Annotated in this window: 55 protein-coding genes (1 of these 55 running past the window's edge); 33 read left to right on the top strand and 22 right to left on the bottom strand. The window is 68.8% G+C overall.

What is annotated here, in order from left to right; translation table 11 throughout:
* On the top strand, positions 1–739 hold the 3' portion of the coding sequence (locus HYV14_12385; GenBank protein MBI2386798.1) for a DUF808 domain-containing protein. The gene continues 134 nt to the left of window position 1, outside the view; 739 of the gene's 873 nt are visible here — the last part of the coding sequence; the start codon falls outside the window, past its left edge; it ends in the stop codon at positions 737–739.
* Here HYV14_12385 and HYV14_12380 read toward each other — a convergent pair.
* From HYV14_12380 to HYV14_12360, 5 genes are all read right to left on the bottom strand, one after another.
* The gene (locus HYV14_12380) at positions 702–1562 is read right to left on the bottom strand and encodes a bifunctional 5,10-methylenetetrahydrofolate dehydrogenase/5,10-methenyltetrahydrofolate cyclohydrolase (GenBank protein ID MBI2386797.1); all 861 of its coding nucleotides are present in this window, start codon (positions 1560–1562) and stop codon (positions 702–704) included. The genes HYV14_12385 and HYV14_12380 overlap by 38 nt on opposite strands.
* Positions 1559–2485: a 2-dehydropantoate 2-reductase gene (locus HYV14_12375; protein ID MBI2386796.1), complete on the bottom strand. Its 927-nt coding sequence runs from the start codon at positions 2483–2485 to the stop codon at positions 1559–1561. Before HYV14_12375 ends, HYV14_12380 begins: the two co-directional genes overlap by 4 nt.
* Before the next feature lie 99 nt (positions 2486–2584).
* Positions 2585–2806: a hypothetical protein gene (locus HYV14_12370; protein MBI2386795.1), complete on the bottom strand. Its 222-nt coding sequence runs from the start codon at positions 2804–2806 to the stop codon at positions 2585–2587.
* Between the two features lie 175 nt (positions 2807–2981).
* Positions 2982–3239 carry a helix-turn-helix domain-containing protein gene (locus HYV14_12365; protein MBI2386794.1) on the bottom strand — a complete coding sequence of 86 codons (258 nt, stop codon included), beginning with the start codon at positions 3237–3239 and terminating at the stop codon, positions 2982–2984.
* A gap of 96 nt (positions 3240–3335) precedes the next feature.
* Positions 3336–4289 carry a hypothetical protein gene (locus tag HYV14_12360; GenBank protein ID MBI2386793.1) on the bottom strand — a complete coding sequence of 318 codons (954 nt, stop codon included), beginning with the start codon at positions 4287–4289 and terminating at the stop codon, positions 3336–3338.
* 104 nt (positions 4290–4393) lie between these two features.
* On the opposite strand from HYV14_12360, the gene rpsF reads away from it, so the two are divergent.
* From rpsF to HYV14_12290, 14 genes are all read left to right on the top strand, one after another.
* Positions 4394–4747 (top strand): 30S ribosomal protein S6, encoded by a 354-nt coding sequence (gene rpsF / locus HYV14_12355; GenBank protein MBI2386792.1) that lies wholly within the window; start codon positions 4394–4396, stop codon positions 4745–4747.
* Between the two features lie 3 nt (positions 4748–4750).
* Positions 4751–5176, top strand: a complete 426-nt coding sequence (gene ssb, locus HYV14_12350) for a single-stranded DNA-binding protein (GenBank protein MBI2386791.1) — start codon at positions 4751–4753, stop codon at positions 5174–5176.
* Complete coding sequence (locus HYV14_12345) at positions 5176–5511, top strand: 30S ribosomal protein S18 (protein ID MBI2386790.1); 336 nt, start codon at positions 5176–5178, stop codon at positions 5509–5511. Before ssb ends, HYV14_12345 begins: the two co-directional genes overlap by 1 nt.
* A gap of 24 nt (positions 5512–5535) precedes the next feature.
* Positions 5536–5982, top strand: coding sequence for a 50S ribosomal protein L9 (locus tag HYV14_12340; GenBank protein ID MBI2386789.1), 447 nt, complete (start codon positions 5536–5538; stop codon positions 5980–5982).
* 15 nt (positions 5983–5997) lie between these two features.
* A complete protein-coding gene (dnaB, locus tag HYV14_12335) occupies positions 5998–7404 on the top strand; it encodes a replicative DNA helicase (protein MBI2386788.1) in 1407 nt (468 codons plus the stop codon).
* Positions 7404–8510 carry an alanine racemase gene (gene alr / locus HYV14_12330; protein ID MBI2386787.1) on the top strand — a complete coding sequence of 369 codons (1107 nt, stop codon included), beginning with the start codon at positions 7404–7406 and terminating at the stop codon, positions 8508–8510. Before dnaB ends, alr begins: the two co-directional genes overlap by 1 nt.
* Positions 8507–9298 (top strand): ABC transporter permease, encoded by a 792-nt coding sequence (locus HYV14_12325; GenBank protein ID MBI2386786.1) that lies wholly within the window; start codon positions 8507–8509, stop codon positions 9296–9298. Before alr ends, HYV14_12325 begins: the two co-directional genes overlap by 4 nt.
* Before the next feature lie 49 nt (positions 9299–9347).
* Positions 9348–10151: an ATP-binding cassette domain-containing protein gene (locus HYV14_12320; GenBank protein ID MBI2386785.1), complete on the top strand. Its 804-nt coding sequence runs from the start codon at positions 9348–9350 to the stop codon at positions 10149–10151.
* A complete protein-coding gene (locus HYV14_12315; GenBank protein ID MBI2386784.1) occupies positions 10151–11728 on the top strand; it encodes an MCE family protein in 1578 nt (525 codons plus the stop codon). The genes HYV14_12320 and HYV14_12315 overlap by 1 nt, the downstream gene beginning before the upstream one ends.
* A gap of 815 nt (positions 11729–12543) precedes the next feature.
* Complete coding sequence (locus tag HYV14_12310) at positions 12544–12945, top strand: hypothetical protein (protein MBI2386783.1); 402 nt, start codon at positions 12544–12546, stop codon at positions 12943–12945.
* A 100-nt stretch (positions 12946–13045) separates the two neighbouring features.
* Complete coding sequence (gene radA, locus HYV14_12305) at positions 13046–14458, top strand: DNA repair protein RadA (GenBank protein ID MBI2386782.1); 1413 nt, start codon at positions 13046–13048, stop codon at positions 14456–14458.
* Positions 14459–14529: 71 nt separating this feature from the next.
* Positions 14530–15528: a PIN domain nuclease gene (locus HYV14_12300; GenBank protein ID MBI2386781.1), complete on the top strand. Its 999-nt coding sequence runs from the start codon at positions 14530–14532 to the stop codon at positions 15526–15528.
* The gene (ispD, locus tag HYV14_12295; GenBank protein ID MBI2386780.1) at positions 15525–16682 is read left to right on the top strand and encodes a 2-C-methyl-D-erythritol 4-phosphate cytidylyltransferase; all 1158 of its coding nucleotides are present in this window, start codon (positions 15525–15527) and stop codon (positions 16680–16682) included. The genes HYV14_12300 and ispD overlap by 4 nt, the downstream gene beginning before the upstream one ends.
* A 7-nt stretch (positions 16683–16689) precedes the next feature.
* Positions 16690–17559 (top strand): DMT family transporter, encoded by an 870-nt coding sequence (locus tag HYV14_12290; protein ID MBI2386779.1) that lies wholly within the window; start codon positions 16690–16692, stop codon positions 17557–17559.
* Here HYV14_12290 and treS read toward each other — a convergent pair.
* The 5 genes from treS to HYV14_12265 form a co-directional block, all read right to left on the bottom strand.
* Complete coding sequence (gene treS / locus HYV14_12285; GenBank protein MBI2386778.1) at positions 17556–20906, bottom strand: maltose alpha-D-glucosyltransferase; 3351 nt, start codon at positions 20904–20906, stop codon at positions 17556–17558. The two genes, HYV14_12290 and treS, sit on opposite strands and share 4 nt — an antisense overlap.
* A gap of 47 nt (positions 20907–20953) precedes the next feature.
* On the bottom strand, positions 20954–21727 hold the full coding sequence (locus HYV14_12280) for a slipin family protein (protein ID MBI2386777.1): 774 nt from the start codon (positions 21725–21727) through the stop codon (positions 20954–20956).
* Positions 21724–23046: a nodulation protein NfeD gene (locus HYV14_12275; GenBank protein ID MBI2386776.1), complete on the bottom strand. Its 1323-nt coding sequence runs from the start codon at positions 23044–23046 to the stop codon at positions 21724–21726. Before HYV14_12275 ends, HYV14_12280 begins: the two co-directional genes overlap by 4 nt.
* Positions 23047–23122: 76 nt before the next feature.
* Positions 23123–24304, bottom strand: a complete 1182-nt coding sequence (locus tag HYV14_12270) for a M23 family metallopeptidase (GenBank protein MBI2386775.1) — start codon at positions 24302–24304, stop codon at positions 23123–23125.
* Positions 24297–24839: an OmpA family protein gene (locus tag HYV14_12265; GenBank protein MBI2386774.1), complete on the bottom strand. Its 543-nt coding sequence runs from the start codon at positions 24837–24839 to the stop codon at positions 24297–24299. Before HYV14_12265 ends, HYV14_12270 begins: the two co-directional genes overlap by 8 nt.
* Before the next feature lie 84 nt (positions 24840–24923).
* Here HYV14_12265 and HYV14_12260 point away from each other — a divergent pair, with 84 nt between their 5' ends.
* From HYV14_12260 to otsB, 6 genes are read left to right on the top strand one after another with little or no spacing between them, the layout of a single operon-like run.
* Positions 24924–25829: a LysR family transcriptional regulator gene (locus HYV14_12260; protein MBI2386773.1), complete on the top strand. Its 906-nt coding sequence runs from the start codon at positions 24924–24926 to the stop codon at positions 25827–25829.
* 13 nt (positions 25830–25842) lie between these two features.
* Positions 25843–27087, top strand: coding sequence for an ABC transporter substrate-binding protein (locus HYV14_12255; protein ID MBI2386772.1), 1245 nt, complete (start codon positions 25843–25845; stop codon positions 27085–27087).
* On the top strand, positions 27087–27923 hold the full coding sequence (locus HYV14_12250) for a sugar ABC transporter permease (GenBank protein MBI2386771.1): 837 nt from the start codon (positions 27087–27089) through the stop codon (positions 27921–27923). The genes HYV14_12255 and HYV14_12250 overlap by 1 nt, the downstream gene beginning before the upstream one ends.
* On the top strand, positions 27920–28756 hold the full coding sequence (locus tag HYV14_12245; protein ID MBI2386770.1) for a carbohydrate ABC transporter permease: 837 nt from the start codon (positions 27920–27922) through the stop codon (positions 28754–28756). The genes HYV14_12250 and HYV14_12245 overlap by 4 nt, the downstream gene beginning before the upstream one ends.
* A gap of 4 nt (positions 28757–28760) precedes the next feature.
* Positions 28761–29777 carry an ABC transporter ATP-binding protein gene (locus HYV14_12240; protein ID MBI2386769.1) on the top strand — a complete coding sequence of 339 codons (1017 nt, stop codon included), beginning with the start codon at positions 28761–28763 and terminating at the stop codon, positions 29775–29777.
* Positions 29774–30484, top strand: coding sequence for a trehalose-phosphatase (gene otsB, locus HYV14_12235; GenBank protein ID MBI2386768.1), 711 nt, complete (start codon positions 29774–29776; stop codon positions 30482–30484). The genes HYV14_12240 and otsB overlap by 4 nt, the downstream gene beginning before the upstream one ends.
* On the opposite strand, the gene HYV14_12230 is transcribed toward otsB, so the two are convergent.
* Entirely contained in the window at positions 30481–32679 is a 2199-nt protein-coding gene (locus tag HYV14_12230) for a trehalose-6-phosphate synthase (protein MBI2386767.1), read from the bottom strand. The genes otsB and HYV14_12230 overlap by 4 nt on opposite strands.
* A gap of 103 nt (positions 32680–32782) precedes the next feature.
* Positions 32783–33778 (bottom strand): hypothetical protein, encoded by a 996-nt coding sequence (locus tag HYV14_12225; protein MBI2386766.1) that lies wholly within the window; start codon positions 33776–33778, stop codon positions 32783–32785.
* Between the two features lie 99 nt (positions 33779–33877).
* Here HYV14_12225 and HYV14_12220 point away from each other — a divergent pair, with 99 nt between their 5' ends.
* The 9 genes from HYV14_12220 to HYV14_12180 all read left to right on the top strand — a co-directional run bounded on the left by HYV14_12220 (position 33878) and on the right by HYV14_12180 (position 43997).
* Complete coding sequence (locus tag HYV14_12220; protein MBI2386765.1) at positions 33878–34288, top strand: universal stress protein; 411 nt, start codon at positions 33878–33880, stop codon at positions 34286–34288.
* 199 nt (positions 34289–34487) lie between these two features.
* The gene (locus HYV14_12215; protein MBI2386764.1) at positions 34488–35870 is read left to right on the top strand and encodes a cysteine--tRNA ligase; all 1383 of its coding nucleotides are present in this window, start codon (positions 34488–34490) and stop codon (positions 35868–35870) included.
* Positions 35867–36802 (top strand): 23S rRNA (guanosine(2251)-2'-O)-methyltransferase RlmB, encoded by a 936-nt coding sequence (gene rlmB / locus HYV14_12210; GenBank protein ID MBI2386763.1) that lies wholly within the window; start codon positions 35867–35869, stop codon positions 36800–36802. The genes HYV14_12215 and rlmB overlap by 4 nt, the downstream gene beginning before the upstream one ends.
* Positions 36799–37686 carry a cation transporter gene (locus HYV14_12205; protein MBI2386762.1) on the top strand — a complete coding sequence of 296 codons (888 nt, stop codon included), beginning with the start codon at positions 36799–36801 and terminating at the stop codon, positions 37684–37686. The genes rlmB and HYV14_12205 overlap by 4 nt, the downstream gene beginning before the upstream one ends.
* Complete coding sequence (locus HYV14_12200; protein ID MBI2386761.1) at positions 37676–39142, top strand: alkaline phosphatase family protein; 1467 nt, start codon at positions 37676–37678, stop codon at positions 39140–39142. The genes HYV14_12205 and HYV14_12200 overlap by 11 nt, the downstream gene beginning before the upstream one ends.
* Positions 39139–39765: a thiamine diphosphokinase gene (locus HYV14_12195; GenBank protein ID MBI2386760.1), complete on the top strand. Its 627-nt coding sequence runs from the start codon at positions 39139–39141 to the stop codon at positions 39763–39765. Before HYV14_12200 ends, HYV14_12195 begins: the two co-directional genes overlap by 4 nt.
* Positions 39766–39775: 10 nt before the next feature.
* Positions 39776–41635 (top strand): Tim44 domain-containing protein, encoded by a 1860-nt coding sequence (locus tag HYV14_12190; protein ID MBI2386759.1) that lies wholly within the window; start codon positions 39776–39778, stop codon positions 41633–41635.
* A 72-nt stretch (positions 41636–41707) separates the two neighbouring features.
* A complete protein-coding gene (locus HYV14_12185) occupies positions 41708–42697 on the top strand; it encodes an SPFH domain-containing protein (GenBank protein ID MBI2386758.1) in 990 nt (329 codons plus the stop codon).
* 1 nt (position 42698) lies between these two features.
* Positions 42699–43997, top strand: a complete 1299-nt coding sequence (locus tag HYV14_12180) for a caspase family protein (protein ID MBI2386757.1) — start codon at positions 42699–42701, stop codon at positions 43995–43997.
* Here the strand turns inward: HYV14_12180 and HYV14_12175 are convergent, their stop codons facing one another.
* From HYV14_12175 to HYV14_12160, 4 genes are read right to left on the bottom strand one after another with little or no spacing between them, the layout of a single operon-like run.
* Positions 43998–45077, bottom strand: a complete 1080-nt coding sequence (locus HYV14_12175) for a metallophosphoesterase (protein ID MBI2386756.1) — start codon at positions 45075–45077, stop codon at positions 43998–44000.
* The gene (locus tag HYV14_12170; GenBank protein MBI2386755.1) at positions 45074–46831 is read right to left on the bottom strand and encodes a TIGR03545 family protein; all 1758 of its coding nucleotides are present in this window, start codon (positions 46829–46831) and stop codon (positions 45074–45076) included. Before HYV14_12170 ends, HYV14_12175 begins: the two co-directional genes overlap by 4 nt.
* Positions 46828–47340, bottom strand: a complete 513-nt coding sequence (locus HYV14_12165; protein ID MBI2386754.1) for a TIGR03546 family protein — start codon at positions 47338–47340, stop codon at positions 46828–46830. Before HYV14_12165 ends, HYV14_12170 begins: the two co-directional genes overlap by 4 nt.
* Positions 47341–47378: 38 nt before the next feature.
* A complete protein-coding gene (locus tag HYV14_12160) occupies positions 47379–48620 on the bottom strand; it encodes a hypothetical protein (GenBank protein ID MBI2386753.1) in 1242 nt (413 codons plus the stop codon).
* A gap of 88 nt (positions 48621–48708) precedes the next feature.
* On the opposite strand from HYV14_12160, the gene lexA reads away from it, so the two are divergent.
* Both lexA and HYV14_12150 read left to right on the top strand, forming a co-directional pair.
* Positions 48709–49305, top strand: coding sequence for a repressor LexA (gene lexA, locus HYV14_12155; protein ID MBI2386752.1), 597 nt, complete (start codon positions 48709–48711; stop codon positions 49303–49305).
* Between the two features lie 5 nt (positions 49306–49310).
* Positions 49311–49616, top strand: coding sequence for a cysteine-rich CWC family protein (locus HYV14_12150; protein MBI2386751.1), 306 nt, complete (start codon positions 49311–49313; stop codon positions 49614–49616).
* On the opposite strand, the gene HYV14_12145 is transcribed toward HYV14_12150, so the two are convergent.
* From HYV14_12145 to HYV14_12135, 3 genes are read right to left on the bottom strand one after another with little or no spacing between them, the layout of a single operon-like run.
* A complete protein-coding gene (locus tag HYV14_12145; protein ID MBI2386750.1) occupies positions 49613–50053 on the bottom strand; it encodes a hypothetical protein in 441 nt (146 codons plus the stop codon). The genes HYV14_12150 and HYV14_12145 overlap by 4 nt on opposite strands.
* Positions 50054–50085: 32 nt before the next feature.
* Complete coding sequence (locus HYV14_12140; protein MBI2386749.1) at positions 50086–50433, bottom strand: DUF309 domain-containing protein; 348 nt, start codon at positions 50431–50433, stop codon at positions 50086–50088.
* Positions 50430–51653: an MltA domain-containing protein gene (locus tag HYV14_12135; protein MBI2386748.1), complete on the bottom strand. Its 1224-nt coding sequence runs from the start codon at positions 51651–51653 to the stop codon at positions 50430–50432. Before HYV14_12135 ends, HYV14_12140 begins: the two co-directional genes overlap by 4 nt.
* Before the next feature lie 101 nt (positions 51654–51754).
* Between HYV14_12135 and HYV14_12130 the strand changes: the two genes are divergently transcribed.
* A complete protein-coding gene (locus HYV14_12130; protein MBI2386747.1) occupies positions 51755–52591 on the top strand; it encodes a hypothetical protein in 837 nt (278 codons plus the stop codon).
* On the opposite strand, the gene HYV14_12125 is transcribed toward HYV14_12130, so the two are convergent.
* From HYV14_12125 to HYV14_12115, 3 genes are all read right to left on the bottom strand, one after another.
* Positions 52588–53451, bottom strand: coding sequence for a hypothetical protein (locus tag HYV14_12125; GenBank protein ID MBI2386746.1), 864 nt, complete (start codon positions 53449–53451; stop codon positions 52588–52590). The two genes, HYV14_12130 and HYV14_12125, sit on opposite strands and share 4 nt — an antisense overlap.
* A gap of 80 nt (positions 53452–53531) precedes the next feature.
* Positions 53532–54116, bottom strand: coding sequence for a hypothetical protein (locus HYV14_12120; GenBank protein ID MBI2386745.1), 585 nt, complete (start codon positions 54114–54116; stop codon positions 53532–53534).
* A partial coding sequence (locus HYV14_12115) for a hypothetical protein (protein ID MBI2386744.1) occupies positions 54113–55535 on the bottom strand: 1423 nt, incomplete at its 5' end. The genes HYV14_12115 and HYV14_12120, both read right to left, overlap by 4 nt.

Below are 55535 nucleotides of genomic sequence, written 5' to 3'. Positions count from 1 at the left end.
GGCGGGCGTCCACGCCGACCGCGAGCTGCCCGTGGTGTGGGCCGTGGCCAAGGGTTCGTTCAAGAACAAGGCCATCCTCGTGCCCGCCGCGCTCGCCGTCAGCGCGCTGGCGCCGTGGGCCATCACCCCGCTGCTGATGATCGGCGGCCTGTACCTGTGCTACGAGGGCTTCGAGAAGATCGCGCATCGGTTCCTCCATACGGCCGAGGAGGAGAAGAAGGAGCGCGAGGCGCTGGTGAAGGCCCTGACCGACCCCAAGGTGGACCTCGTCGCCTTCGAGAAGGACAAGATCGCGGGCGCCATCCGCACGGACTTCATCCTGTCGGGCGAGATCATCGTCATCACCTTGGGCGCGGCCGCCGGCTCATCCCTTCTCGTGCGCGCCGGCGTGCTGACGGCCGTCGCGGTGCTGATGACCGTGTTCGTCTACGGCTTCGTCGCGGCCATCGTCAAGCTCGACGACGCCGGCCTGCACCTGAGCAAGAAGAAGGGCTCCGCCGCGCTGGGACGCTTCCTCCTGCTGTCCGCGCCCGTGCTGATGAAGACCTTGTCCGTGCTCGGCACCGCGGCGATGTTCCTGGTCGGCGGCGGGATACTGGCGCACGGGCTTGCCTTCCACGCGCCGCATCCCGCGCTGCAGCCCGTGCTCGAAGGCCTCGTCGGCGTGCTGGCCGGGGCGCTGGTCCTGGGCGGCGTGACGCTCAGCGCGTCCGTCGTTCGGCGAGCAGGACGGCGTTAAGCACCGCGCAGGCGGTGGTCACGGGGCCGACGCCGCCGGGCACCGGCGTGATCATCCGCGCGCGCGCGGCGGCGCCCGCGGAGGCGTCCCCCTTGAGCCGGCCGCGCACGACCGTGACGCCCGCGTCGAGCACCACGGCCCCGCGCTTGACCCAGGAGGTCTTCACCAGGCCCGGGACTCCCGCGGCCAGCACGAGCAGGTCGGCCTCGCGGCACAGCGCGGGGAGCCCCTTGGTGCGCGTGTGGGCCAAGGTCACGGTCATGTCGAGCGTCGCGAGCAGGTGCGCGGCGGGGCGGCCCACGGTGGCGGAGCGGCCGATCACCACGGCGCGTCGCCCCGCGAGGGGGACGCCCGCGGCGAGCGCCAGGCGCGCGAGGGCGAGCGCGGTGCAGGGGACGACGAGCGGCGCGGTCTCCTTCCAGGTCTTGGCGAGGAACAAGCTGCCGTAGGCGCCGGGCGTGATGCCCTCGGCGTCCTTGTCGGCGGGGACGGCGGCGGCCGCGTCGGCGGCGGATATCCCGCGCGGGTACGGCGTCTCGATCATGAGCGCGTCGGCCGAGGCGTCGCCGGCGAGGTCGGCCAATAAGCCCAAAGTCTTGGCGCGGGGGCCGGGGGAGAGCCGGTGGACGACGGCCTCGACGCCGGCGGTCTCGCAGGCGCGCAGCTTCGCCTTGAGGTAGCTGCCGGCGGCGCCGTCGGCCGAGGCGACGATGGCCAGGCGCGGGGCGCGTCCGCGCTTGCGGGCCACGGCGGACGCGCGGCGGCGCGCTTCGGCCAGCAGGCGCAGGGACAGCGTCTTGCCGTCGAGGAGCTTCGTGCTCATCGCTTGGCGAGCCTCCGCTCGAGGCGCGAGATCACGGCCGAGAGCATCTCCAAGGTCGGCGCGGGCACCTTGCGGCGCTTGGCGGCGAGCAGCAGGGGGCCGAGGATGGCGCCGGCCTCGGTGCGGCGGCCGGCGGCGAGGTCCTGGAGCATCGAGTTGCGCTGGCGCGGGGCGTTGCGGCAGGAGAGCATGAGCTTGCCCGCCATGTCGGGATAGTCGAGCGCGTGGCCGGAGGCGGCCGCGGCGGCCGCCGCCTCGCTCAGGGCGGCGAGCGCGAGCTCGCGCAGCGCGGGGTCGGACTCGAGGCGGCCGCTCTCCACCGCGCAGGCGGCGCCGAGCGGGTTGACCGCGGCGTTGAAGGCGGCCTTGGTCCACAGCATGCCTTCCTCGGAATCCTTGAGGTGGACGCGGAAGCCCGCGCTCGTCAGCAGGGCCCGGGCGGCCTCGAGGGCCTTCTCGTTGCCGGGGCGGCGGGCGAGGAGGATGTCCTCGCCTCCGTTGAGCTTGAGCGACCCGGGCTCGGAGCGGTCGGCGGCGAAATAGCAGACGCCGATGACGGTGCGCCGCGGCCCGAAGGCGCGCCGGAACACCTTCTCGTGGCCGATGCCGTTTTGAAGGGCGATGACGGGGGTCTCCGGGCCGATCATGCGGCGCGCGGCGGCCGCGGCCTTCCGGGCGTCACCGGATTTGACGCAGAAGAAGGCGGCGGAGGCGGGGGCCTTGAGGCCCCGGGCGACGGCGAGGCCCGTGATGCGCTCGCTGGAGCCGTCCGGGGCGGTCACGGTGAAGCCGGAGCGGGCCAGGCGGCGCTCGGCGGCGGCGTCGCGTCCGAGCACGGCGACCGGGACGCCCGCCCGGCGCAGGCCGGCGGTCAGGGAAAGCCCGATCGCGCCGGGGCCGACCACGAGGACGGGTTCGCTCACGCCCGGATTATGGCAAAAAAAACGACCCCGTATAAAAGAATGACCCCCGGCGCCGTTAGGCGCCGAGGGCCTGCTTCGGCGATCGTTGCGGACGCGTTTTTACGCGTTCACCATCTTCGCGCGGGAGACATCGCCCTTCTTGTCGAGGAAGTACAGGAAACCGGCCTGCTTCTTCACGCCGACCTTGGCGACCTTCTCGGTCTTGCCGCCCTTCTTGCCGCCGCGGGCCATCTTGGCGCGGGACACGTCGCCCTGCTTGTCGATGTAGTAAAGGAAACCCTGAACCCGCTCAACGCCGACCTTCTGAACCTTTTCAGCCATTATAGTGACCTCCGTACAGACGCCGGGATCGATACCCCTGGATCCCTGGGGTGCAACGACGAGAATCTAGCATAGTCTCCGACGGAGATGCAAGGATTTCTCGACGGGGGCTCGACGGGAAAATGACAGGCCCGCCGGAGAGATCCTCCGACGGGCCTGCCGACGGGAAAAAAGCTTATTTCCCGGATTTATCGAACAAAGCGATCTGCGTCTCCTGGGGCATGATCAGGCGTTCCTTCAGCCAGGCGTCCACGAGATCCTTCGAAAAGCGGTACTGGCGGCCGATGCGGGAGGCGGGGATGCGCTTCTGCCGGATGAGCCCGTAGATCTTGGAGCGGCCCATGCTCAAGTACAGCGCGAGGGTCTTGATGTCCATCACGTCGGGCACGGGACCGCTCATGCCGCGCTTCGCCGTTTTTCTCTTCTTTTTCATGAATTGAGCGTTGAACTCTACCGTTTAGAATCGCCTAACACCCTAAGTGTATGTCCTCTATCATCTTCTGTCAAGTATTGCGGAGCCGCTCCCCGCTCAATCGTCCTCCTCTTCCTTGGGCGGCACTCCGCAGGCCGCGTCGGGAACGAAGTGCTCGCGGTACGCCTCGGCCTCGCTGCGGTCCCGGTTGAGCGACTTCTGATACGCCTTCAGGCAGGCCGCGGGACAGCAGCCCTTGACCGTCCGGGCGTCGCAGTTGGGCGCGCGGCGCACGCACACCCCGAACGAGTCGCCGTCGTCGACGCAGGCCTCGAGCGCCGCGAGGCAATCCTTGAATCGGGGACGGTACGGGGCGGAGCTCGACGACGATTTCTTCTTCGCGGCGGGGGCCGGCGCTTCCGGCGCCGCTTCCGGGGACGGTTCGGCGGCGGGAGCCGCGTCCGGAGCGGGCTCTCCGTCCGCCGCGGAGGCGTCCCCGGCGGGAGCGGCGGGCTTCGGCTTCGCTTTTCCTTTCGCGGAGGGCTTGGGCGCGAGCGCCTTGGCCTTGGCGCAGGCGGGCTTCACGCCGAGGCCGCAGGCCTGGCGGTAGTCCTCGTGCGCGAAGCCCTGCTCGCCCTGGCTTTCGTACGCGGCGGCGCGGTCGGCGTACGCCTGCGCGAAGCGGATGTCGATCGCGATCGCGCGGTAGAAATCCCCGATCGCCCTTTGAGTCTCGCGCGCCTTGAGGCGCAGCGCGCCGCGACGGTGGAACGCCTTCGCGTTCTTCTTGTCGATCGCCAGGCAGTCCGAGAGGTCGGTCAGCGCGCCCGCGTCGTCGCCCTGCTTCTCGCGCAGGCCCGCGCGCGCGCACAGGACCTTCGCCTTGGCCGCGCTGCCGTCGTCCTCCTCCCACATCGACAGCGCGTTGGAGTAGGAGGAGAAGGCCGCCTTCGGGTCCTTCTCGCGTTCCTCTCGCGCTCCGCGGGCCGCCCAGGACTTGAACGACTCGGCGCCCGCCGGGAGGGCGGCGAAAAAGGCTATGATGAAAAGGAGAAGCAGGCGCGCGGTCATGGCTTATTAATAGGAAGCGTAACACCGCCTCGCTTTCCCGTCAAGCGCCTCCTCGAAAAATAGCTTGTCATCGACGGGAGCCTTTTGCTATATTGTGGGACATCATGCAGATTTACGAAACCGTTCTCATCCTGAAGCCGGTCCTCGCCGATCCGGAAGTCGCGGAGTTCGTCGAGAAGACCAAGCTGACCATCACCGGCGAAGCCGGGGAGCTGGTCAACCACGAGATCTGGGGCCGGCGGAAGCTGACCCACATCATCGGCAAGGCGCGCGAAGGCATCTATGTGTACCTGAAGTACAAGGGCACCCCCGCGCTCCTCAAGAAGATGGCTCACAATTTCGGCGTCTCCGACACCGTCCTTCGTGAAATGACCGTCTTGGTCCGCGATCGCAAGATGCGCGAGAAGAAGCCCAAGAAGATCAAGCCCGCCGTCGCTCCGGCCGCGGTCCAGGCGTAACAAATGGCCGCGGAGTCGACCCAGCCCGAACAGCAGAACACCGTTCTCCTGACGGGCCGGCTCACTCGCGATCCCGAGCTCAAATACACCGCCAACGGAACGGCGATGTGCCGTTTTTCGTTGGCCATCAACCGCCGGTACAAGGACAAGACCGGCGAGTTCAAGGACGACACGACTTTTGTGAACTGCGTGATCTGGCGCGAGGCGGGAGAGCGCGTCGGAAAGACCGTCAAGAAGGGAGCCCCGGTGCACGTCGAGGGCCGCCTTCGCAGCTACGACTATCAGGACAAGGAAGGCAAAAAGCGCTCCGGCATCGAAGTCGAGGCGCGACGCGTTCAGATTCTTGAGAAAGCCTCGGCGGCCGGTTCTTCCGGCGCCGCGGAGCCGGAGACGTCGGCCGGCGCAGAGATTGAGGAGGTACCGTTCTGATGTCCGCCGAGCCCAACGCCGCCCCGGCCCCCGAGGCCGCTCCCGCTTCCACCCCGTCCGCCCCCGCCGCCGCGGGCGCGCGCCGTCCCAGCAGCAGCGCCCCTGGAGGGCGCCGCGCTCCGTATCCCGTCCGCCGCAAGGTCTGCCGCTTCTGCGCCGAGAAGGTCCGCGACATCGACTTCAAGCAGATCCAGATCCTGCGCACGTTCACGACCGACACGGGCAAGATCCTGTCGGCCCGGATCACGGGCAACTGCGCGTCGCACCAGCGCCAGCTCACCCGCTGCATCAAGCGCGCCCGCAACCTCGCGCTTCTGCCGTACGTTTCGCGCTAAAGATCACGAAGTAGGAGCACCGTCATGAAAGTCATCCTTCGCAGCACCGTCGACAACCTCGGCCGCCCCGGCGACGTCAAGGACGTCAAGACAGGCTACGCCCGCAACTACCTGCTCCCGCGCAAGCTCGCGGAGCTGGCCACCGAGTCCTCCCTCAAGTATTGGGAGAAGGGCAAGGAGAAGCGCGCGGCCCTCGTCGCCGCCGAGGTCAAGGTCGCCAAGGAGCTGGCGGAGAAGCTCGCCGGCGTCAACCTCTCCTTCTCGGTCCCGGCCTCCGAGGAAGGCAAGCTGTTCGGCTCGATCGGCAAGGCCGACCTGCTGAAGAGCCTCAAGGCCGCGGGCTACGAGGTTCCGAAGAACTCGATCAACCTCGAGACCGCGATCAAGACCGTCGGCGAGCACGAGGTGTCCCTCAAGCTCGCGCCCGAGGTCATCGCGAAGGTCAAGGTCAGCGTCACCGCGCGCGAATAGTCAGGGAGACGTCTCATGGCCTTTAAGGCCCCAGATCCGCTAAGAGAAGAACCCAAGGCTATTGAAGCTGAGATGGCTGTGCTCGGCTCGATGCTCATCGAGCGTGACGCAGCCGAACGGGCTCTGGATCTCCTTCACGAAACGGATTTCTACCTTCAGCATCATAAGCACATTTTTCGCGCGATTTTTTCCCTCATCCATGCGAATCATGTTGCTGATGCCGTTACTGTTTCCGAAGAACTAAAGAGAAACCTCAAGTTAGATTCAATCGGCGGCGGTATGTACCTTGCTGAGTTGATTAACAAGGTTACGACAACTGGCCATCTGGAGCATTACGCCAAGTTGGTGAAGGAGAAGGCGATCCTGCGGGATCTCATTGGCGCTGCCACGATCATCATTACTGACTGTCAGACTCAGTTCAAGGAAACTGAGAAAATTCTCGATTCGGCGCAAGCCTCAATCCTTAAAGTTAGTGAGCGGCAGACCCTCAGCGGTGTCATCCATGCCAAGGAAATTGTTCATGAAGTGGTCGAAATCATTGAGAAGGCCGTTCATAGTAAGCAAGCTGTTACTGGCGTCCCGACGGGGCTAAGAGCGTTCGATAGGATGACGACCGGATTTCAAAAGTCCGATCTCATCTTGTTGGCGGCGCGTCCTTCGATGGGTAAGACTGCTTTTGCGCAAAATATCGTGGCACATGCCGTGCTAGAGAAAAATTTGCCAGTCTTGTTTTTCTCGCTCGAGATGAACCGTCATGCGATTATGCAACGATTCATTGCCGCTGAAGCTGGCATCAACCTTAAAGATATTCGTACAGGCTACTTTAAACGAGATCGTTGGCAGGATTTGACCAGTGCTGCTGCCCGTTTTGCGGATGCGCCTCTCTACATCAACGACAATCCTGGCATGACGGTTTTCACTGTCCGAGCGTTGGCGCGACAATTAACTTCTCGTCTGCGACAAGAAAAGAAGGAGCTTGGTATGATCGTTCTCGATTACCTTCAACTCTTGCGCGGAGGGGGCGGACGCCAAGAAAATCGTCAGCAAGAGGTATCAGACATCTCGCGGGGGTTGAAGCAGCTTGCGCGCGAGTTGAACGTTCCTGTTATCGCGTTGTCCCAGCTCTCGCGTGCATCTGAAGATAAAACCCGCCTCGACAACAAGCCGAAGCTTTCTGACCTTCGTGAGTCAGGCTCTCTGGAGCAAGATGCCGACCTTGTTACACTCATCCATCGTGAAGGCTATTACAAGCCTAACGATCCTACACTTGAGAACAAGGCTCAACTGATCATCGCCAAGCAACGGCAGGGTCCGACCGGAACGGTTGATGTGATGTTCATGCGCGATATCACGCGCTTCGTGGACGAAGCTCACGGGGCGGAAGAACCCACTGAGTTCCAGGATACACAGACACAGTTTTGATGCGGCGCTTCTTCCGGCCCACCTGGGCTGAAATCGACCTCGGCGCCCTCGTCGGAAACCTCCGTCTCCTCCGCAAGCGCGTGGGCCCGCGCGTGAAGATCATGTTCGTCGTGAAGGCCAACGCCTACGGGCACGACGCGACTTTGTGCGCGCTCGCCGCGCAGAAGGCCCGCGCGGCGGACTGGCTCGGCGTGTCCTCGGTCGAGGAGGGGCTGGCGCTGCGCTCCGCCGGGGTCAAGCTCCCCATCCTGATCCTCGGCTCCCTATATCCCTTCGAGAGCGTGCTCGCCGCCGCGGCGCACGACCTGACCCCGAGCGTCGCCTCGCTGGAATCGGCCAAGCGCGTGGCCGAGGCGGCCTTGCGCCTGCGCCGCAATATTAATATTCATGTGAAGGTGGATACCGGCATGGGCCGCATCGGCTTGCGTCCGGACGCGGCCCTGGCGCTCGTGCGGGACCTCGCCAAGGTGAAAGGAATACGCGTGCAGGGGCTGTATACTCATATGGCCAAGGCCGAGGACGACCGCCCGTTCACGACGCGCCAGCTGCGCAGCTTCAAGCGCGTGGTCGCGGCCCTTTCCCGCGAAGGCCTGCGCCCGCCCCTCGTCCACGCCGCGAACTCCTCGGCGGCCCTGCGCCATCCCGAGGCCCGCTTCGACCTCGTGCGCCCGGGCCTGGCCGCCTACGGCCTGCTCGACGGCTTCGCTCCCGTCCTGACGCTCAAGAGCAAGCTCGTGTACATCAAGACCGCGCCGAAGGGCGCGACCGTGAGCTACGGCGCGACCTGGCGGGCCAAGCGCGTCTCGCGCATCGCGACCATGCCCATCGGCTACGGCGACGGCTATCCGCGGGCCCTGTCGAACCGGGCCGCGGTCCTCGTCGGAGGCAAGCGCTGCCCCGTCGTCGGCCGCGTCACGATGGACCAGACCATGATCGACGTCACCGGCGTCCCGGGCGCGCGCGTCGGAGGGGACGCCGTCCTCATCGGGCGCCAGAACGGCGGCTTGGTCTCCGCGTCGGAGCTCGCCCGCCTGTGCGGCACGATCCCGTACGAGACGGTCACCTCGCTGTCGAGCCGAGTCCCGCGCGTGGCGGCGCCCTCGTGATCGCGAACGCGGTCGGCGGCTTCGGCAAGTTCATCCTCGAGAGCGCGGAGGAGACCGGCCAGTTCTCCTTCCTGGTCCGCTCGACGATCGGCTGGATGACGACCTATCGGATCGAGTGGCGCCAGACTTTGATCCAGATGGTGCGCGTCGGCGTCGACTCCCTTCCCGTCACCGCGATGACCGCCTTCTTCACCGGCATGGTGCTGGCGCTTCAGACCGGCGCCTCGTCGAAGCACTTCTTCAACGAGCCTTTGTTCGTCGGCACGGTCGTCTCCTTCTCGCTGGTCATGGAGCTGGCTCCCGTGATGACCGCCATCGTCGTCGCCGGCCGGGCGGGCGCGGCGATCGCCGCCGAGCTCGGCACGATGAAGGTCACCGAGCAGATCGACGCGCTGTACACCCTCGGCACCGACCCCATCCGCTATCTCGTCATCCCGCGCTTCATCGCCTTCATGTGCGTCCTCCCGCTGCTCACCGTCGCCTCCGACTTCACCGGCATCTTCGGCGGCTACCTCGTGGCGCACGCGAAGTACCAGATCCCCGCGACGGTGTACTGGCACGACATCGTCGACCAGATGGAGATCCGCCATTTCGTGCACGGGTTCCTCAAGACCTTCGTGTTCGCGGCGGTCGTCTCCCTGGTCTCCTGCTTCAAGGGCGTCACCACCCGGGGCGGCGCCGAGGGCGTGGGCAATGCCACGACCGCGGCCGTCGTCATCAGCATGGTCCTCATCCTCGTCCTCGACTACTTCGCCACCGCGGTCCTCAACGCTTTTGGAATCACATGACCGAGCATAAGCGAGGAAATGGTCGCATCGATCGCCGTGGGACGCGACCATGATCGACGCCTTCGGAGTCGTCAAGCGCTTCGGACCCCGCACCATCCTGCGGGGGATCGACATGAAGGTCGAGACCGGCGAGACGCTCGTCATCATCGGCGGCTCCGGCTGCGGCAAGTCCACCTTCCTCAAGTGCGTCATCGGCCTGCACCACCCCGACGAGGGGAAGATCGTCGTCGACGGCGTCAACGTGGCCGACCTCAAGACCGAGCGCGAGATCGCCGACTACCGCCGCAAGTTCGGCTACCTGTTCCAGGAAGGCGCCCTGTTCGACTCGCTGACGGTCTGGGAGAACATCACCTTCGGCCTGCGCTACCTGACCGACATCGAGCCCGGCAAGTACCGGAAGATCGCCTCGGACTGCCTCGCGCTCGTGGGCCTCAAGGACGTCGAGGACTTCAAGCCGTCGGAGCTCTCCGGCGGCATGAAGAAGCGCGTGGCGCTCGCCCGTGCCATCGCCGCCCAGCCGTCGTACATTTTGTATGATGAGCCCACGACGGGCCTGGATCCGATCATGACGGACGTCATCGCCGACCTGATCCTGGACCTTCAGAAGCAGCTGAAGGTGACCGCCATCGCCGTCACGCACGACATGAAGGCGGCATACAAGGTCGCCAGCCGCATCGCGATGTTCCACGAGGGGAAGGTGCTTCAGGTCGCGCACCCGGAGATCATCCGGATCAGCGATAACCCCTACGTTCGTCAGTTCGTGGACGGCAAGAGTGAAGGCCCGATCAAGATGAAGCTCAAGGAGTTCGAGGCGGAAGGCGCGTCCAACGCGCACACCGTCAAGGCAGCCTGATGACGCTCGAAACGAAAGTCGGCGCGTTCGTGCTGGGAGGTCTGTCGCTCCTCGCCACCGCCATTTTCCTGCTCGGCGACGTCACCTTCGAGAAGCGCTACACGCTCTACGGCCAGTTCTCCGACGTCGCCAACCTCTCCAAGGACGCCCCGGTCAAGCTCTCCGGCGTCGAGGTCGGCCAGGTCCGCTCGATCGAGCTCGTCGACGGCGGCGCGCGCGTCGTCATGTCCGTCCGTAAGGGCGTCGACATCTACAACGACGCCGTGTTCCAGATCGGCTCCACCGGCATCATCGGCTCCAAGTACCTGCAGGTGGATCAGGGCTCCCGCGCCAAGGGCGTCATCCCGGCCAACTCGACCGTCCGCGGCGAGGACCCCGTCTCCATCGAGAAGTCCCTGACCAAGGCGCTCGCCAAGGTCGAGAAGCTCCTCGACAGCATGACCAAGGAAGGCCCCCGCGGCACCCTGGCCGACAACCTGACCGAGACCGTGGCCAACGTCCGCGAGATGACGGCCAACCTCAATGACCTCATCGAGACGACGAAGCCCAAGCTCGAGCGGGCGATGGGCCGCACCGACGACATCACCGAGAAGCTCGACGCCCTGCTCGCGAAGTCGAACACGATGATGGCCAGCCTCAACACCAGCTCCGGCACCATCGGCGCCCTGCTCAACGACCAGAAGATCAAGGACGACGTGAAGGAGACGGTGGCCAGCGTGAAGGAAGCCGCCGGCACCGCGAAGGACGTGTTCGGGCGCATCACGCAGTTCCGGGTGTTCTGGAACTACGACTGGCGCTACGAGCACGCGGTGCGCACCTCGCGCGTGGACCTCGGCCTCAAGATCTCGCCGCGCGACGGCCGCTACTACTACGTCGGCGGCTCGAACCTGGCCAACATCAACGACGAGAAGCGCGGCTCGAAGACGGATTACGCCCGTCCGAACCAGATCGACGGCCTGATCGGCTTCGAGAACGGCTGGTGGGACGTGGGCTTCGGCGTGATCCGCTCCGGCGGCGGCGCGCGCGTGACCCTTACGCCCTTCCACAAGGACCCGATCCTCGGCCGCCTCTCCGTCGCGGCCCAGGGCCACGACTTCGGCCGCAACCGCATCATCGAGGGGCGGCGCTTCTCCAAGCCCGCCTACGACCTGGGCGCGCAGATCAGGGTCCAGAAGCACGTCAGCCTCGGCGGCCGCGTCGAGGACATCGCCGAGGTCCCGCGCTACCAGAGCTGGATCAACATCATGTTCGAGGACACCGACATCGCCTACCTGTTCGGCATGGTCTCCTTCGGCGCCGCCGGCAGCAAGGGCCGGTCGAAGAAGCAGCCGGACCCTCGCCGCGCCCGTCACTTTGCCGCGCGCCGCGGGAAGGCCCAGGGCCTTTTCTTCCGCAGCAAAGCCTCCAACGCGTCGCGGAACACCCCGTCGAGCCTCCCGTTCGGATACTTGTGCCGCATCGCGGCTTGGGCTTCCGTCATGAGCCGGAAGAAGCTTTCGTCGGCGGTGAAGGCGATGCGGACGGCGTGGGGCGGCGCCGGCGCGGGCGTCGGAGGTGGAAGGGCCGGAGACGGATAGGCCGGAGGCGGTGAGGTCGGAGGCGGAGGGGCCGGAGACGGAGGGGCCGGCGCCGGCGATCCCGCGGTCGGCGCGGCGATCGACGGGCAACCTTCGCCGGGCGGCGTCGACGCCGCGGCCGGCGGTTCGATCGGAGAGTCTTCGGTCGCGGGCGGCGTCGGTGCCGATGCGGCGGCGGGAAGTTCGAACAGGGAAGATTCCCGGGGAGCTGGGACCGTCGCCGGCGCAGCCGAGGACGGCGCGATGAAACGCACGACGTCGCGCCGCGGCTCTTCCGTGCGCCGAGAGGCGACCAGGCGCTCGACCTCCCAGACGCGTTTTCCCGCCGCGGCGCTGACGAGAGCGGCCGCGTCGGGCTCCTTCAAGAAGGGATGCAGCAAGGCGATCGATTCGAGGGTGAGACGTCCTTGGCGAAGCAGAGGCCCGATCGGCGGGAACAGCTTGAGGGATCGGGCGGCGCGGATACGGCGGTACGCCGCCGCTTCGGAGAAGCCGAGTTTGTGCACGCAGCACTCGAACAGAGAAACGTACGAATGGTCTTTGTAGAGTCCGCGCCGATCGGTCTCCGCCAAAGTTTCGACGAGGTCGCAAGTCGCGCCGCGCTCGATCTTGGCAAGCTCGAGGAGGCGCGTCCACAATTCCTCGGCGGAGAGACGAGAGATATCCACATGATTCACGATTTCACCTCCAAAAACTGTTGTCAACAACAGTTTTTACCGTCTATAGCAGACGATCGAGCCCCCGGAAAAGTTGCATCGCAAAATCGTCGCGCGGCCGCGATGGACGGCGCGCCGGGCGTCTGTTATAAGAGTCGCATGCGGTTCGCGCCCTTGGCCGTCGCTCTCGTCCTGACGTGCGCGACCTCGCCCGCGCGCGCGTGGGAGGCGAAGGCGGGCAGGGTCGCCGAGCGCCTGAGCCGGCCGCGGGTCCCGCCGGCGTCCCCGAGTTGGAGAAAGCCCGGCTGGGCGAAAAAGATCCGCGCGCCGGAGGACAAGGTCTTCTGGGCCGAGGAGCACGCGGGCAGGACCTACGTGTTCGGCGTCGGCCTCGTGCGCGGCGTGGACAACCCCGGCCTGCGCGCCTCCGCGGCCGCCGACCGCGCGCGGGCGAGCCTGCTCGAGGGAAAGGAGGGGGCCTTGCTCGAGGGCTCCGAGATCCTCGACTGGCATCTCGACCGCCGCGGCGACCTATACGCGCTCGCGGTCCTGATCCGCTAGGGAACTTTTCCGGGGTCCCGATCGTATTAGAGGGAGGAGGTCTAAAAAAACCGACAATCGAACACTTGTTCGAAATCGGAAAATCAGCTATACTCCGGCCATGGCCAGACTGAAAACCGTCTATCGCTGCCAAGCCTGCGGGCACTCCGCGAGCAAGCCCATGGGCCAGTGCCCCGGCTGCTCGGAGTGGAACTCGATGGCCGAGGAGGTCGTCGAGGCCCGGCCCGGCGCTTTGGCCGAGACCCTCGCCGCGTCCGGGGCCTCCGGCTCCGGCGGCCCCGGCCAGTTGACCGCCTTCTCGTCCGCCGTCACCGCGCTCAAGGACGCCGCCGAGACGCCGGAAAAGCGCACGCCCGTCGGCATGGCCGAGCTCGACCGCCTGTTCGGCGGCGGCATCGTCCCCGGACAGGTCATCCTGCTCGCCGGCCCTCCCGGCATCGGCAAGTCCACCCTCATGCTCCAGGCCGCGGCCAGGCTCGCCGAGAAGGGGCCGTTCCTGTACGCCTCCGGCGAGGAGAGCCTGCGCCAGGTCTCCAGCCGCGCCAAGCGCCTCGGCCTGTCCTCCGAGCAGCTGTACCTCGTCTCCGAGTCCTCGCTGTCCAAAATACTCGCCGCCATGGAGCAGGTCAAGCCGTGGGCGATGGTCCTCGACTCCATCCAGACCGTGACCCACCCGCAGCTCGCCTCGAGCCCGGGCTCCGTCGGCCAGGTGCGCGAGTGCGCCGCCGAGCTCGTGCGCGCCGCCAAGGCGAAGGACACCGTCGTCTTCCTGCTCGGCCACGTGACCAAGGACGGCTCGCTCGCCGGCCCCAAGGTCCTCGAGCACCTCGTCGACACCGTGCTGTATTTCGACACGGACAATCACGACGTGCTCCGCGTCCTGCGCGCCCAGAAGAACCGCTTCGGCCCTACCGACGAGCTCGGCTTGTTCGAGATGGGGGAGGCCGGTCTCAAGGAAGTCAAAGACGCCACCGCCTTCTTCGCCGCGGAGCTCGGCCGCGCCGCCGCTCCGGGCCGCTCCGTTTCCGTCGCGCTGGAAGGCTCCCGCCCGGTCCTCGTCGAGGTGCAGTCTCTGGTCGTTCCGACCCGATACCCTTTGCCCCGCCGCATGTCCACCGGCCTCGACCTCAACCGCGTCCTCGTCCTGCTCGCGGCGATGGAGCGGCACATCGGCCTGCGCCTGGAGGACCGGGACTGCTTCGTCAGCCTCGCCGGCGGCCTGCGCCTGAAGGACCCCGCCCTCGACCTCGCCGCGTGCATGGCGGTCGCCGGCTCGTGGCGCGACAAGTCGGTCCCCTCCGACCTGGTCCTGCTCGGCGAGGTCAGCCTCCTCGGCGAGGTCGCCCGCGTCCCGCAGCTCGAGCTGCGCCTGCGCGAGGCGGCGAAGGCGGGTTTTAAGCGAGCGCTGGTTCCCTCGAGAGCCGCCAAAGACCTGCCCAAGACCCTCGGCCTGACGGTGACGGGGGTCGCGGACCTGCGCGAGGCGGCGGAAGCCGCTTTCGGCGTCGAGTAGCGGCTCCCGATTTCGTAGAATAGGCCCGTTCATCCCGTTATAACCTCCGTCGGGGGCATCCCATGTATACCGTGATATTCCGTCTCGCCGTCATCCTCATCTGTCCCGCCATCGTCTATTTCGGAAAGATCGCCCCGACCCCGGCCGGCCTCGGCATCGGCTTCGCGGTCGGCCTGTTCATCGTCGGCATCGAGTACATGGTCGCCGAGCTCAACCTCCTGACCTTGATCACCGGCGTGCTCGGCATCGCGGTCGGCATCATCACCTCGCGCCTCGTGGACTACTCGGTGTTCCAGATGGGCAATGAGGAGATCTACAAGGTCTGGGACAAGTACTCCCTGCTGCGGTTCTTCGGGTTCGGCGTCCTCGGCTTCGTGATCGCGCTGCGCAAGGCGCCCGAGCTCGACGACCTCGACAAGGACCTGCTCAAGATGGGCAAGAAGCGCGGCTCCGACCTGAAGATCCTCGACTGCAACGCGATCATCGACGGCCGCGTCGCCGAGGTCGTGGAGACCCATTTCCTGTCGGGGACTTTGGTCGTCCCCCGGTTCGTGCTGACCGAGCTCCACCGCCTCGCCGACGCCGAGGACCCGATGAAGCGCGCCCGCGGCCGCCGCGGCCTCGACATCCTCGCGCGCCTGCAGGAAGGCCACGTCGTGCCCGTGCGCATCCTCGACAAGGACGTCCCCGAGATCGCCGAGATCGAGGGCAAGGTGGTCAAGCTCGCCCGGGAGATGGGCGCCCGGATCGTCACCACCGACTTCAACGTCAACAAGGTGGCGACCCTCGAGGGCGTGACCGTCCTGAACGTGAACGACTTGTCCTCCGCCCTTAAAACGGTGGTCCTGCCCGGCGAGACGATGAGCGTGTTCGTCATGAAGGACGGCAAGGAGCGCGAGCAGGGCGTCGGCTTCCTGGACGACGGCACGATGGTGGTCGTCGAGGACGGCCGCCGCTCCGTCGGCAAGCGCCTCGAGGCGACGGTGACCTCGATCCATCAGACCTCCAACGGCCGCATGATCTTCGCGAAGGCCCGCCCGGAAGCCCGCCCGGAGCGCCAGGCGGCGTGATGCGCGCCGCCGCGATCATCGTCTCGGGCGGGTCGGGCTCCCGCATGGGGCGCCCGAAGCAGTTCCTGCCGCTGGCGGGCTCCACGGTCGCGGAGCTCTCGCTCGAATGCTTCGCGGGCATGGACGAGGTCGAGAGCGTCGTGCTCGTCCTCGGCGAGGACTCGTTCAGGGAGCACGGAACGCGCCTCGCCGGCGGCAAGGTGAAGGTCGTCCTGGCGGGCCCGACGCGCATGGGCTCGGTGCGCAACGGCTTCGCGGCGTTGCCTCCCGGCGTCGAAGTCGTCGCCGTGCACGACGGCGCTCGTTCCATGATCACTCCGGAGGTCGTGCGCGCGACCTTCGCCGAGGCCGCCAAGTCCGGGGCGGCCGTCGCCGCCGTTCCGGTCAAGGACACGTTGAAAATCGTCGAGCGAAGCGAGATGATCGTTTCCGAGACGCCCGACCGCTCGCGTTTCTGGGCCGCGCAGACGCCCCAGACCTACCGCTATTCGATCCTGAAGGAAGCCCTGGAGAAGTTCGCGGGCGACGCGGACGCCACCGACGAATCCCAGCTCGTCGAGCGCTGCGGCCACAAGGTCGCGGTGGTCGAGTCGACCTACGAGAACTTCAAGATCACCACCCCGGAGGACATCACGATGGCGGGCGCGATCATCGAGGCCCGCGCGGGCGGGCGCCGCGAGAGCCGGACGGGATTCGGCTACGACATACACAAGCTCGTCGAGGGACGCGAGCTGTGGCTCGCGGGGATCAAGCTGCAGCATGACAAGGGTTTGCTCGGCCACTCCGACGGGGACGCGGTCCTGCACGCGTCCTGCGACGCGGTGCTCGGGGCGCTCGGGCTCGGGGAGATCGGCATCGCCTTCCCGCCCACCGACCCCAAGTTCAAGGGGCTGGCCTCGAAGGACATCGTGGCCAACACCTTGGGAAAGCTCGCCGCCTGCGGCGGCGAGCTGATTCACCTCGACGCGACCCTCATCGCCGAGGAGCCCAAGCTCAAGCCGCACTACGAGAAGCTCAAGGCCTCGCTCGCCGCGCTGTTCCGTCTGCCCGAGTCGCGCGTGAGCCTGAAGGCCAAGAGCAACGAAGGCCTCGACGCGATCGGCCGCGGCGAGGCCATCGCCTGCCACGCCGTCGCCACCGTCCTCGCCCGATAGCGCCGGGGTGCCTTATTTCCTGATCGCGGTCTCCAACATCCTCGGCGGCTCGACCTACGCGGTGACGACCGCGGCCCTCGCGGGCTTCCCCGAGAAGGACCTGATGCTCCTGCGCATGGCGCTGTGCGCGGCCTTGTTCGTCCCGTTCGTCTGGCGGGGCCGCGGGCGCCTGGCGCGCGCGACCCGCGGGGACTGGGCGCGCATCGCCGCCGTCGGGCTGTTCGGCTATGCCCTGCCGCTGGCGCTGGGCACCTACGGGGTGAAGCTCTCCTCGGCCACGAACGCGTCCTTGCTCGTGGGCATCGAGCCGGTCACCATCGTCCTGCTCTCCGCCCTCTTCCTGGGCGAGGCCCTGACGGGGCTGAAGGTCCTCTCCCTCGTCCTGGGCGTGACCGGGGCGATGTTCATCGCCTTCCAGGGGTTTCCGAGCCTGTCCGGAGTCTTCACGGACCGTCTCAAGGGAGACCTGATCCTGGCGACGCACGGCTCCTGCTGGGCGCTGTACAGCGTGCTGGGCAAGTCCGCGCTCAAGCGCGTGGACCCGCTCGATTTCACGGCGGTCACGTCGATCATCGGCTTCGCCGGCGTGGCCTTGTGGGCGGCGCCGGGGGCGACCCCTTCGGCCTGGGCGGCGGTCCCGCCCGCCGCCTGGCTCGCGATGAGCTATCTCGCCGTCGCCGGCGGCTTCCTCGCCGTCATCCTGTGGAACGTCGCGCTGAAGAAGGTCGAGGCGTCGAGGGTGGCCAACTTCATCTTCCTGCAGCCTGTCGTCGGCGTCCTGCTCGGCGTGGGCCTGCAGGGCGACCCGCTCACGCGGTGGAGCATGGCCGGCGGCGCGCTCGTCCTCGCCGGCATGTACGCCGCCTCCCGCTCCTAGCCCGGGCCGAGCAGCTGGTCGAGCCCTTTGAGCGGGATGATCGCCCATTGCGGCTGGGTCTCCAGCTCGTGCTGGATCTCGCCGAGGGCCCTGTTGATCATCATCGCCTCGAGGATCAGGTTCGTCTCCTCGCGGCTCTTGGGGAGGACCTTGCTGTCGCCCATTTTCGCGAGGTAGGAGTTCAGGAACGCGGCCGAGACCCAGCGGCTCCAGAACCGCGCCCAAGGCTCGAGGCGGGCCGCGTCTTCGGCGCGGATGACGCCGACCCGGCCCAGCAGGATCGTGTAGACCGCGTAGTCGAAGGAGCGGAGCATGCCGGCCACGTCGCGCAGCGGAGACCGTTTGATGCGGCGTTCCTGCAGCGACTGCGACGGCGGTCCTTCGAAGTCGAAGATCTGGAAATCGCTGCCCGTGTAGAGCAGCTGCTTGAGATGGTAGTCGCCGTGGCAGCGGATCCTCCGGCCGGAAAGCCTCCTGCCGATGAGCGCGTGCAGGCGCTTCTGGACCTCCTCGCTCCGGCCGAGGATCGATTCCGCCAAATGGCGATGCGCCTCGGGGACCTCCTTGAGCTTCTTGCGCAGCAGGTAAAGGGACTCGTTGGCCCGGTTGCGCAGCGACTGGTACAGCGACCTCTGGTACAGCTCGGAGAAGTCCTCGGGGGAGAATCCCGGCTCCGCCGGCGAGTCGGACAACGCCAGATGGAGCTCCGCGGTGCGCAGGCCGAGCAGCTTGGCGGTCTCCAGGGAATCGCCGAGGCGCTCGAGCGCGAGGGGCGTCGGCGCCGCGTCGGCCGGTCCGAAAGGCTGGGCGGGAGGAGTCGCCGTTTCTTTGGGAAGCTCGGCCGTCGCGGGGATGTCGTCGAAATAGCGGCGCAGGGAGTCGAGGATGTACTGCCAGGCGTCCCCCCGGTTCGGGACGAAGCAATGGAGGACCGCGAGCAGGCTCGGCTCCCCCCGGCGCGGGCGGTAGGTGATCTCGCCGGCGAGCGCCGGCGAGGAGTGGAAGCCCCTCTTCTCGAGATACCGCCCGATCTCCGCGTCGGGATTCTGCCCTTCGTAGTGCCGGCGGTACAGCTTGAGGATCAGGCGGTCGCCGAAACGGATCGAGGTGTTCCGCTGGATGGTCTTGGCCAGGGAGGCCTCGGGCTGGGCCTGATCGCCGATCACGGCTTCGAGCGACGGCAAGGCGCTCAGGGCGATCTCTCCGTGGCGTCCCTTGAGACGCCGCCCCTCCCGGATCCCCGTCAGCAGGGCCCCGCAGAAGGCCGGATCGTACATCGCGTCGAAGAGGACGCCCTCGGCGCCTCGCCCCGCGCCCTTTCCGCGGATCAGGGCCACGACGGAGAAAGGCTGCTCCTGCCGGATCTTCTCGGCCTTCTCGCCGTCGGCGAAGGCGAGGGGCAGCACGTAGGTCTCGGACGGCGCATCGAGGAATTCCGCCTCGATGAGGCAGACGCGGGCGCCGGATTTATCCCCGGCGCCCAAGACCGTCTCCTCGACGAGGCGGACCGACCGCAGCTGATGGGATTTTCCCTCGAACCAGTGCCGGACGCGGAGATGGGTCGCCAGGGCCTCCCGGAGATCGGGGGCCGCCCTCTCCGAGAAGACCTCCGTCCACGATTCCGAGCAGCGCAGCGCCGGCGCCGAGGGCGCCGCGGCGCCGTCGACTCCCGGGACGGTGGGCTTCCTGATCCTGAACCAATAGAAGGAATGAGGGCCCAAGGTGAGCCGGTAAGGCTCGTCCTTCACCGGCGGGAACTCGAAGCGGCCGAACATCTCGACGAGGCTCAAGCCCTTGAACCTCGACAGGTCGAGCTCGGCGAGCTCGACGAAGCGGGAGAGGTTGGCCACGACGAGGATGAGCTCCTCGTCGTGGGACCGGACGAAGGCGAAGATCTTCCGGTTCTCGCAGCCGACGAACGACATCGACCCGCGGCCGAAGGCCTTGTAGCGCTTGCGCAGGTCGATGAGGCGCTTCGTCCACCAGAACAGCGAATGGGTGTTGTTCTGCTGGATGTCGACGTTCACGGCCTCGTAATGGTACTCGGGGTCGATGCCGATGGGCAGGTAGAGGGATTGCGGGTTGGCGCGGGAGAACCCGGCGTTGCGGTCGGCGTTCCACTGCATGGGCGTGCGCACGCCGTTGCGGTCGCCGAGGTGGATGTTGTCGCCCATGCCGATCTCGTCCCCGTAGTACAGGACCGGCGTCCCCGGCAGGCTGAATAGCAGGGCGTTGAGGAGCTCGATCTTCCGCCGGTGGTTCCCGAGAAGGGGGGCCAGCCGCCGGCGGATGCCGAGGTTGATCCGCGCCCGGGATTCCTTGGTGTAAAAACGATACATGTAGTCCCGTTCCTCGTCGGTCACCATCTCCAAGGTGAGCTCGTCGTGGTTGCGCAGGAAGAGCGCCCACTGGCCGCGGTCGGCGACGTCGGGCGTCTGCTCGAGGATGTCCACGACGGGGGAGCAGTCCTCCATGCGCAGGGCCATGAACAAGCGGGGCATGATGGGGAAGTGGAAGGCCATGTGGCATTCGTCGCCTTCGCCGAAATAGGCGGCCGCGTCCTCCGGCCATTGATTGGCCTCGGCCAGGAGCATGCGGTCCTTGTATTTCCGGTCGACGTGCCGCCGCAGTTCCTTCAGGAAAGAGTGCGTCGCCGGCAGGTTCTCGCAGGTGGTTCCCTCGCGCTCGAAGAGATAGGGGACGGCGTCGAGCCTCAGGCCGTCCACGCCGAGGCCCAGCCAGAAGTCCAGGGCCTTGAAGACGTGCGCGCGCACGCCGGGGTTGTCGAAATTGAGGTCGGGCTGATGAGAGTAGAACCGGTGCCAGTAGTAGGCCTTGGCCACCGGGTCCCAGTTCCAGTTCGAGGTCTCGAAGTCCGAGAAGATGATCCGGGCGTCCCGGTATTTCTGGGGGTCGTCGCTCCAGACGTAGGACTCCCGCTCGAGGCTTCCCACCGGTGCCCGGCGCGCCTTCTGGAACAACTCGTGCTGGTCGGAGGTGTGGTTGAGGACCAGCTCGGTGATGACCTTCAGGCCCCGGCGGTGCGCCTCGCGGAGGAACTCCTTGAAGTCCTCCAAGGTCCCGTAGTCGGGATGCACGCCGAAGAAGTCCGAGATGTCGTAGCCGTCGTCGCGGAGGGGGGACGGATAGAAGGGCAGGAGCCAGATCGCGGTCACGCCGAGGTCCTGGAGGTAGTCCAGCTTCTGGGTCAGGCCCGCGAAGTCGCCCTTCCCGTCCCCGTTGCCGTCGAAGAACGCGCGGACGTGCAGCTCGTAGATGACGGCGTCCTTGTACCAGCCCGTCGGGGCCGTGATTGTTCTGGCCCTCGTCCGTCGCTGCGTCGTCATCGAAAGGTCGGCCTCCGGCGTCTGCGCGCTCATCGGGATTCTACCGTTTATGCGGGCGATCCGTCCTTGTCGAGCTTCTTCATGACGGCCTGGATGAGGTCCATCGGCAGGGGGAAGAACAAGGTCGTGCTCCGCTCCCCGCCCAACGTCTGCGCGGTCTGAAGGAAGCGCAGCTGCATGCCCGCCGGCTGGGCGCTGAGTATGCCCGCCGCCTCGGCCAGCTTCAGGGACGCCTGCATCTCGCCCTCGGCGATGATCACCTTGGCGCGCCGCCCGCGTTCCGCCTCGGCCTGCTGCGCGATCGCGCGCTGCATCTGCTCCGGGATCTGCACGTCCTTGACCTCCACGACGCTGACCTTGATCCCCCAGGAGTCGGTCTGCTGGTCGATGATCTGCTGCAGGCGCTGGTTGATCTTGTCCCGCTCGCTGAGCAGCTCGTCGAGGTCGGCCTGCCCCACCACGCTGCGCAAAGTCGTCTGCGCGATCTGCGAGGTCGCCACCATGTAGTTCTCGATCTGGTTGACGGCCTTCGAGGGGTCCAGCACCCGGAAGTAGCACACCGCGTTGACCTTCGCGGGGATGTTGTCCTTGGTGATGAGCTCCTGGACCGGGACGTCGAGCGTGACGGTGCGCAGGTCCACCCGGACCATCTTGTCGACGGCCGGGATCAGCAGGACGAGGCCGGGCCCCTTGGCGCCGATCAGGCGGCCGAGGCGGAAGACGACGCCGCGCTCGTATTCGCGCAGGATGCGGATCGCCTGCCCCAGCAGCACGATCGTGATGACGACGGCCGGCATCAGCAGGCTGAGAATTTCGATCATGGTTTTTTCTCCTTGAGTTCCTCGACGCGCAGCAGGTTCCCGGCGACTCCGACGACTTTCACGCGCGCGCCCTTCTCCACCCGGGCGGGGGCCTCCGCCGTCCACAGCTCGCCGTTGATGAAGATCATGCCTCCGGGATCGAGCGCCTCCCGGGCCTCGCCCGTCCGCCCGACGAGGGTCTCGACGCCGACCGCCGGCTTCAGGCGGCGGGTCTTGAGCAGCTTGGAGACGACGAGCAGGACGAAGGCCCCCGTCGCCGCCGTGATCCCGACGACGACCTCGAGCGAGACCCGGAAGTAGGCGTCGCTGGCGTCGAACAGGAACAGGCTGCCGAGGACCAGCAGTATGAGGCCTCCGATCGACAGCAGGCCGTGGGACGGGATCTGGAGCTCGAGGATCAGGAGCACGACGGCCAGGACGATGAGCAGGAGTCCCGCGTAGTTGACCGGCAGTATGCTCAGGGAGTAGCCCGCCAGGATCAGGCAGGTCAGCCCGACGACCGCGCCGAAGCCCACCCCGGGGCTGCCGAACTCGTAGATCAGGCCGTAGATCCCGATCATCAGGAGGAGAAGGGCGAGATTGGGGTTCGCGATGACCTGGAGGACGCGGCGCAGGGGGGCCATCGGGAAGTCCCGGACCTCCGCCCGCGCCAGATTCAGACGCCCTTTGCGCCCGCGCTTGTCGAACCGGCGCCCCTCCAGCTTCCGGAACAGCTCCTCCCGGTCGGCCGCGACGACCTCCACCACCTTCTGCGCCAGAGCCTCCTCGGCCGTCAAGGACACGCTCTCGCGGACGGCCTTCTCGGCCCAGGCGGCGTTGCGGCCCTTGTCCGACGCCAGCACCCGGACGTAGGCCGCAGCGTCGGAGACCGCCTTCTCGCTCAAGAGGGAAAGGCGCGCGCCTTTCGGCTCGGGCTTGCCCTTGGCGGGCGGGCCGCCCTCGCCGCCGATCGCCACGGGATGCGCGGCGCCGAGATGCGTGCCTGGGGCCATGGCCGCCGCGTCGGAGGCCATCAGGATGAAGACCCCGGCGGAGGTGGCGCGGGCCCCCGGAGGCGCGACGTGGACGATCACCGGCACGGTCGAGTTGAGCATCGCCGAGACGATCTCCCGCGTGGAGTCGAGCAGACCGCCGGGAGTGTCCAGCTCGATGAGCACGGCTTGCGCCCCTCCCGACTCGGCGGCGGCGACGCCGTCCTGGATGTGCCGGCTCATCGGCGGGGTGATCGGCCCGCGGGCCTCGAGGCGGAGCACGCGCCCGGGCGGGACCGCCCCGGCGAAGCCGGCTAAGACAAGGGCAAGGAGGCAGGAAGCGAGCACGGTAAGAGCATCGCTCTATCGGCGCCCCGGGACCATTGCCGCGCCGTAAAAATTTTGTCCCCTGGCGCCGGCGGCGTCAGGTCGACGAGGCGTGGAAGACCGCGCGGTATCGGTCGCGCGCCGCGGCGAACGCCGCGCGGCGGGTACGCTCCACCGTATGCGCGAAGGGCAGGTCCAGCGCGAGGAAATCCGCCCAGCGTCCGTGCTTCTCGATCTGGAAGTGCAGATGCGGGCCGGTGGCCAGTCCCGTCGAGCCGACGTAGCCGATGACGCGGCCCTGCTCCACGCGGGCCCCTTTGCGGATGCCGCGGCCGAACCGGGTGAGATGGGCGTACAGCGTCGTGTAAACGCCGTCGTGGCGGATCTTGACGACGTTGCCGAAGCCGCGCTCGTGATGCGCCGCCGTGACGACGCCGTCCGCCACCGCGGACACCGGCGTGCCGGTCGCCGCCGCGTAGTCGGTGCCGTGGTGGGGGCGGTTGACGCGCAGGATGGGATGGCGCCGGTTCCGGTCGAAGCCGGAGGAGACGCGGGCGAACTTGAGCGGCGCCCGCAGGAACATGCGTCGCAGGGACTCGCCCGCCGCGTCGTAGTACTCCCCGTCGAACAGGACGGCCGTGCGCTTCCGGGTCGTCCGGCCGTCGTAGGCGCACGCCTCGACCGAGCGCCCGAGCACCCGGCCCGCGGCGGAACGCTCGCTCCACGCGACGGAGAACCGGTCCCCGTCCCTCGTCTCGGAAAGGAAGTCGACGGTCCATTGGAAGGCTTCGGCGAAGCGGACGATGACCTCCGCCGGCACGCCGGCCGATTCCATCGACAGCCACAGACTGCCGTTGATCTCTCCTTCGGCGCGGCGCTCGGTCACCGCGATCGGGTCCCGCCGGGATCGCGAGCGCAGCGTCCCTCCGGGGCCGGGCGTCACGATCGCCCGCCTCTCGCCGTGCGCGAGGGTCAGGTGCAGGAGGCCGCCGTCGGCGCCGCGCACCAGGCGAAAGCGGTCGCTCGGGCGCAGGCGTCGGGAGTCGAGCGCGCGGCCCACGGCGCCGGCGAGGGCCGCCGCTTCGGCCGCGCCGCAGCCCGCGTCGCGCAGCGCCCGGGGGATGAGGCGATTGCCGAGCTCCTCCTCGACGATGGAGGGGCCGAGTCTCGGCTCGGGGCGGAGCGCGGCCGTCTCCAGGATCGCGTGCGAGCGGGCGCCTCCCCATACGAGGGCCGCCGCCGCGCCGTACAGCAAGGTCCGGCGAACGGCGTCACTCATGCCGCTTGGGGGCCCCGGGCTTGCCGGCGAGCGCGGCCTTGACCTTGCTCAGCGCGCGGCGGTTGCGCTGCCAGCAGGCTTCGTTCGCTTCCGGGCACTCCGGCTTTTCCTTGCCGAGGGACAAGGTCGCGATCCGTCCGCCCGGGATGCCGAGCGCGAGGTAGTAATCGCGGACCGCCTTGGCGCGCTTCTGGCCGAGAGCCAGGTTGTAGGGGATGGTCCCGCGCTCGTCGCAATGGCCCTCGACGAGCACCTCCCAGCTGCGGTTCTCCTTGATCGCGGCGGCGTTGCGCTTGAGAGCCGCCCTCGCCTCCGCGGTGAGCGCGTCCCGGTCGTAGTCGAAGCGGATCGCGGCGAGCTCCGAGGTCTCCACGTACAGCGAGCCCCGGATGCGGGGCTCCTCCGTCGAGGCCGCGGCGCGGGCCGCCGCGGCGGCCGCCGCCGCGTCCTTCGCGGCTTTCTTCCCGCCCGCGCATGCGCACAGGGCTGCCAGGGCCGCCAGGCACGCCGTCCGTCCCAATCGATGGATGTTCATGGTTTGATTGTAGCTGGGAAAAATAGATTTAAAAAATAGATAATGATCATGTAAGTCATAGATATTAAGAATGAGAGCGCCGTCGTGATCCCGATCAATTACCACCACCTCTACTACTTCTGGATCTCCGCCAAGGCGGGGCGCATCGGCGCCGCGAGCCGCGAGCTCCGCCTGGCGCAGCCGACGCTCAGCCTCCAGCTCCAGCAGCTGGAGCGTTCGCTCGGCTGCCGCCTCCTCGAGCGGGGCCCTCGGGGGGTGACCTTGACCGCCGAGGGCCGGATCGCCTTCGACTACTGCGAGAGGATCTTCTCCCAGGGCGACGAGCTGGCGGCGGCGCTGCAATCGGGGGGCGTGTCCGGGCCCGCCGTCCTGCGCCTGGGCGTCTCCGAGTCCGTCTCCCGGGGGGCGGTGACGCAGGTCCTGGAGCACCTCCACAGGGTCGACGCGCATCTGCGGGTGAGCATTCTCGGCGCCACCTCCGAGGAGCTGCGCCAGCGGCTGGGGCAGCACCGGCTCGACCTGGTGGTGTCGCACGTCGACTTCACGCCTCAGTTGGGCGTCGAGTTCACGGGCCGCCTGGCCGGGACCATCCCGATCCATTTCGTGGGGACCCCGAAGGTGGCCGCGAGGATCGCCCGGTTCCCCTCGGACCTCGCCCGCGTGCCGATGATGCTCATGTCCCCGGACAACCCGGCGCGCAAGGAGATCGACCTCTTCCTCTGCCGCCACGCCGTCGCGGTCTCGGTCGACGTGGAGACGGAGGACGCCGAGCTCATCCGTTATCTCGCCCTGCGCGGCAAGGGCGCGGCCGCGCTCGACGCGCTGACGGTGCGGGAGGACCTGGCGCACGGGAGACTGCGCAAGCTCCATCCGCGCGGACCGGCGGTCAAGGAGCGCGTCTGGTTCATCTGCGGGCGCCACCCGAAGCCGAACCCCGCGCTGCGCCGGGCGATCGAGAGCCTCACGGACAGATTCGTTCTTCGCGTATAGTAGAATGCGCGCAATGATCCGGCGGCTCATCCTGGTTCTCCTCGCCTTCTCCCCGGCGGCTTGCGGCCGCTCGGAGCCCGACGACGGGAAGATCCACGTCCGCTACCTGGCCAGTCCCGACGTCGGCGGCTTCTCCAAGGTCATCATCGAGCGCTTCGAGCGCGTCCACCCGGGCGTCAAGGTGGACATGATCGAGGGGCCCGCCGCCGGGGACGCGCGCGAGAACATGTACTCCACGGCCTTCATGGGGAAGGACGATTCCTACGACCTCGCCTACGTGGACGTGGCGTGGGTGCCGAAGTTCGCGGCCCAGGGCTGGCTGAGGCCTTTGGACGAGCTCATCGCGCCCGAGAAGCTGGCCGCGTTCCTTCCCGGCGATCTCGAGGGCTCGCGCTATCAAGGCAAGCTCTACCGCCTGCCGGTCCAATCCGACGGGGGCATGCTCTACTACCGGAAGGACCTCCTGGCGGCGAAGGGCATCCCGGTGCCGCGGACCTGGGAGGAGCTCGTCGCCGCCGCGAAGAAGACGCGCACCACGGCGATCACGGGGTTCGTCTTCCAGGGCAAGCAGTACGAGGGCTTGGTCTGCGTCTTCCTGGAGCTGGTCTGGGGCTTCGGAGGCGACCTCCTCGATCCCTCGGGCGCCGTCCGCATCGACGAGCCGCCGGCTGTCGCCGCGCTGAGCGCCCTCGTGAACGCGATCCACGTCGACGGGATCGTTCCTCCGGCCGTTCTGACCTATCAAGAGGAGGAGGCGCGCAACGTCTTCCAGGAGGGCCGCGCGGTGTTCATGCGCAATTGGCCCTACGCCTGGAACCTGATGCAGAAGGAAGGCTCCCCGGTGCGCGGGAAGATCGGCGTCGTGCCCATGGTCTCCGGCCCCGGCGGCCGGCCCGCGGCGACCTTGGGCGGCTGGGGCTTCGCGGTCTCCGCCTATTCCCGCCGTCCCAAGGAGGCCTTTCAGGTCGCCGAGTTCTTCGCCTCCGAGGACAGCCAGAAGCTGGCGTTCCTCAAGGGGGGCATACTCCCCTCGCGCAAGGCGCTGTATGCCGATCCTGAGGTGCTCGAGGCCGCGCCGCACATGAAGGACCTCGGGCGCGTGCTCGCGGGCGCGCGTCCGCGTCCGATGCACCCGCGCTGGCCGCGCATGTCGGACGCCCTTCAGATGCACGTCTCCGCCGCCCTTTCCCGCCAGGAGACCCCCGCCGAGGCGCTCAAGGCCGCGGCCGTCGAGATCCGCGCGGCGGCGGCCCGTTGATGCGCGACCACTCCCGCGCCGGCGCCGTGAACTGGCTCTACGCCGCGCCGGCCCTGCTCGTCATGGCCGTCGTCAGCCTTCTCCCCATCGGCTATACCTTCCGGCTCGCGGGCGAGTATCACCGCCTGTGGGTGGACACGCGCTTCTGGCCCGTCGTGCGCACGACGTTGAGCCTCACCGCGGTGACGGTGGCCCTCGAGCTCCTGCTCGGCCTCGCGATGGCGCTCGTGCTGTGGTCGCCGTTCCCGGGCCGGGGACTCGTGAGGGCGGTCGTGCTGATCCCCTGGGCCCTGCCGACCGCGGTCATGGCCATGGCCTGGCGCTGGATCTTCAACGCCGACTCCGGCGTCATGGGGGACCTGATGTTCCGGCTCGGCCTCGCCGCCTCGCCGCAGGTGCCGTGGCTCGCCGACGCGACGAGCGCCTTTTGGGCCATCGTGCTGGCCGACGTCTGGAAGACGACGCCGTTCATGGCCGTCCTGCTCATGAGCGGACTGGCCGCCATCCCCGACGAGCTCTACGAGGCCGCGGCCATCGACGGCGCCGGGCCCGTCCGGCGCTTCCTCGTCGTGACCTTGCCCCTGCTCAAGCCGACCATCGTCGTCGCGGTCATCTTCCGCGCCATCCAGACCTTCGGTCTCTTCGACCTCGTCTTCGTGCTGACGGGCGGCGGCCCCGGCGGCCGGACGCAGACGATCGCGGTCTACGCCTACGACGTGGTGTTCCGTTATCAGGAGCTGGCCTACGGCTGCGCCCTCGTCGTCGCCATGGCGCTGTGCCTCGTGCTGATGACCTCGCTCATGCTCGCCGCGTCCCGCCGTGGAGGCGCGAGGTGAGGCCCACCGCGCGCGGCCGCGCGCTGTTCGCCCTCGCCGTCGCCGCCGTCGCGGCCTGGAGCCTCGCCCCGTTCCTTTGGCAACTGATCACCTCGCTCAAGCCGGCGGCCGAGGTCGCGGCGGTGCCCGTGCGCTACTGGCCCTCGACGCTCGACCTCTCGAGCTACGCGCAGATGTTCAGGGCCCGGCCCTTCGCCCTCTATATCTGGAACAGCTTCGTCGTCGGCGTCGGGACCACGGCGCTGACGACCGCCCTCGGCGTCTGCGCGGCCTACGCCTTCTCGCGCCTGGGTCTGCCTGGCGGCCGGGCGGCGCTCATCGCGATACTCGGGCTCTCCTTGTTCCCGGGAACCGTGCTGATCGTGCCGCTGAAGATGCTCGCCGCGAAGGCGGGGCTGCTGAACAGCCGCCTCGGCCTCGTCATCGCCTACACCGCGCTGAATCTGCCGTTCGCCGTCTGGGTGCTCAAGGCCTTCTTCGACCGCCTCCCCAAGGACATCGAGGAGGCGGCCTGGCTCGACGGCCTCTCGCGCTGGCAGACGCTGTGGATGATCGTGCTGCCGCTGGCGGCGCCGGCGGTGGCGACGACGGCCATCCTCGTCTTCATCTTCTCATGGAACGAGTTCCTGATCGCGCAGACCTTGGTCTCGCGCGACGCCGCCCGCACCGTGCCCGTGGGCATCGCCATGCTCTCCGGCGTCACGGTCTACGAGGTCCCGTGGGGGCAGATCGCCGCGGCGGTGGTGGTCACGACGCTTCCGGTCGTGGCCATGGTGCTCGCCTTCCAGCGCCGCATCGTCGAGGGTCTCACCGCGGGAGCGGTGAAAGGATGATCATATGGCCGAGGTGAGAGTCGAAGACGTGCGCAAGGCGTTCGCGGGCGGACGGCCGGTGCTCGACGGCGTGTCGTTCACGGTCGCCGACGGCGAGTTCGTCTCCTTGCTCGGACCCTCGGGCTGCGGCAAGACCACCTTGCTGCGCATCATCGCGGGGCTGGAGTTCGCGGACTCCGGCCGCCTGTCGATCGGCGGGCGCGAGGTCTCGGACGTGCCGCCCAAGGACCGCGACATCGCCTTCGTCTTCCAGAACTACGCCCTGTATCCGCATCTCACCGTCTCGGAGAACGTCGCGATGGCCCTCAAGCTCCGCGGCACGCCCGCGGACGAGATCGCCCGGCGCACGGCCGACGCGGCCAAGCGCCTCGGCCTCGAGACCCTCCTTCATCGCCGTCCCGCCGCGCTCTCCGGCGGCCAGCGCCAGCGCGTGGCGCTTGCGCGCTCGCTGGTGCGCGAGCCGCGGGTGTTCCTGCTCGATGAGCCGCTCTCGAACCTGGACGCGGTCCTCCGGGAGCGCACGCGCGGCGAGCTCAAGCTCCTGTTCAAGCGGGTCAAGGGGACCGTGGTCTACGTGACCCACGACCAGGTCGAGGCCATGACCATGTCCGACCGCGTGGTGCTCCTCCACGAGGGCAAGATCCAGCAGGTCGGCGCGCCCGAGGAGCTCTACCGCCGTCCCGCCAACGTCTTCGCGGCGACGTTCCTGGGAGCGCCGCCGATGAACATCGTTCCCCGGGCCGAGGCGGAGCGCTCGGGCCTGTTCGCGGACCTCCCGGCGGGCGACGTCCTGGCCGGCGCGCGTCCCGAGGAGCTGAGGATCGGCGAGGGGCGGGAGGCCGCGGTCGTCCTGGTCGAGCCCGTGGGCTCGCACACGGTCCTCACGCTCGACGCCGGCGGCGCGTCGCTGCGGGCCGTCGTCCCCGGGACCTGGAGCGGCGGCGCGGCCTGCAAGGTCTCCGTGCCGCCCGGCGCGGCTCATTACTTCGACGCGGCGACCGGCATCCGGAGGTCGCCATGAGCGGGCGTCTTCTCGTCGCCCTCGACTTCGACGGGACCTTGGCCGCGCTCAAGCGCGACCCGGCCGCGGTGCGCCTGAGCGCCGCGCGCCGGACTTTGATCGCCCGCCTGGGGCGCAAAGCGGGGGCGCGGGTCCTCATCGTGAGCGGGAGGCCGCAGGCTTTCCTCCGGCGGGCGCTCGCCGGCTCCGGCGCGGCGTTGTCGGGAGAGCACGGCTGGGTGCTGGAGGGGATCGGCCCGCGCTGGCGTCACCCCCGGCTCGGGCTGCGCTCCCGTCAGGCGCGCGCGCTGGCCGCCGCCGCGCGCGCGGCCGTCCGCGATCTCCCCGGCGTGCGCGTCGAGGCCAAGACGGCGGCGGTGGCGGTGCACTGGCGCCGGGCTCCCCGCGTGCTTCGCGATCCGGCCGCCCTCCGGAGGCTTCTGGCGGCGCTCCTGCCGTCCGGCTGGCGCCTGGCGGGGGGCAAGAGGATCTGGGAGTTCCGGCCGGCCGACGCCTGGGGCAAGGGCGAGGCCGTCGCCCTCGCCGCGCGGCGCCTGCGCGCCCGCGTCGTCTTCATCGGCGACGACGAGACCGACGAGGAGGCCTTCCGCCGTCTCGGGCGGGGCGCGATGACCGTGAAGGTCGGCTCCGGGCCGACCCGCGCGCGGGAGCGCGTGCGCGGCCTGGCGGGCGTGGACGTCATGCTGAAGCGGCTGGCGCGCGTCTAAACCGGCTTCCCGTCGAGCCGCACGCGCGCCAGGTCGTCGACGAGGCGGGCGCCCCAGCGGTAGATGTTGTGCTCGCGGATGCCCTCGCGCATCGACTCCCAGCGGCGGCGGCGCTCCTCCGGCTCCATCTCGACGGCCTCGCGCAGGGCGTCGGCCACGCGCTCGACGTCGTACGGATTGACGATCAGCGCGTCGCGCAGCTCGCGCGAGGCGCCGGTGAAGCGGCTCAGGATCAAGGCACCCGGCTCCTCCCGGTCGGCGGCGACGTACTCCTTGGCGACGAGGTTCATGCCGTCGTGCAGCGACGTGACCGCGCACACGTCCGCGACGCGGTACCAGCGCGCGACCTCGGTCCGCTCGTGGTGGGCGACGGCCAGCACGATGGGCTTCCAGTCCTTGTGCTCCTTCGAGGCGAAGCGCGCGTTGATGCGCTCGGACTCCTTCTTGACGTCCTCGACGAGGTCGCGATAGCGCGGGATGTTCGTGCGGCTCGGCGCCCCCAGCTCGACGAAGACGAAGCGTCCGAGGTACGCGGGGTTCGCCTCGAGGAAGCGTTCGACCGCCAGGAAGCGCTCGACGATGCCCTTCGTGTAATCGAGCCGGTCCACGCCGAGCGCCAGGATCGTCCCCTTCGCTCCGACCGAGTTCATCAGCTCTTCCTTGGACGGCAGCGTCCCCGCGTCCTCCTCGAGGGCGACGCTGATCGGATACGGCTTGACCATGGTCGAATGGTCGCCGCGGCGGACCGCGAAGTGCTCCCAGTCGATGCGGCACTGGAGCGTGCGGTCGACGGTCTCCAGGAAGTTGTTGCAGTGATACTGGATGTGGAAGCCGAGGACGTCGGCTCCGAGCATGCCGTCGAGGATCTCGCGCTGCCAGGGGCAGATGTCGAACGCCTCCGGGTTCGGCCACGGGATGTGCCAGAACAGGGACACGCGCGCGTCCGGGCGCGCCTCCTTTATCATGCGGGGCAGGAGGGCGAAGTGGTAGTCCTGGATCAGGACGCAAGGCTCGTCGACGCCCTCGATCTCGGAGAGGACCGCGTCGGCGAAGAGACGGTTGACGGCGTGGTACTGCTTCCAGTCCTCGGCCCGGAACTGCGGGCGGGCGTGGGCGATGTGGCACAGCGGCCACAGGCCCTCGTTGGCGAAGCCGTAGTAGTAGCCCTCCTCCTGCTCCTTCGTGATCCAGACGCGGCGCAGGGAGTAGCGCGGCTCCTCGGGCGGCACGCGCACGCGGTCGGACTGGTCGACCGTCTCGCGATCGGCGTCGCCGGCGCCGTGCGCGACCCAGGTTCCGCCGCAGGCCTTCAGGATCGGCTCGACGCCGGAGACGAGGCCGCTCGCGGGACGCAGGACCTTGATCGAGCCGTCGCGGCGGACGTGCAGGTAGGGCTCGCGGTTGGCGACGACGATCATCGGCCGGCCGCGCAGGCGCTCCTTGGCGTGCTCCTTGAGACGGTCGGGCGTCCAGATGGACTGGCCGCTGTGGCGCAGGCGGGCCTCCGCCTCGGCCGCCGAGCGGGCGGTCTCCAGGCTCTTGGCGAGGCCCGCGGCCTCGGAGGCGAGCGGGCCGAGCAGGCCGCCCTGCGGCGGCGCCGCTCCGCGGCCCTCGCCCGCGCGCTGCAGGCGCATCCACTCCGCGGTGCGCTCGATCGGGGCGAGGATGTCGAAGCGCACGATCCAGAGCGTGATCGCCGTGATCAGCAGGACCTGCGTGAGAAGGCGGAAGAAGCCGCGCCGCCAGACCTCGCGCACGCCCGCCTCGACGTGGGTGGCGTCCTGGAACACTGCGAGGAAGCCGGGCGTGTTCTCCAGGGGCGCGGCGCAGCGATGGAGCGAGCCTCCCGGGATCAGGCCGCAGTCGATGGCGCCGTCGGCGCGCGGAGGCGGGGAGGATTCGGGAAGCCCCGCGGTCGAGACGACGGTCCTGCCGTCCGGCGCGTGCAGCGAGATGCCGCGCAGGCGGCGGCGGCCGCCGAACTTGTCGGCGATGCGCGTCAGGGCCTTCGCGTCGGCGCGCTTGGCGAGCGGCTCGGCCGCCTCGCGCAGGCTTTCCGCGAGCAAGGCGCCGCGGTGGTTCAGCTCCTCGAGGAGATGGGCGCGCTCGCCGCGGGCCTGATAGAAGGTCCAGCCGGCCGAGACGAGGGCCGCGGCAAAGACGATGGAGACGATGAGCCGTGTGGTGACGCGCATGAAAACCGTGGATGGCGGCCCGACCATCCGATCCTCCGGAGCAAAGACGCTCCGGACCCTTAAGTTATTATCGCAATTTTAGGGGACGAGATTGGAAGCCAGTTCAGACGCCGCGCGCTCGGTACAGCATCCATAGAAGACCCAGGATCAGAAACGCGATCATCCCGGCGGAAGGCGCCATGAACCAGCGGTTCTTGCGCGGCTTGAGCACCTGCCCCGCCACGCCCAGGGCGGTCGCCGAGATGACGGCGAAGGCGGTGAGCGCGTGGTAGGGGCGCACGGCCGCGAAGAACGGCCCGGGGAACGCCCAGTCGAGCGGGAGGAACAGGACCATGTTGAAGGCGTTGCTGCCGAAGATGTTCCCGAGGGCCAGGTCCGGGGCCCCGAGGCGGAGGGCCGTGATCGTCGCGACCAGCTCGGGCAGCGAGGTGGCCAGGGCGAGCGCCGTGGTCCCGACGAAGGTCTGGCCGAGTCCGCTCAGCGCCGCCAGGCGCTCGGCGGCGTGCGACAGGCGGGGCGCCGTGAGGAGGATCACCGCCGCCGCGGCGAGATAGCCGAGGATCGGCCGGACCAGCGCCCGCGTGAAGCGCGGCGCCGGCCGGGTCGACTCGGGCGCGATGTCCTCGAGGTCCTGGTCGAGCCAGGTCAGGCGAAGCCCGACCAGGTAGACGGCGAGCAGGCTCCAGGAGAACGCGCCCGCCCCCAAGAACTCCGGCCCGCCGCCGGATACGGCCGCGAGCCCGACCCAGGCGGTCAGGAACAGGGCGTGCAGGGCGGAGAGCGCGTGCTGCCGGGAGTCGGCGCCGAACGCTCGTCGCGGCGAGAACCCCGCGGCGTCGACGACGGCGAGGATGAGCAGGTTCATCAGGCTGCTGCCGAGCAGGTCGCCGGCCGCCAGGTCGGGGTTGCCCTGGCGGACGGCGCTCAGGTCCACGCTCAGCTCCGGAAGCGAGGTGGCCCCGGCCAGGAACACGCTGCCGACGAGCACGCGCCCGAGCCCGCTCAGCTCGGCGATCTTGTCCGCGCAGCGGGTCAGGACGGTGCCGGCGGCGAGGATCGCCAGCCCGCTGACGAAGAAAACGGCCAGAGCTTCGGTCACGGTCGGAGCCTACCTAATTGCCGCCGCGCCGGGAAGGCCGGACGTGTGTCGGAAGGGTGCATGGCTGTTGCGTTGCGGCCCGCTGCCAGAGGAGAATCCATGCGCGCGAAGCGAAGCAACAGGCCCAAAGTCCTTTTGGCATGGGACATCGAGAATCCCGCTCCGGCGGCGCTGTCCGCCGTGCGGCGGCTCATTGAAGGCGGGGCGAAGGCGAGGGCGGTGTACGTGGGATCGCCGTCGTTCAAGGCGATGCCCGAGTGGGACCGAAGGACGCTGCGGGCGGCCTGGCGGGAGAAACTCCGGAAGCAGGGCATCGAGCTGGCGTTCGAGGAGGGCGGCGTCATTCCGCGGCTGCTGACGTTCATCGATGAGGCCAAGCCGGACCTCGTCGTCCTGGGAACCAAGTCCTCGGGCTGGATCGAGAGCCTCCTGCTCGGATCCGTCGCCAAGAGCGTGCGAAGGCGCTCCTCGGCGCCGGTGCTGATCGTGCCGGCCGGAAAACGGGGCTAGACCGCTCCGCTGGGCCGTCAACCTCGGCGGATGAAGAACAAGACGGCGAAGGCCATGATGGCCATGGTCAAGATCGGCATGATCCCTCCGTGCGGCGGCCGTTCGGTTCGTCCGACACCTTGAATCCGCCGCAACAGTAATGCCCTTTCTTGAATACAGGGATGAGCCGTGGGGCTTGGGATTTCCTAGAATAGGGCCCATGGCTCTGCGCCTCTACAACAGCCTGACCCGCGCCAAGGACGAGTTCAAGCCGTCCGCGCCGCCCCGGGTCTCCTTATATACCTGCGGCCCCACCGTGTACAACTACCAGCACGTGGGCAACTACCGCACTTACGTCTTCGAGGACGTGCTCGTCCGCACGCTCAAGCTGCTCGGCTTCGAGCCCCGGCGCGTGATGAACATCACCGACGTCGGCCACCTGACCAGCCAGGGCGACGAGGGCGAGGACAAGATGGAGGTCGGCGCGGCCCGCGAGGGGAAGAGCGCCTGGGACATCGCCAAGTTCTACACCGAGGCGTTCTTGTCCGACTGCAAGGAGCTCAACCTCCTCCCGGCCGACGTCCTGTGCAAGGCCACGGACCACATCCCCGAGCAGATCGCCCTCGTGCGGAAGCTCGAGGCCAATGGCTTCGTGTACAAGACCGCCGACGGCCTGTACTTCGACACGGCGAAGCTCTCCGACTACGGCAAGCTCATGACGAAGGAGCACCTCGAGGGCTTGAAGTCCGGCGCGCGCGTCGAGGCCAACGCCGAGAAGCGCCACATCACCGATTTCGCGTTATGGAAATTTTCGCCGGCCGGCTCGACCCGCCAGATGGAGTGGGAGTCGCCCTGGGGCAAGGGCTTCCCCGGCTGGCACATCGAGTGCTCGGCGATGGCGATGCATTTTCTCGGCCATACGCTCGACATCCACTGCGGCGGCATTGACCACGTGCCGGTGCACCACACCAACGAGATCGCCCAGTCGGAGGGCGCCACCGGCAAGCCGTTCGCCAAGGTCTGGATGCACGCCGAGTTCCTGCTGATGAACAACGCCAAGATGGCGAAGTCCTCCGGCGGGTTCGTGAAGCTCACCGACCTCAAGGAGAAGGGATTCTCGCCGCTCGACTACAAGTACCACTGCCTGACGGCGCATTACCGCAAGCAGCTCGATTTCACCTGGGAGTCTCTCGAAGGCTCCAAGACCGCCCGCCGCCGCCTCAAGGACGCCGCGGCCGCCCTGGCGAACGAGGCCTCCAAGCCCAACTGCGCCGAGTTCTCCGCCCGGTTCAAGGACGCGCTCGCCGACGATCTCAACGCGCCGTCGGCGCTGGCCGTCGTCTGGGACGCGCTCAAGAGCGATCTCCCCGGCGGCGCCAAAAAAGCCTTCCTCGAGGAGGCGGACTCCGTGCTCGGCCTCGACCTGTTCACGGCCGAGGCCGTCGAGGCGGTGCCCGCGGGCGTCCTCGCTCTGGTGGACCAGCGCGCGCAGGCGAAGGCGAAGAAGGACTTCGCCGAGGCGGACCGCATCCGTAAAGAGATCGAGGCCGCGGGATACAAAGTGCTCGACGGTAAAGACGGCTCCAAGGCGGTTAAACAGTGAAAAAGAAATTCGGCCGCCGTCCCGACCGCCCCCAGCACGCGCCCAAGGCGAAGCCCTTCGACAAGAACCGCCATTTCGACAAGAAGCGCCAGCACGACAAGTTCCGCCACGAACGCCTGACCGGCGCGGGCCCGCGCGGCGCCGAGCCGGCGGAAGGGGAGGCGCGCCCGGCCAACGCCGAGACGCGCTGGCTGGGCGGCTTCGAGGCCGTGGCCAAGGCGCTGACCAAGACCCCTTACGACTGCCGCGAGATGTGGATCGAGCACGAGCTGACGCATCCCAACATCGGGATGTGCATCAAGATGGCGAAGGACCTCGACGTGCAGGTCCGCTACATGTCCCGCCCGGAGCTCGACCGCGCGGTCAAGGGCGGCAAGCACGACGGCATCGCGATCCGCGTCTCGTTCGACCCCGCGGCCACCTTCTCCGAGTGGGTGCAGGGCCTCGACGAGGAGCGCAAGAAAGGGCTCGTCGTCGTGGTGCTCGACCAGATCCAGGACCCGCACAACCTCGGCGCCATCACGCGCTCGGCGCTCCAGCTGCACGCGCGCTGCGTCGTGATCCCCGAGCGGCGCTCGGCGCCCGTGACCCAGGCCGTCATCCAGGCCTCGGCCGGCGCCGCGCTCAAGATCCCGGTGCATCGCGTCGTCAACATCGCGCAGACGCTGGACCTGTGCAAGAAGCACGGCTTCTGGGTGTACGGCGCCGACGCCTCGGGCAAGGACGCCTGGGACTGCGTCATCAACACGCCCTGCGTGCTCGTCATCGGCTCGGAAGGCTACGGGATGCGGCCGCTCGTGCGCGCCTCCTGCGACGAGCTGATGCGGGTGCCCCAGTCGGAGCACGGCGTCGGCAGCCTCAACGCCTCGTGCGCGGCCACCGCTTTGCTCTACGAGATCGCCCGCCAGAACCGGAAGCCGAAGGTCCCATGATCCGAGGCGGCGGGCACGACCACGACCATCACCACGCCGAGGGCGACGCCGAACGCCCGCTGTACGGCGCGATCGCCCTGACCGGGGGCATCTTCTTCGTCGAGCTCGCGGGCGGCTGGTGGACGGGAAGCCTGGCCCTGATAGCCGACGCCGCGCACATGGCCGTCGACCTGCTGGGCCTGAGCCTGACCTTGGTCGCCGCGATGCTGGCCCGCCTGCCCGCCGATCCCAAGCGCACCTACGGCTACCGCCGCGTCGAGGTCCTCGCCGCGCTCGGCAACGCGATCGCGCTGATGGTCGCCACGGGCTTCCTGCTGCGCGAGGCGTGGGCCCGCTTCGCCTTCCCGACGGCCATCGCGGCCAAGCCGATGATCGCCGTCGCCTTCGTCGGCCTGCTGTGCAACCTGGGCTCGGCCGCGATCCTGTGGAAGGCGAGCCGCACGAACATCAACATGCGCGGCGCCTTGCTGCACGTCCTCTCGGACGGGGCCGGCTCCGTCGGCGCCCTGCTCGCCGGCCTCGTCATCCTGCAGACGCGCTGGTACCGGGCCGACGCGATCGTCACCGTCCTCATCTGCGGCGGCATCGTGCTCACGGCGTTCTGGCTCCTGCGCGACTCGGTGAACATCCTGCTCGAGGGCGCGCCCGCGCATCTCGACATCGACGAGATCCGCGCCGCGCTCAAGGATATCCCGGGCGTGACGGACGTGCACGACCTGCACCTGTGGTCCCTGACCCAGGGCCGCGACTCCATGAGCGGCCATCTCGTCCTCGAGGCCGGCCGCGACCACGCCGAAGCCCTCCTCGCCGGGAAGAAGATCATGTCCGAGCGGTTCGGCATCGCGCACGTGACTTTGCAGATCGAGAAAGAAAATGCCGTTTAGCGCCAGGATCATGCCGGTCTCCTTTATATTCTCCGCCGTTCTGCTGTTGGGCTCGTCCGCCTCGGCCGCCGTCCGCCTGGGCGTGGTCGTCGTGGTCGACCAGATGCGCCCCGAGTACCTCGACCGCTCCGACCTCCCCGACGGCGGCTTCCGCCGCCTGCGCCGCGAGGGCGCGGTCTTCGCCCGGGCCCGTCACCCGCACGTCCCGACGGAGACCGCTCCCGGCCACGCCGTGATCTCGACGGGCCGCGCCCCCTCGGTCCACGGCATCGTCGCCAACGACTGGTTCGACCGCGTCGCGGGCTCGGAGACCTACTGCGTGGCCGACGCCGCGTTCGGCCTCGGACCCGAGCACCTGCGCGGGCCGACGCTCGCGGACGCGCTCAAGGCGGCCGACCCGAAGTCCCGGGTGTTCGCGGTGTCCGGCAAGGACCGCGGCGCGATCATCCTCGGCGGCCGCAAGGCGGACGTCGCCCTGTGGTTCGACCGCTTCAACGGCGAGTTCACGACCTCTTCCTACTACAAGCGCCCGGCGTGGCTCGCGGCGTTCAACGCGAAGCTGAAGAAGAAGGGCCTCCTCCCGGTGAAGGGCAAGCGCGTGCCCAAGGAGCTGATCGCCAGCCCCGTCTACGACGAGGCGCTGGACCTGCTCGTCGCCGAGCTCGCGGCGCGCGAGCGGGTCGGCCGGGGCGCGGGCACGGACCTGCTGCTCGTCAGCTACTCGGGGACCGACCTCGTCGGCCATGCCCACGGCCTCGACGTCCCCGAGATGGACGCCCAGCTCAAGAGCCTCGACGCGCTCACCGGCCGCCTGCTCCGGCTCCTCGACAAGGCTTCCGGCGGTTCTCTCGCCCTGGCGTTGTCCTCGGACCACGGCGCGATCCCCTCGCCCGAGGACGCCTCGGGCAAGGCCCTCGGCGTGCGCCGCGTGGACTGGCAGGAGTTCGGCGCGGAGCTCGAGAAGACGCTGCAGGAGAAATGGCCGCTGCCCGGCGAGCGCTGGATCCTGTCGAACCAGATTCCGCATCTTTACCTCAATATCCCCGCGGCCGAGAGGCTCGGTCTCGAGCGCCGCGACTTCCTGGGCCGGGCCGCGAAGGTCCTGTCCGCCGTCGGCGGCCTGGCCGGCGCCTACGTCGCGGGCGAGAGGGGCGGGCCCTTCGCCGAGGCCTTCCGCCTCTCCTACGACCCGTCCCGGTCCGGCGACCTGTTCCTGATCATGGCCGAGAACGTGCTCCTCGGCGACGCGCCTCCCGGCACGAGCCACGGCACCCCCTGGGACTACGACGCGCGCGTGCCGCTGGTCTTCTGGGGCCGCGGCGTGAAGGCCGGCGTCTTCGACTCCGGCGTATCGACGGCGGACCTGGCGCCGACGCTCGGGCGTCTGCTCGGCCTCGACTACCCGCCCGGCGAGGGCGCGGCGGTGCGGGCCGAGGCTCTCGCCGCTCCCCGATGAGGACCCGCTCCGCGCTGATCGTCCTCAACGGCGAGCTGCTCGACGCCCGCGCGGCGCGCGCGGCGGCGCGCCGCTCCGATTGGCTGATCTTCGCCGACGGTGGAGCGCGCCACGCCGCGGCTCTGCGCCTGACCCCGGATTTCGTCGTGGGGGACATGGACTCGATGCCGCGACGGAAACTGCCGTCGCGGCATCGAGTCACTTTCATAAACGACCCCGACCAGGGCCGCTCGGACCTCGATAAGGCCCTCGACCTGGCCCGCCGTCTCGGCGCCGGCCGCGTCATCGTCGCCGCGGCGCGCGGCGGGGGGCTCGACCACGAACTCGTGAACTTCGCCGTGCTGGAGAGGGCCGCGGGGCTGGACGTGCTCGTCGTCGACGGAGGCGCCGCGCGTCTGCTCGGCCCGGGCCGCCACCGGCTCGCGGTCAAGAAAGGCGGGCGTTTCTCCCTTCTGGCCGCGCCGCGCGCGCGGGTGACTTTGACCGGCGCGCGCTTCCCCCTTAGGAGCGAGGTCCTGCGCCGAGGCAGCCGCGGCCTGGGCAATCGAGCCGACGGTCCGGTCGTCCTGACGGTGCGCGAGGGCCGGGTCTGGGTGGTTGACGCGGCTCCGTTCCGGGGTTAAACTGCACTCGATGCGCCCCCTCCTCCTCGCCTTGGCTTTCGCCGGGATCCTCGCGGTGCAGGCGTCGGCGCGGGCGGGCGGCGGCGAGAGCTACTCGGGCTCCTCGAGCGGCTCCTCCTCCTACAGCTATGGCGGCGGCTCCTCCTCCTCCGACTCGGGCGACCTGCTGTTCTTCTTCCTCTACCTTTACGTCCGCATGGTCATGGAGAAGCCCCTGTTCGGCGTCCCGTTCACCGTATTCCTCGTCTACATGATCTGGAGGATCAACGAGGAGGTCCGCTCCGCCGGACCGGCGAGCTCGGAGTTCGGCGCGTCGGCGCGCGGGGGCGGCCAGCTGTCCGCGCGCAAGGTCGCGGAACTGACCCGCCTGCGTACCCGGGACCCGGAGTTCGACGAGCGCTCCTTCCTGCGCCGCGCGGGAGCGGCCTTCCATAAGATCCAGGAGGCCTGGTCCGCCGGGGACATGTCCTCCGCCCGCGCTTTCATCTCCGACGGCGTGCGCGAGCGCTTCGAGCGCCAGCTCGGCGCGATGAAGGCGCGCGGCCTGCGCAACCTGATGGAGGGCGTCGAGGTCCGGGACGTCGAGCTGCTCGCCTGCGTCAGCGACAAGCACTTCGACGAGCTGTGCGTGCGGATCGCCGCCGCGGCCTCCGACCGCATGGTGGACGGGGAGGGCGCCACGGTTTCCGGCTCCCCGGGCCGCCAGGAGTTCGAGGAGGTCTGGACCTTTTTGCGCCGTCCCGGCGTAAAAACCCTCAAGAGGCCCGGACTCATCGAGGGGCGGTGTCCGAGCTGCGGCGCGCCCCTGCCGATCGCCGACGCGGCGCAGTGCGCGGCGTGCAAGTCCTGGGTGAACTCCGGCGAGTACGACTGGGTGCTCTCCGAGATCACGCAAAGCTGCGAGTGGCGCCTGCGCGACCCCCTGCGCGACGTGGACGGCTGGTCCGAGGCGGCCGCGTCGGACCCGGGGCTGAGCCTGGCCGAGCTCGAGGACCGGACCTCGGTGGTCTTCTGGCGCTGGCTCGACGCGCGCCGCCTGGGGGACCCCGCGCCGCTGCGCGCGGTGGCCGACGAGGCCTTCTGCGCCGGCTTCGCCGCCGCCGGGGGCTGGGGGGACGCCTTCGAGAAGGCCGCCGTCGGCGCCGTGGAGGTCGTCGCCTTCGAGAACGGCGGCGCCTGGCGCCGCGCCCACGTCGTCGTGAAATGGTCCGCCGCGGGCGAGCTGCGCCAGCACTTCTTCGTGCTCCGGCGCGCGGCCGAGGCCCGGACCGACGCGCACCAGGGCCTGCGCACCGCGCGCTGCCCGTCGTGCGGCGCGCCCCCGGCCGAGCGCTCCGAGGCGGCCTGCGCCTACTGCTCCACTCCGCTCAACGACGGCCGCAGGAACTGGGTCCTGACCGAGCTGATCCCGTTCGGCGAGTGGAAGCGGCCGGCCGGCGTCTCCATCGCGGCGGCCCGCGTCCAGCCCGCGCTCGCCGGCCTCGACTGGGGCTCGGACCTGAGCCCCGCCGACGCCTACGGCATACTCGCCCGCGCGACGCTCGCCGACGGCGAGGAGAGCCTCGCCGAGAAGGCCTTCCTCGAGTCCTACGCCCGCAGCCGCGGCCTGCCGCCGTCGAAGGCCGTCCAGATCTCCTCCGCCGCGCGCGCGGGCCTGCTCGACGCCCCGAAGGCGGAGGACGGGGGCCAGGCCGAGTCGATGCTCCGCGGCATGATCCGCATGAGCCTGACCGACGGCGTCGTCCGCGAGGACGAGCGCTCGGCGCTCCACTCCTTCGCCGCCCGCTTCGCCCTGCGTCCCGACGACATCACCCTGATGATCAACGAGGAGCGCGACGCGATGAGCCGGTCCGTCCGCGGCGTGGCCTGAGCCCCTCCGGAAAGAGGTTGACAGGGTCCGGCGGGGAGGCTATAGTAAAGATTCTGGAGGTTACACCCCAACATGGCACTCATCGATCGAGTCAAATATGACGGCCCCGCCAACGTCCTCGTCTGGCGCCATCCGCCGGACGACCTGAGCTGGGGCACCCAGGTCATCGTCAACCAGGCTCAAGAGGCCATCTTCTTCAAGGGCGGCCAGGCGCTCGACGTCCTCGGCCCCGGCACGCACACCTTGCGCACGGCGAACATCCCGTTCCTGCGCAAGTACGTCAACATCCCCTTCGGCGGCGAGACCCCGTTCGCGGCCGAGGTCTACTACGTGAACAAGGCGGTCAACCTCGACGTGAAGTGGGGCACCAACAGCCCCATCCCCGTCCTCGACCCCAAGTTCAACGTCTTCCTGCCCGTGCGCGCGTTCGGCCAGTTCGGGATCCAGGTCGCGGACTCGAAGACGTTCGTGACCCAGCTCTCGGCCACGAACCCGCAGTTCACGACCGACCAGCTGTCGAACTACTTCCGCGGCGTCCTCCTGACGCGCGCCAAGGACTACATCGCCGAGACGATCGTGAAGCAGAAGATCAACGTCCTCGAGATCGCGGCGCACCTCGAGGAGATGTCCGGCGCGATCCAGGGCAAGCTCGCCCAGGACTTCGGGACCTTCGGCGTTAAGCTCGTGAACTTCTACCTGAACTCGGTGGACGTTCCCGAGGACGACGACACCGTCCTGCGCCTGAAGAAGGCTCTCTCCGACCGGGCCGAGGTGGACATCCTCGGCGACAGATATCAGCAGAAGCGCACGCTCGACGTCATGGAGAAGGCCGCCGGCAACGAGGGCGGCGGAGCGGGCGCGGGCATGACCGCGGGCATGGGCCTCGGCGCCGGCCTCGGCATGGGCCAGATGATGGGCCAGTCCATGCAGAACCTGAACCCCAACGCGCCCGCCGCCGCGGCGGCGGGGAGCCCGGCCGGCGCGAAGTTCTGCTCGTCCTGCGGAAAGGGCCTCGCCGCGGGCGCGAAGTTCTGCGCCGAGTGCGGCGGAAAAGTCGGCTGACATGGGCGCGCTGAAGGCGTCGTCGGGACTGCTCCTCGCCGGGGCGGTGCTGTTGTCGTCCTGCTCGATCGCGGGGCCTCGCGTGGTCAAGCGCGAGGGAAGCTACGAGACCGTCGCGGTCAAGGAGTGCGACTGGGGCTACGGCGGCAACTGGCTGGTCCAGGGGCAGTCGCCGAACAGCCCGTTCCTGCCCTTTCATCGCGGCTCCACGCGCACGACGAGCCAGAAGATGCTCATCAACGCCGTTTTCGTGGGCGCGCCGCTGATGATGGACCTCGTGATCAGCCCGTTCACCTACGCGACGGGCCGCGAGTGCTCCACGGTGAACACGTACACGCGCCACGTCCCGAGCTCGAGCGAGGTCGCCGCGCAGAAGAGGCGCGACGCCGACGCGGAGCGGGAGCGCCGCCTGCGCGAGAGCGACGAGTACAAGCGCCGCGCGGCGGCCGAGGCGGCCGCCCGCGCCGAGCGCGAGAAGGCCGAGTCCGAGAAGCGCCGGCTGGCCGAGGCGCTGGAGCGGGAGTATCCCGTGCTCGAGGAGTTCCCGAAGGCCGCGGGCGCCCCGCGGCCCCGGGACTTCGCGCTGATCGTCGGCATCGAGTCCTACCGCTCGATCCCGAAGGCCGACTACGGCGAGAGCGACGCGAAGCGCATGCGCGCCTACCTCGAGGCGCTGGGCGTGCCGTCGCAGAACATCGTGTCGCTGACGGGGCAGAGCGCCTCGAAGTCCGACCTCGTCAAATACCTCGAGGAATGGCTCCCGGCCAACGTCTCTCCGGAGTCGCGCGTCTACTTCTTCTACTCGGGCCACGGCGCGCCCGACCCCCAGTCGGGCTCGGCTTACCTCGTCCCGTGGGACGGCGACCCCTCGTTCCCGAAGAGCACGGCCTACCCGGTGGCCCAGCTGTACGCGAGCCTCGAGAAGCTGCCCGCGAAGGAGGCCGTGGTGATGATCGACGCGTGCTTCTCCGGCGCGGGCGGCCGCTCCGTGCTGGCCCAGGGCGCGCGCCCGCTCGTGACCGTCCATGAGGACGCCCCGGCCGCGTCGGGCAAGATCAGCGCGCTCACGGCCTCGGGCCCCGATCAGATCGCCGGCGGCCTGGAGCTGCGCAAGCAGGGCTTGTTCTCGTACTACCTGATGCGCGGCCTGTCGGGCGCCGCCGACGCGAACGCCGACAAGTCGGTCACGCTCGGCGAGCTTCGGGACTACCTGTCCGCCGAGGTGCCGAAGGCCGCGCGCCGCTCGAACCGCGAGCAGACGCCGCGCGTCACGGGCGACGCGGCGCTCGCGCTGTACTGATCAGGGCTTGACGGGCGGGAGGACGAACGCCTTCCCCTTGTAGGGGACGACGGTCTCGACGAGCCCCGACGGCGTCACGGCGACGTTGAGCGTGTGCGCGAACTTCTTCTTCGGGTAGCCCGGGGGGAGAGGGTACAGCGGCGAGCCGCCGCCGCCCGAGATGACGTAGCGCACGCCGCGATGGTCCGCGGCCCAGAAGGCGTGGATGTGGCCCATGTAGACGGCTTTGACGCCGTTATCGGTCACGAGATCTTCGAACTCCGACGATCCGTCCTGGAAGTAGTTCGTGAAGAAATCCCGCAGGTAGCCTTTCTGCTCGTCCTGCGCGGTCTTGTCGGCCGGCCACTCTTCGAGCGCCCCGACTTCCTTCAGAGGGGTGATGGACTTGATGTAGTCGGGCGGGACGTGGGTGAAGATCACCTTCGGGCCGGGCACCGACAGGGCCGCCTTGAGCCAGGCGAGCTGGGCGCCGGTGACCTTGCGGTCCGAGGAGTCGAGGCTGACGAAGCGCCAGCCTCCCCGGTCGAAGAAGTAGTCCCGCGGGCCGAACACCGCGTCGTACAGGCTCTTGTCGGCGTCGCCGTTCGGCCGCGAGCGGTCGTGGTTGCCCGCGCAGCGCAGCAGGGGCTTGACCGCCTCCTTCTCGACTAAGGCGACGTGCTCGCGGTACGACTCGGCGTCGCCCTCGCTGACGAAATCCCCGAGCTGGAAGGCGAAGTCCACGCCCGCGGCCTGCAGGGCCCGCCACTGGTTGACGAACGCCGCCTTCTCCGGGCTGAAGATGCGCTCCCACCAGAAGCGGCCGTGTTCCGCGTCGCCGATCACGCCGAAGGTGAAGGGCTCTCGAGGAGCGCGCGGCGTCAGCCGCGCGAGCATCGCCTCGTTGCCGACGCGGGCTTTCGCCTGGATCAGGTCGTCGGGGACGGGCTTGGGCTTCTTCGCCGCGATCTCGACGCCCGCGGGGGCGCGCGGAGCGGGAGGAAGAGTCGGCGTCGTCCTGGCCGAGCCGTCGAAGAGGGGCTCAGGCGCGGAGGCGCCGGCGGGGAGCGCGAGCAGGACGGCGACGAGCGCTTGCCTCATCTCTTGAAGAGCTTATCAAGTCCCTGGCCGCCCAGGGCCTTGCCGATCGCGTCCTGGAGCTGTTTATTCAGGGCCCCCTTCTGGGCGTCGAGCGGGCCCAAGAGCTTGCTCGCCAGGCCGTCGACCGACGCGCGCGCGTCCTTGGCCTTGTCGCCGTAGAGCGCCGCGAGCTTGGCCTCGAGGACCTTCTTCTGCGCCTCGAGCCGGCCCGAGACCGCCTTGCGCATCGCCGCGGCGACGACCTCGCCGGCGTTGGAGGAGAACGCGAGCTTGAGGTCGTCCTCGCGGCCGGAGATCCCGATCCGGACGTTGAAGCCGGTCAGGGACCTGAGCGCGTCGGACACGAGCGCGCCCGCGGTCCCGCTCAGCGCGACCTTGGGCTCGAGGACGACGCCGGAGGCCTCGACGAGAACCTCGCCGGTCCACTCGTCGCCGGCCGACGCGAGGCGGCCCTTCACCTTCGCCGTGCCCGCGGTGAGAGCCCCGCCGACCTCCCCGTCGCCGAGCGAGGTCCCGGCCAAGGAGAAGCCCGAGCCGGAGAAGTCGACCGTCACGCCGATGGGGTCCTTCTGCTGGTCGAGGACGCCGCCCAAGGAGACGGCGGGGCCGGCGGACGACTTGCCGGCAATGGTCAAGGTCGCGGGCTTGCCGTACAGCTTGGGATTAGAGGTTGCGCCGTTTAGAATGCCATGGATGTCGAGCGCGCCGCCCATCACCCCGTCGAGCGTGCCGGTGATCTTGGCGTTCTCGAGCAGGTACTGGGGATAGGCGTGCGCGCGGGGGAACTCGACGTTCACGCCGGCGCGGCGCGGCGGCGGAGGAGGGTTGGCGGCCTTGCGCGCGGCGGCCTTCTCGCGGGCGAGGCGCATCCACTTCATCGCCGTCGTCAGGCGCGAGGCGGTCTGCGCGCCGAGCAGGCGGCGGGCGAGGTCCCGCGAGTCGAGCGTGGGCAGGCCCGCGGCCGCGAGCAGGCCGTCGAGATCCTGCTTGCGGAGCTCGTCGGCCTCCTTCATGAGGGACTGCGCTTCGACGATGTCTTTCTGCGCCTCGGCCTTCTGCGCGTCCACGCGGGAGATCAGGGCCTTGATCCGTTTCTGCGCGTCGGCGGCGGCCGCGGCCTTCTTGAGGATGTCGCTGCCGCCGATGGACTTGAGCGAGTCGGCGATGTCCTTGGCCTCCTTCTCGATCGCCTTGGCCTCGCCGGCCTTTCCCTTCCAGCGATCCTCGATCTCCTTCGCCTTGGCCTTGGCCTCGTCGAGCTTCTTGAGGCCCTGGAGCTTGGCCGCGTCCACCTCGCCGACGACGTTGGACTTCACCTCGATCGCGGCCGACTTCGCGGGGGCGATCTGCCTCTGGATCGCCAAGGACAGAGCCGACGGCGGAGGAGGGTTCCGGATCGCGCCGCTCGTCCTGCGCGCCGTGCCCAGGCGCAGGCCCTCGAGGGCGGCCTCGCGCACGACGCCCTTGCCGCGCAGGGCGGCGGAGACGTCGAGTTGGAAGGCCATGCGCGAGAGCTCGACGAGGTTCTTCATCGGCGCCTCGCGGTCGGCGACCGCGACGCCCTTGATCTCGAGCGTGCCCTTCAGCCACTTCGAGCGCACGGAGGCGATCTCGACCTTCGCGCCGGCCGCGGCCTGGCCGCCGGCGATGAGGCCGCGCTTGAGCGCCGCGTCGAAGAAGAAGAAGACCAACGCCCAGAGCAGCAGGACGGCGCCGAGGGTGGCGAGGACGGGCCCCTTCTTGACCCAGCTCATTTCGACCACTCCTGATACACCTGGAACCACCGCAGGCCCTTCAGCCACTGCACGGCCTTCAGGCGCTCGACCTCCGCCGCCAGGTTGGCCTCGTACCACGTGACGAAGCGCAGGAAGAAGAAATGCAGCGGGGCGAACAGCGCGAGGCCGAGGACGAGGTTGCCGAGCACCACGGTGTTGTTGAAGCGCGTCAGCGGGACGATGGGCAGGTCGTACAGCGCCGTCCACAGGCCGGCGAGCGCCGGGGCCTTGAGCAAAGCGAGCCCGATCTCGTGGGCGAGCCCGTCGACGGCGTAGCCGACCGGCGTGAAGAAGAACGCCGACATCAGGGCGAGGCCCTTGTTGAGCCGCAGGGCGAAGAAGAGCAGGAGGAACACGACGGCGAAGAGGTTGCCCTTCGGGATCAGGCCGATGGCGGCGCCGAGGGCGAAGCCGGCGGCGAGGTGGCGCGGGTCCGCGCCGCCGTGAAGGGCCGCGACGAGGTCCTTGAGCAGGCGCAGCGGGTTCATGGCGCCTATCTTAGCGCATCGGCCCGGGCCCTGTCAGGTCAAGAAGATTTGACCGGGACGTACATCTTCAGGCAGCCCTGCTTGCCGTAGGTGCGCAGGAACGGCATGCTGCGCTTGGTGCAGGAGAAATGGCAGACGCGCACCTCGTTGGCGTCCGTCGGAAGCTCGCGCAGACGGCGGTTGCGCGCCCGCAGGAGCGCGTAGGTGCCCGGACCGACGGTGATCTCCGCGTGGCCGTGCACGTCGTTGGCGAAGCTGCAGCCGGCCGCGTAGATCAGCAGGGACCCGTCGGGCACGGAGGCGGGGTCGTTGCTCGCCTTGGCGAGGTCCACCTGCCGGTAGCCCATCTCGTCGAGGATCTTGGGGTTCTTCCTCACGTCCTGGCTGAACATCCGGGCCGCGCCGGGGCGCAGGCCGATGAGGCCGGTGCTCTGCGGGTTGGGGACGTCGATGACGCCGGCGTCGATGAGCGCCTGCTTGAAGAACCGGTAGCACATGGCGCCCATCTTCTTGGCGTAGTTCAAGGTCCCGGTGTAGGCCTCCGCCGCGACCTGCTTGCCCCTCTCCCAGTCGAAGTAGGCGCTCAGCGACGCCCAGGACATCATCCCGGCCGAGGCGCTCTGCAGCGGGCCCGCGGGCGAGGGGGTCGGGGAAACGACCAAGGAGAGGGGTTGGACCCGGGGCAGCACCCGGCTCCAGTTGCGCTGGCCCGTCGAGTCGTACTGCGGTCCGTCGGCCGGGGCGGAGACGGCCGTGACGTTGAGCTCGGCCGGGGGGGAGGCCGGCCCGCCGATCGAGGCCGAGTCGCCGTTCATGACCGCCTTCAGATACTCGCTCGTCGCGGTGAGGTTCCGGTTCAGGCGCTTCTTCTTCTCCTCGGAGATGCCGGGATTGCGCCGCATGTCCTCGGCGAGGGCCTCGCGCGCGGCGATCTCGGCCGGCGCGACCGTGCCGGCCCGTCCCGGACGCACGCGGTCCCCGTAAAGCTCGGCGGCCGTCTCCGGGCGCGCGCCGAGGCGGCGCGCGACCGACCGGATGAACGCGATATGGGTCTCCTTCTCGTCTCCCGACTCGCGGCCGGCCTGGACGTACTTCGCCTGGTCGAGGAGCAGGACGAGGGGTTCGGCCTGGCCCGTGAAATCGAGCCCCGCGACGTCGGCGCCCTTGGCGAACTTCCGGGACAGCTCGGCCTTGGCCTCCGCGGGGCTTCGGCGCGCCGTCTGCGCCGACGCTTGGAACGCGATGACGAGGGCGAGACAGGCGACGAGGGGTTTCGTCATACCTCAAGCGTAAAGGCCGGCCGTGGCCATGTCAAGGGCCCGCTTACCCCCTTGACATCGAACACTCGTTCGACTATGCTTAGGGGGCATGGAAAACAATGGATTGACCCCGCGTCAGCAGCAGATCCTCGAGCTCCTCGGCCGCTTCACCACGGATCACGGCTACCCGCCCACCGTGCGCGAGCTGTGCCGCCTCGCCGGCGTCAGCTCGCCGGACACGATCCAGTACCATCTCGACAAGCTGCGCGAGAAGGGCCTCCTCGAGGAAGCCAAGGGCCGCTCCCGCGCCGCGCAGGTCACGAGCATGGAGCGCGTGGCCATGATCCCGCTTCTCGGCCTCGTCCCCGCCGGCCCCACCGCCGGCGCCTACGCCGAGCCGATGGGCCACGTGCCCGTCGTCGCCGACCGCGGCGACCCGGCCCAGCTCTTCGCCCTCAAGGTCAAGGGCGACTCCATGCAGGCCACTTTGCACGACGGCGACACCGTCGTCGTCCGCTGGCAGGAGACCGCCTCGACCAACGACGTCGTCGTCGTCCGCTACGACGACGGCGAGGCGACGGTCAAGCGCCTCAAGGTCAAGCCCGCGGGCCTCATCCTCATCCCCGACAACCCCCGTTACGAGCCCTTCCCCATCGGCGAGGGCCGCATCGCCGGCAAGGTCATCTCCCTGATCCGCAAGCTCTAGCGGCCATGGAGAAGTGCGCGGCGTGCGGCGAGACCTTCGGGTGCGGGAACGTCGAGGGCAAGACCTCGTGCTGGTGCGCGGACCTGCCCGCGGTGATGCCCGTCGACGGCGAAGGCTGCCTGTGCCCGAAGTGCCTCCGGGCCGAGATCGCGCGCCGCGTCGGCGACTGCCTCGGCTGCGCGCACGCCAAGACCCTGAAGACCAAGAGCGGGAGCGCGATCTTCCTGTGCGGCCGCGCGGAGAAGGAGCCCGCGTACCCGCGCTACCCGGCCTTGCCGCTGCGCGGCTGCGCCGGCCGGGCCCCCGCCTAGCCCCGGTTCTTCCGGGCGGCGGCGTCGCAGAACCCGTCGAAGATCGCCGACGCGCCCATGAACTTCTCCTCGATCGCCGCGCGCAGGGCGTCGCGCACCTCGGGGCCGGCGAGCGGGGTCACGTCGGCGATGCCTTCCATCACCCAGGACATCAGGTCCTCGGGCCCCGTGCTCATCATGAGGCTCATGTTGGGCAGGGCCTCGAGCAGCGCGACGGCGGCGTCGGGGACGCTCTGGCCGCCGAGGAGCACGGCGTTCATCGAGCCGCGGCACACCGCGGCGATCGCCGCCTTCGGGTCCTTGCTCGTCCGACCCGCGTGCGAGATGTGCTGGCAGATGACCGGCACCGTCAGGACGGCCCCGGCGACGGGATCCTTGGCGATGATCGCGGCGACGGCGTCCTTCGCCTGCTTTTCGATGTCGGAGAGGTCGGCCATGGCACCCATGATAGCCATGGGGACCCGCGCCGTCAAGCGGCCTTGAGCCCGAAGACGAGGGAGGCCGGGGCCTTGCGCGTCGAGCGGATCCGCCCAACGGCGGCGGCCAGCGGGGCGAGCGTTCCGGGCGCAAGCAGGCTCTCGGTCTTGCGCAGCTTCTCCAGCCCCCGGTCGAGCAGGTAGAACGCCCCGTCGGTCTTCGCGGGGTCGAGCTTCAGGCGGTGCAGGCCCGCGGCGACTTGGATCAGGCCCTGAAGCAAGGTCTTCTCGTCGCCCACGGCCTTCATCCAGAAGGCCTCGAGCTCCTCGTGGGCGTCGAAGTAGCGCCCCGCGCCGCCGAGCTCGTCGGCGCGGTCGAAGGCTTCCTGGAGGCGGCTCACCGCTCGCGCGGGGGCAGCTTCTTGACGAGCAGGTACAGCCTGCCGTCCGCCCACTGTCCGCGCGCCGTCGCCGCCGCCTGCGGTCCGTGCCCGGCGTAGATGTCCACGCGCCCCGGGCTCTTGATGGCCCCGCCGGTGTCGAGGCCGAAGGCGAAGCGCGAGTTCTCCGCCGTCGCGAGCAGGCGCCCGTCCTTGTCGGTCTGCGGGGAGGTCGTCGAGAAGAAGTACAGGCCGCCCAGCGGCATGAACGCGGGGTCCACCGCGATCGACCGCGCCGGCACGAGGGACTGCTCGGTCGCGCCGAACGGCTCCCCGTCCTCGGGGAGAGGGGCGAGCTCGAAGAACACGTAGCGCGGGTTCGCCGCCAGGATCCAGCTCTCGGCGTCGGGGTTCTTGCGCAGGTACTCGCGCAGCTTGTCGTGCGTGATCTCGTCGCGCGCGAACACGCCCGCCTTCACGAGGGTCAGGCCGACCGAGTTGTAGGCCTTGCCGTTCGTCGCGGCGTACTTGAGCAGTCTTTCCTTCCCGTCGGGGAACTTGAGGATCGCCGAGCCCTGGATGTGCAGGTCGAGGGCATCGAAGCGGTCCTTCAGCCAGGCGATCTCGAGGCCCTTGCCCGCCAGCGCCTTGCGGCGGTCGATGTCGCCGCGCGTGTAGTACGGCACGACCGCTCCGTCCGGGGTCAGCCGGCCCAGGAGCGAAGTCTCGCCGTTCGCCTTGCCGAACGCGGCGAGGTCCACCTCGACCATGTCCTTCGGGCGGCGATACAAGGGATACGGGTAGGCCGCCGTCTTCTTGAGGCTCGCGCGCAGCAGCGGCTGGTAATAGGAGGAGAACACGACGCGGCCCGTCCCGTCGAGCCCGGCGGACTGGAACACGTCGAAGCCCTCGCGGACCTTCTCGTCGAACTCGTCGGCGGTCTTCGCCTTCTGCGCGAGCTCGATGATCGCCCTGGCGCTTTCGACGAGCTGCGCGGGGCCGTAGTCGCGGTCGGCGACGCGGATCGTCTTGGCCGGGGGCAAGGTCTCGAGGTACTCGATCGCCTTGCGCGCGGCCTTGACGAGGCCGGCCTTCGACTTGAACGACTCCTCGAAGCGCGGGTAGTCCTCCTCGGCGACGAGCCTCAGCGCGGGGCCGGCGAACGCCGGCGTCGAGACCGCGACGGCCGGCGGCTGCGCCGAGGCGGGGGACAAAAGCAGGAGCAAGATCGCGCTGATCACGGGGTCATTCTATCAAACCGGGAAAGCCCGAGAATCGCGCGTCGAAAATCGGGACTTTGTGCCTATAATGTCCCCAGGTCCTTCGGCGCAAGGAGAGGCGGATGAGACGACCGACCGGTTTCGCGATCCTCATGCTGTTGGCGGCCCTTCCCGCCGCCGCCTTGAACTGGGATCAGGGCGACCCCGCCGCCCATTGGCGCGCCGCCCTCTCCGCGCCGCCCGCGACTCCCGCCGCGGTCCCCGTCCGCCTTCCGTCGGGCGGAGGCGTCGCCGGACGGTTCGACTCGTACGTCCTCGCCTTGCAGTGGTCCGCCGCGTTCTGCGAGACCCGGCCCAATCTCCCGGAGTGCGGCGACCGGGACCCGGACCGCTTCTCCGCGAAGCACCTCACCTTGCACGGCCTCTGGCCCGAGGTCGCCGGCGACTCGTCGCACTCCTACGGCTACTGCGGCGTCGACGACGCGACCCGGGCGCTCGACCGCGCGGCCACCTGGTGCCGCATGCCCGCGCTGGGCCTGACGAGCCGGACGACGACCCGTCTGACCCAGGTCATGCCCGCCGTCGCCTCCTGCCTGCAGAACCACGAGTGGTACAAGCACGGCTCGTGCTCGGGCTTCGCGGCCGAGGAATATTTCACGCGCGCCTCCGACCTCGTCGTCGCGATCGCCGGGACGAGCTTCGGCCGCTTCCTCGAGGCGAACGCGGGAAAGACCGTCACCTCGGCCGCCCTCCTCGCCTCCTTCGAGCGCGACCACGGCGCGGGCAGCGGGAGCAAGGTCAAGCTGACCTGCGTGAAGGCGCGCGGCGCGTCTTTGCTCTCCGACGTGCGCCTGAAGCTGGCGCATCCCCTGCGGCCCGCGAGCGAGCTCGGCAAGATGCTCCTCGCCGGCGGCGAGAAGGGGAACTGCCCGGCGTCCTTCGAGCTCGACTCGCTCTAAGGCAGCCGCGTCTCGGCGCGCCAGCCCAGGTTCTCCTGCTCGGCGACGGTCCAGGCGGGATCGACGAACAGGTTGAAGCGCGGCTTGAAGGCGGGCTCGTTGCCGGGCTTCGTCGCCATCACCGCGTCGGCGAAATCCTTGCCTACGGGGAAAGCCGTCGTGAAGCGGTGCCGCCCGTCCCGATAGACCTCGTAGATCAGCAGGAAGTTGTCCGTGGTCTCCAGGCCCGGCAGGGGCATCAGCGGCGCCAGATAAGTGGACACCACGGCCTTCATCGTCTTGCCGGCCGGCGTCCTCCAGGTCACGCGCTGCTCGACACGGCCCAGCGTCCTTTCGGCCGGCGCGACGGACGTCGCGTGCGCGATCTTGGCCGGGGCTCCGATCAGATGGAGCAAAGTCGAGGTGAGGTTCGAGGCGAACTCCCCCTCGGGCGGAAGCGGGCCGAAGGTCCCCGCGGGCAGGCCGAGCCTCTCGTCGAGGCGCGACTCGATCCAGCGCTTGCCCTTGAGGCCGTACGCGGTCCGCAGCTGGGAGAAGAGGTAGCCGTAGGTGTGCATCACCCCGGCCGGGGCGTGGGCCACGCCGCCGGTGACCTCTCGCCGGATGCCGAGGCCCTTCATCGCCTTCTCCTCGAGGATCTCGGCCTTGGCCAGCTCGTCGAAGATGGTGCAGTCGGTCCAGTAAAGGTCCGAGACGGTCCGCGCGATCTTGAGGTTGCGTCTCAGGCGGGGCAGCGCGTCCTCGAGCCGCTTCGCGTCGTCCCGGTCCATGAGCCGGGCGTGGAGCTTGGCGTAGGCCTCGTAGCCGGGCGCCGCTCCTGCGGGGAGGGCGAGCGATAAAATCAGGAGCGCTTTGATCATGTCCGGATTCTATCAAACGAAAAAATGGGACTTATCCCCAAACTCGGTACGTAACGAGTTTGTGGATAAGTCCGGGAGGGTCAGATCTTGGGTTTGAAGCTACGCACGACAGCTTCGAAGACGGGCAAGGTGGCCTGGTAGCAGTCGGCCGGCGCGTTATGCCAGATCTGGTAGAAGCCCCCTTTGACGGGGATCAGCGCATGGTCCTCTCTCATCATGTACTCGATCTTCTTCGAGTGGAGCTTGCGGTACGGATGCTCGTAATGGAGCAGGATCGCGTCGTTTTCGCCCAATTTCTTGTGTTCGAGTGCGGGCTGCTTATGATCCGGGGCGACTTCCCAAAACGTTTCCGCGTATTTCTGCGCGTCGTTCGTTTTGTCCTCGGGGCTCGTGGGGTACCGGAGGAAATGGATGAAGGCGAGGCGACCCTGACACGACGGCAAGGGGCGGCTGACGAAGGTGATGTTGTCCCCGTCGCGCTTCTCCTCGCGTGCGCCCCAATCCGCGGGCGCCCTGACGCTAAAGGTCCCTTGGGGAGGATCGAAGTCGATCATGTCGAAGCCGGCGGCGACTTCCTTGGTCGGAGTGAGGTTCTCAGGGGCGCTCTTCTTGCAGGCCGAGAAGGCGGCGGCGGCGACGAGAAGAAAAGTCAGCGAGCGGCTCATTTCGGTTCCTTAGCCTTGCGGATATCGTCCAGGAGTTTGGCATTTCCGGACGCTTTCGCGTAGCGCTCCGCCTGATCGAGCAGGACGGACCGTTCGACGGAATTGACGGCGGTCAGCGCCTTCCCGAGGTAGAAAGGCCCGAGCAGCGCCGCACGGTCGCCATTGATGGACCATATCTTCTTGTCGACGGTCTTCATCCTCGCTTCGTGGGAGATCGCGAGCGCATCGAGCTCCTTGGCGCCACGATTCACCGCGAGCATGTCGAGAGCCTTCGCTTTCTGCTCATCCGTCGTGGCGGCCGGCCGCGCTCCGACCATGGACGCGCGGGCCTTCTGCACGTCGCGGATTGACGTGATCTCCAAGGCCCGGGAGGGGGAGGCGAGGTTGATCGAATCGAGCCTGGCCTTCTGCCAGGAGCCAGGCCCGTGAATCATCGAGATGTAGTCCTGGAACTCCTCGTCCATCCTGACCGAAGCCGGATCGTTCTGGATCTTTGAATGGAGGTAGAGGTTCTTGGTCTTGTACGCCTCCTCCTCATATTCGAGCGGCTGGACGTCGGGAAGGTTCCCGCGCACCATCTCGCGGAAAATCGGGTCGCGGCGGTCCTGCCAGGCGTGGGTCAGCTCATGGACGATCACGACGTCGTGGTCCTTCACGACCGCGGCGACGGCCTCCGGGTGGGCTTCGAGGTAGGCCATCAACGCGGCCCGGGTCGGCAAAGAGGCGCGCAGGGCCGACGCCTGGCGCGGAGGCACGGTCCCGACCACGGAGGTCAGGACGCCTTCCCGGTCGAGGACGATGGCGCGGCGGCGATAGTCGTACTGAGCCACGACCCCGCTGTTCTGATCCTCGATCACGATGGGCGGGAGGTCGGGCTTGCCGGCGACGTTGAGGCGGGACAGGACGGTCTTGCCGAAGGGGTCCCGGCCGATCTCGGACTGGGCGGACGCACGGATCTTCTCGCCGACCGAGCGCTCCAAGGCGGTGTAATAAGGGAGGTCCACGCGCGGCCCCGGCGTCCCGGCGGAGACCGGCTGAGCCGCTGCCTCCCGGTCGGCCATGGTCCGTGAACCGTCGAAATAGTCCGCGACGCGGGCCAGGCCGGCGTCGGCCATCGCCTTGACCTTGTTCATGTCGGACCGAGGGTCGAGGATGGCGGCGGCGAGGCCCGAGGGAAGGTCCGCGGCCAAGGTCTCGATCTTGGCCTTGTCCTCGGGCTGGAGCGGCTTCCCGGAGGCGAGCATGAGGTTCACGGTCTCGAGCGCGGCGCGCTGCGCTCCCTGGCGGAGGTCGAGGACCGCCTTGTCGAGGACCGCCTTGGTGACCGGGGCCTTGGTCTTGGGGTCGAGGGCCCGGCCGTCGTCCTCGAGGCGCCAGCCCAAGCTCGTGAGGCCCGCCTTGACCCGGTCGTCCACGCCT

It is taken from the genome of Elusimicrobiota bacterium (genome assembly GCA_016182905.1).
Classification (GTDB): Bacteria; Elusimicrobiota; Elusimicrobia; order UBA1565; family UBA9628; genus GWA2-66-18.
This window is presented reverse-complemented; position numbering and strand designations above follow the sequence as displayed.

Bases quoted from the DNA above. Each gene is read 5' to 3' on its own strand.
- HYV14_12380 (MBI2386797.1), bottom strand. From the start codon at position 1,562: ATGAGCACGAAGCTCCTCGACGGCAAGACGCTGTCCCTGCGCCTGCTG.
- HYV14_12370 (MBI2386795.1), bottom strand. From the start codon at position 2,806: ATGGCTGAAAAGGTTCAGAAGGTCGGCGTTGAGCGGGTTCAGGGTTTC.
- HYV14_12365 (MBI2386794.1), bottom strand. From the start codon at position 3,239: ATGAAAAAGAAGAGAAAAACGGCGAAGCGCGGCATGAGCGGTCCCGTG.
- HYV14_12360 (MBI2386793.1), bottom strand. From the start codon at position 4,289: ATGACCGCGCGCCTGCTTCTCCTTTTCATCATAGCCTTTTTCGCCGCC.
- rpsF (MBI2386792.1), top strand. From the start codon at position 4,394: ATGCAGATTTACGAAACCGTTCTCATCCTGAAGCCGGTCCTCGCCGAT.
- ssb (MBI2386791.1), top strand. From the start codon at position 4,751: ATGGCCGCGGAGTCGACCCAGCCCGAACAGCAGAACACCGTTCTCCTG.
- HYV14_12345 (MBI2386790.1), top strand. From the start codon at position 5,176: ATGTCCGCCGAGCCCAACGCCGCCCCGGCCCCCGAGGCCGCTCCCGCT.
- HYV14_12340 (MBI2386789.1), top strand. From the start codon at position 5,536: ATGAAAGTCATCCTTCGCAGCACCGTCGACAACCTCGGCCGCCCCGGC.
- dnaB (MBI2386788.1), top strand. From the start codon at position 5,998: ATGGCCTTTAAGGCCCCAGATCCGCTAAGAGAAGAACCCAAGGCTATT.
- alr (MBI2386787.1), top strand. From the start codon at position 7,404: ATGCGGCGCTTCTTCCGGCCCACCTGGGCTGAAATCGACCTCGGCGCC.
- HYV14_12320 (MBI2386785.1), top strand. From the start codon at position 9,348: ATGATCGACGCCTTCGGAGTCGTCAAGCGCTTCGGACCCCGCACCATC.
- HYV14_12315 (MBI2386784.1), top strand. From the start codon at position 10,151: ATGACGCTCGAAACGAAAGTCGGCGCGTTCGTGCTGGGAGGTCTGTCG.
- HYV14_12310 (MBI2386783.1), top strand. From the start codon at position 12,544: ATGCGGTTCGCGCCCTTGGCCGTCGCTCTCGTCCTGACGTGCGCGACC.
- radA (MBI2386782.1), top strand. From the start codon at position 13,046: ATGGCCAGACTGAAAACCGTCTATCGCTGCCAAGCCTGCGGGCACTCC.
- treS (MBI2386778.1), bottom strand. From the start codon at position 20,906: ATGACGACGCAGCGACGGACGAGGGCCAGAACAATCACGGCCCCGACG.
- HYV14_12280 (MBI2386777.1), bottom strand. From the start codon at position 21,727: ATGATCGAAATTCTCAGCCTGCTGATGCCGGCCGTCGTCATCACGATC.
- HYV14_12270 (MBI2386775.1), bottom strand. From the start codon at position 24,304: ATGAGTGACGCCGTTCGCCGGACCTTGCTGTACGGCGCGGCGGCGGCC.
- HYV14_12265 (MBI2386774.1), bottom strand. From the start codon at position 24,839: ATGAACATCCATCGATTGGGACGGACGGCGTGCCTGGCGGCCCTGGCA.
- HYV14_12255 (MBI2386772.1), top strand. From the start codon at position 25,843: ATGATCCGGCGGCTCATCCTGGTTCTCCTCGCCTTCTCCCCGGCGGCT.
- HYV14_12250 (MBI2386771.1), top strand. From the start codon at position 27,087: ATGCGCGACCACTCCCGCGCCGGCGCCGTGAACTGGCTCTACGCCGCG.
- HYV14_12240 (MBI2386769.1), top strand. From the start codon at position 28,761: ATGGCCGAGGTGAGAGTCGAAGACGTGCGCAAGGCGTTCGCGGGCGGA.
- otsB (MBI2386768.1), top strand. From the start codon at position 29,774: ATGAGCGGGCGTCTTCTCGTCGCCCTCGACTTCGACGGGACCTTGGCC.
- HYV14_12230 (MBI2386767.1), bottom strand. From the start codon at position 32,679: ATGCGCGTCACCACACGGCTCATCGTCTCCATCGTCTTTGCCGCGGCC.
- HYV14_12220 (MBI2386765.1), top strand. From the start codon at position 33,878: ATGCGCGCGAAGCGAAGCAACAGGCCCAAAGTCCTTTTGGCATGGGAC.
- HYV14_12215 (MBI2386764.1), top strand. From the start codon at position 34,488: ATGGCTCTGCGCCTCTACAACAGCCTGACCCGCGCCAAGGACGAGTTC.
- HYV14_12205 (MBI2386762.1), top strand. From the start codon at position 36,799: ATGATCCGAGGCGGCGGGCACGACCACGACCATCACCACGCCGAGGGC.
- HYV14_12200 (MBI2386761.1), top strand. From the start codon at position 37,676: ATGCCGTTTAGCGCCAGGATCATGCCGGTCTCCTTTATATTCTCCGCC.
- HYV14_12195 (MBI2386760.1), top strand. From the start codon at position 39,139: ATGAGGACCCGCTCCGCGCTGATCGTCCTCAACGGCGAGCTGCTCGAC.
- HYV14_12190 (MBI2386759.1), top strand. From the start codon at position 39,776: ATGCGCCCCCTCCTCCTCGCCTTGGCTTTCGCCGGGATCCTCGCGGTG.
- HYV14_12185 (MBI2386758.1), top strand. From the start codon at position 41,708: ATGGCACTCATCGATCGAGTCAAATATGACGGCCCCGCCAACGTCCTC.
- HYV14_12180 (MBI2386757.1), top strand. From the start codon at position 42,699: ATGGGCGCGCTGAAGGCGTCGTCGGGACTGCTCCTCGCCGGGGCGGTG.
- HYV14_12175 (MBI2386756.1), bottom strand. From the start codon at position 45,077: ATGAGGCAAGCGCTCGTCGCCGTCCTGCTCGCGCTCCCCGCCGGCGCC.
- HYV14_12170 (MBI2386755.1), bottom strand. From the start codon at position 46,831: ATGAGCTGGGTCAAGAAGGGGCCCGTCCTCGCCACCCTCGGCGCCGTC.
- HYV14_12165 (MBI2386754.1), bottom strand. From the start codon at position 47,340: ATGAACCCGCTGCGCCTGCTCAAGGACCTCGTCGCGGCCCTTCACGGC.
- HYV14_12160 (MBI2386753.1), bottom strand. From the start codon at position 48,620: ATGACGAAACCCCTCGTCGCCTGTCTCGCCCTCGTCATCGCGTTCCAA.
- lexA (MBI2386752.1), top strand. From the start codon at position 48,709: ATGGAAAACAATGGATTGACCCCGCGTCAGCAGCAGATCCTCGAGCTC.
- HYV14_12150 (MBI2386751.1), top strand. From the start codon at position 49,311: ATGGAGAAGTGCGCGGCGTGCGGCGAGACCTTCGGGTGCGGGAACGTC.
- HYV14_12145 (MBI2386750.1), bottom strand. From the start codon at position 50,053: ATGGCCGACCTCTCCGACATCGAAAAGCAGGCGAAGGACGCCGTCGCC.
- HYV14_12130 (MBI2386747.1), top strand. From the start codon at position 51,755: ATGAGACGACCGACCGGTTTCGCGATCCTCATGCTGTTGGCGGCCCTT.
- HYV14_12125 (MBI2386746.1), bottom strand. From the start codon at position 53,451: ATGATCAAAGCGCTCCTGATTTTATCGCTCGCCCTCCCCGCAGGAGCG.
- HYV14_12120 (MBI2386745.1), bottom strand. From the start codon at position 54,116: ATGAGCCGCTCGCTGACTTTTCTTCTCGTCGCCGCCGCCGCCTTCTCG.